The sequence below is a fragment of the Pilimelia columellifera subsp. columellifera genome (assembly GCF_039532605.1).
Classification (GTDB): domain Bacteria; phylum Actinomycetota; class Actinomycetes; order Mycobacteriales; family Micromonosporaceae; genus Pilimelia; species Pilimelia columellifera.
Genome location: NZ_BAAARY010000008.1, coordinates 1 through 57671, shown reverse-complemented (window position 1 = coordinate 57671; position 57671 = coordinate 1). Strand labels below are relative to the sequence as shown.

Genomic DNA, 57671 nt, shown 5'->3' with positions numbered 1-57671 from the left:
GACGGCTGGGAGTACACCGGCACCAGCACGGCGGCGTGGGCATGAACAAGCGCAGGGAGCACTACCGCGCTGATCGAGCGGCCGGGGCGCAGGCGGGGGTCGCGTGGCGGCGGGCCACCCACCGGGCGACTGTGCCCGTGTGGGCCGCCGGTCTGGAATCCGCTGACGGACGGTGGTCCGGGCAGGTCGACGGCTGGCAGGTGACGGTCACCGCCAGCGTTGAGGAGTGCCCGGACGTCTCCTGGCTGGGCGAGTTCACCGACGACCCGCACGGCGCCGTCCCGAATCCCGCCTACCAGTGTGGCCGGTTCCGGTACTTCCGGCCCGAGCGCACGCCGTCGCGTGCCGCGCTGTGGAACGCCGGGGTGCCGCGCCGTGACCTGACACGCGTCTTGCACGAGCAGGCGGCCGATGACGCGCGGTTGGCGTTAGATGACCAGTTCCTGATCCGGGTGCAGGTCTCGCGCGACGGCGGCCCGTCCGGCGACGCTGTTCTCGGCGGTGCGTTTCTGGAGTGGTCCAACGACCCGCTGTGGCTGGTCGACGAGCACAACCTGCTCGCTGAGGCGATGAGGGACGCGCACGGCGCCCAAGCCCGGCTGACCCGCCTGTACGGCTACCCGCCCGCGCGACCGGCGCCGCGTCGGGCAACGAATGATGATGAGGCGCGGCCTTGTCACCGCGACGGCACCCCGGACTCCCGGTACACGGTGACGCCCGAGTGGTGCGGACACCGCGACCGGGTGGACGGGTTGGCGGTAGGTCAGGCATGGGTGGCGCGCTGGTGCGGCACCTGGCTCACCGCCGCCGACACCCCCGCCGCCGGATGGGCGGCGTGCCGGGGACACCAGAACCAGCGGCGTAAGAGCCGCCCGGTCGGGTCGGGCCGGTTCGTTGGCTACTTCGGGTACGCCTACCGAACCGCCGACGGCTGGACTGGCGCCACGCTCGCGAACTGTCCGACGGTCGAGTTCGTCAACGCCTCCAGCCTGACCGCGGCCAGGCAGTTGGCGCGGCGCATGGTCGGCGTGGCCGTCGGCGACGTCATCCACACCGGTAGGCAGGTTCGGACGGTCACCGAGCTGCTGGTGTCGGTGTATGAGGTCCACCCATGAGCCCGACGGACCCGGCCGTGCCGGTGGTGCTGCCGATGCCCGACAGCGCGGTGATGCGGGTGTGGGTAGAGCCGGCCCGCTACGGCTGGACCTGCACCGCCTGCCGCATCGGCACGTTCCCGCAGTGGTCCAGCCATGAGGCGGCGCGGGCGGACGCCGACGCCCACACCTGTACCCCGAAAGTCGTAGCCGAGGAGAAGGGAGCCCTCCGGTGGGCGATTCACTGACGGCGTTGGAACGCGAAGCCGCCACCTACGTGTGGGGCCGCCAGGACGCCGGCGAGGGCGAGCGGGACACGATGCGCACGTTCGCGTTCGCTGAGGCGTACCGCGCCCACGCGCAACGCTTCCAGACCCGCGCGATCTGTGGGCGGTCGCCGTTACAGACCGCATGGGAGCGGTGGGTGTGCCACGGCGACATCGAGACCGTCCACCAGCCCGACTGCGACCACCACGGCAGCCAGGACGACGACGGCGCCGCGGGTGGTCCGGTGGGCGGTAGCCGCAGCAATGCGGCGGGGTTGGGCAGCGGGCCGGGAGCGTAGCGAAACGTCCGGTGACCGTGCGCGTTCGCGCATGGCTCCGCCCGCTGCCGGTTGGCGGTGGGCGGGCTGCGGGGTCTTGCACCGCTGACAGCGGTTCCGAGCCCGGGCGGTGGTTTCGCCAGTTTGCGGCTTGCCGGTGCGGGGGCCGGGGTGTCGTCGCGGTACCGGTGGTGCCGCGCGAGCCGGCTGGACGCTGCTAGGGCCGAGCAGTGCGGCCCGGTGCCGGAACTGGAGGCGCTGCTCCGTAGCGTCGGCCACGCCCTACTGCCAGCCGGACGCCATTGCGGCGCTCGGGTTGGCCGTGTAGCCGGCCCGGCCCTGCTGTCCGAGGACCTCATACGGGCCACGTCCTGCTGGTAGCCGGCGGTTCGGGTTGCCGACTCGCGTCGGCCGACCACGCGGGCGGCGCGGTGGACGGTGTCGGGGCGGCCCGGAGCCCACGGCGCGACGGTCACGATGACGGTCGACCCGTCGGCCGAGGTGGGACAGCGGTTCTTATGGATGCCCCGGTGCCGGACACCGCGCAGGCGATGGCCTGTTGCCAGGGTGACGTCGACGGCCGGGGGCGTTGCGCCTTCGTGACAGCCCCAGCCCCGTCGTCCGAACCGGTGTCCGGCAGCGGGTTGCAGGTGCCAGTGCTGCGAGGTCCAAACCCGGTGCGTGGGCGCGGTGATGCGCGTGCGGCGGCTGCCGCTTCGGGCTCGGCGCCGGCGCGCTGACGGCGGCGGCGTCGACGGCGGTCAGCGCGTCGCTTAGCGACCCGGGCCGTCGTCGCGCAGCCGATCCGAGCCGCGGCCCTCGCGTGTTCTCTTCGCCCGGACGGCGCTGGTCGCCGTGGGGGTTTCCGAGTCTCACCTGTCGCGCATCAAGCCGGCTGCCGGAGTGGCCGTGGCGGGCCTGAGGTGCCGCTCGTTGGCGGTGACTGCTCTGCGGCTCTGCCTGCCGATGCTCTGTGGTGTCCGGGGGTCGGCCGGGTGGGTGTGGTTCCTGCTGGGGTGCGCAGCTCCGCCGCTGACGGACCCGAAGGTCAGCCCACCCCGTTCGGTTTCGGCAAGGGCCGCCAACCATCTTGACGATCGTGCCGCCCTTCGGGCGGCGTCAAGATCGTTGGTTCGGCTGATCCTTGCCGCCCCCGCCCGATGGCGGGCTTGACCGGTCCTATCAGCGCGGCGCTGGCACCGCAGGAACCCAAACTCCTGCCGGCGACCAGCCAACCGCACCACAGGTACCTCTCACGGTAGGAGTCCGGTCATGCAGTTCACGTTCAACTTCGAAGGCAACCTCGGCGCCGACCCCGAGCTGCGCGTCACCCCGTCCGGGGTGATGGTGGCCAAGATGTCGGTTGGCCACTCCACCCGCCGGCGCACCACCGCCGGTGAGTGGGAGAACGGTCCGACGGTGTGGGTCGAGGTCACTTGCTGGCGGGAGCTGGCCGAGCGGGTCTCCCAGCTCAAGCGCGGCGACACGGTGATCGTCGACGCCCGTGACGACCTCGCAGCCTGGGCGTACACGAACCAGGGCAGCGGCAAGGCCGCCGCCAAGCTCCAGGTAACCGCCAACAACGTCGCGGTCAGTATGCGGTTCGCCGAGGCGCAGGCCCTGCGCAAGCAGCGCAACGTGGTCGCCGACAACGATGACCCGTGGGCCGGCGCCGACGCTCAGGTCCCGGACAGCCCGGCCGAGATCAGCGAACTCGCCAACGCCTGACCGCCCCCGCTGGTGGGGCCGACCGAGGTCGGCCCCACCAGGCACCACCTCCGCAAGCTTTCTCACCCTGATCTTGGAGTTGATGATCGTGTCGTTGTTCACCTGCGTTATCGAAGGCAAGCTCACCGCATCCCCGACCCGCGGCCACACCCGATCCGGCGCGGTGTGGGTGCAGTTCCCGATCGTCCACCGCGAGCGCTACCGCGACGCCACCGGACGGTGGGTCGACGGCAAGGCGATGTTCCTGGACGTCGTCTGCTGGGGCGCCCTCACCGACCGTGTGAACGATCTGGTGCGCGGTGACCAGGTGGTCGTGGAGGTCGGGCACTTGATGGCCTACGAGAACGACTGCGACCAGGCCGCGATGAAAGCGGCGGCGCGCAATGTGTCGATGTCGATGCGCTTCCAGCCCGCGCACTCCGGTCCGAAGGTGGCACAGCGCCGCGGGGACGTGGTCGTCACCGCGGACGGGGAGCGGATCGCGTCGGCGGCGTACCCGGAGCGGGTCGCCGATCTCGAACTCGCCCACTGATCCCAACCGCTTCCGCTGGCTCCACCCGTCGGGTGGGGTCAGCGCCGTTTCCAGCCCAAGGAGAGCCGCCATGTTTTCCAGCCCGACCATCGATCCCGATCTGCTGGACTGCGACGACTGCCACGCGCCGGCCGGTGAACCGCACCACTTCGCCTGCGTCTACCTACTCGACATCGACCCCGACCACCCCGACGAGTTGTGCCCGCCGGAGGTCCACTGCCTCATCGCCGCCCCGGCGAACCGGTTCGGTGAGCCCGACAGTCGGGCGGTGGCCAATCTGTTGGCGCCGCTGTTCGACTCCGGCGCGATCACCTGCTGGCGGCTGGCGTTCCCGCCCGAGGACAGTCGCCACGGCCCGGGCCCGACCGTCCCGGACGAACGGCCGGCGCTGCCGGAGGGGATGCGGTGGTTCACCGTCGCCCTGACCTTGGCTGTGGTCGCGCCGGGGGCGCGGGCCGACGACGAGGCCGTGTGGGCGCCGGTAGCGGCGGTGGTCATGGCCGGAGAGCCGGTCGTCGTGCATGGCCGGCAGCAGGCGGCGCCCGGCCGGTACGCCGTCGCTGGTGACTTCCGGTACCGGCCGGCGTCGTGCCGGGACGACTCCGGTCGTGGCCGGTGGCTGGCCGGGGGCCGGCTGCTGATCTGCGCCGGTTGCGGCGCCGACTGCACCTGAACCTGCCAGCTCGCGCTGGTGTTCGCGGGCGTCACCCCGACTCGGGGTGACGCCCGCTTTTCTGTTTCCCGTCTTTCGAAGGAGCGAAGTGATGACCGAATCCACCATCCCCGAGGTGGGCGGCGGGCTCGCCGCCCGACAAGCGCGCATCCGCGAGCTGCAGCTGCTGTTCGCGCTGCACCGCTACGGTCCCGGCTACCAGCAGGTCACCGGTAACGGGCTGCGGTACGTCGGTGAGATCGTCAAGGCCACGCCGCAGGAAGCGGCGTGGCTGGCTGCGCACGTCCAGCAGCATCCCGAGGTGTGGCAGACGCCGTACCGCACTGACGGCCAGTGGGACGCCGAGCGCCGCGACCGCGGCGAGTTGGCGTTCACCGCCTCGGACACCGCGTACCGGGCGGGCCGGCACGCCCGGTCGATGGAGCTGCTCGACGAGGCGTACGCCTACGGAGTCATCGGCGACACGACGTGGCGAGCACTGTCTGACCTGATCACCAAGGCCACCGCGCCGCCGTCCGGCCAGACGCCGGACGGCGACACCGACTCGGGTGCGCAGGTGTCGTCGTGAGGGCGGTAACCAACGCCGAGTTCTACAAGTGGGCGCGCTCTGGGCATGACGCGAAGTCGGCGCGGCTGACCGGCGTAGACGTGCTCGGCCGGTACTCCGGCACGACCGTTGCGGCCGGAGAGCTGGAGCCGGCACCGGCGGCGCAGCTTGATGCGGCGTTACAGCGGTACTACGTGCAGCCGGGCGGGCTGGATCTGCCGGCGTACGTGGTGTCGTGTGACGGCACGCCAGTGGCGTGGCTGACACTTCGCGGCCACCCGGTCGCCCCGGCCGCGCGGTTGAACAAGTTGCAGCTGCGTCACCAGCAGCAGGCACTCACGGCCCTGTCCGAGGTGAGCGACCACGTCCTGGTCGCGTTGGCGGACCGGCGTGACGCCTACGAGCAGCGCACGACCGTCACACCGCCGAGCCCGCTGGGCGGATCGCGGTGGGTACAGGTCGCCGCCGCCGGTGAGCCGACCCGGCACTGGTGGACAACGGTACCGGCCGACTACGGCATCGCGTTCGATCAGGTGCGGTCGTTGGTCGGCGCTGATGAGGTGCGGGTGATCCGCTCGGCCGGTTACGGCGTCGGCGCGAACGTCATCCACCATCCCGGGCTGGAGTTCGTCTGCGCGGTCCAGGCCATCGCGGAGGCGACCGGTTCGCTGCCGGCGGTGGTTGGCCAGTGGGCGATCCTCACCGGATGCGTCGACCCCGCCACGATGCAGCAGCAGTTCGCCGGCGCGTACGTGGGCCGGTTCGACTACGAGCAGGACTTCACCCAACACATTCTGCAGGTCCGCGGCTGGGCCAAGGCGATGGACGAGGTCGGCCTGCCCACCAAGTACCTGGATCTGCGGCAGCTGACCCATGACCTGCTGCGCACCGAGTTCCTCGCCATCGGCATCGACCGCGACAACGACATCACCCATTGCGGTTCCGGCGGCATCGCCGTGGTCGCCCGCTGACCCGTCATCAACGGCGTGGCCGCGCCTAATCCTTCGGGCGCGGCCACCTGCTACTCGCGCGCTCGGGAGGCGCCTTGTGTCTAATCCGCTTCTGACCGCAGCGCTGGCGTATGCCCGCGCTGGCCACCATGTTGTTCCGCTGCACACGCCCACCCCGGGCGGGGGCTGTTCCTGCTGGGACACCGACTGCCCGAGCCCGGGCAAGCACCCGCGAGCGCGGCGCGGTTTGTACGCGGCGAGCGCCGACGTGTCGGTGGTCGCCGCCTGGTGGCAGCGTTGGCCTTCGGCCAACGTCGCCCTGCGCACCGGGCTTTTGATGGATGTCTGTGACATTGATGTCGCAGACGCCCGCCACGACATCACCGCCTTGCTCGATGACGGTTGCGCCGCCGGGCCGCTGGTGGCCACCGCCCGCGGCTGGCACCTGTGGGTTAGTCCGACCGGGCTGGGCAGCACCGTCGGATTCCTGCCCGGCGTGGACTGGCGTGGACGCGACGCCCTTGTCGCGGTGCCGCCGTCGCTGCACGCCGCCGGTGTGCGGTACCGGTGGGTCCGCGATCACCGGCAGCCGATCCCGCCCTGCCCGCCGAGATTGCTGGCCGCGGTACGGCCGCGACCGGTCGGGCTTCGGCTGTCGCCCGCCGTGCCGGCGGGCGACAGCTCCCGATATGCCGCAGCGGCGCTGGCGGCTGAGGCGCAGCGGGTCCGCTGTGCCGTGCCCCCGACGGCCGGTAGGTCGGGGAACCGCAACGACACGCTCAACCGGGCGGCGTTCAACCTCGGCCAGCTCATCGCCGCCGGTTCTCTCGACGAGCAGATAGCGCGCGATCAGCTCACCGAGGCAGCCCTGTCCACGGGCCTCGCCGTCGGTGAGACCCGGCGCACGATCACCTCCGGCCTGACTGCCGGACAGCGCCACCCGCGACGGCGCCGCGCCTGAACGAACGGGGCCGCACACAGCAGCGTGCCCCGGACTCGTTTGAGTCCGGGGCACGCCCGCCTTGCTGTCATCGCCGGCTAGGTCTGCCAGTCACCTCCCTCCTCCCAGTACGGCGCAGGCGCCTCATCGCCGGTGTCGTCCTCCTGCCGCTCCTGCTCCCGCGTGTGCCGGCCCGATCCCGGCCCCGGCTCAACCGGGCTGGCAGGCGCCGGTCCGGTGTCGGCGACCGCATCCCGGATCGCCGCCAGCGACAGGCCCGTCAGTTCGGCAACCGCGGTGCGGGTTTCGCCGAGGTCGAGCATCGCCCGCAACGCCACCGCCGCAAGATGCTCGGCCGCCGCCGCCTTGCGTTCGCCGATCGCGGTGACCTTGGCGACTCTGGCCGCCGTGGCCCCTTCGATCTGCTCAACGGTCGCGGTGTGCTCGAAGAACTCCGCAAGCGCGGCCTCCACCTTCCTCTCCCGAACGAGTCGTTCGGCGTCGCGCTTCTGCTTGGCTTCCTGCGCTTTGCGCATCGCTGCGAAGCGCGCTCCCTTGTTGTTTGTCATGCCGAGAAAAGTACGAGCGGCGCATCAGTTCTCGTGAATAACCAAAACAACCCCCGCCAACCCCGCACAACCCCAATCAACACCCGCCCACAAACCATGCTGAAATCACCCACACCACCCGTCTGACCAGCACAAACGTCCAAGGCCGACAGTCAAAAACAAGCGACGAGACACCTCTTGCACTACCAGTGAAAGTGGGCCATGGTGGTCCTCCACTGGCACCCGAGTGGAGGTGAACAACGCCAATGGGGCCGTCCAATTCGCACCAGATATGCCGCACGGTTTTCAGCGCGTTGTTCGCCGCTTCCGAATTGTGCGTAGGTGTGTTCCCGTGGTGATGACGGTCCACAAACTGTCCGTCGGCGACGGCTACCTGTACTTGACGCGCAACATCGCCGGCGGGGACGTCGACAAGAAACGCACCCAGGACGCGTCCGCCTACTACACCGCCGAAGGCAACCCACCCGGCTCATGGATCGGCCGCGGGGCACCCCTACTCGGCCTCGCCGGCGAGCAGGTGACCGAGGACCAGATGCGGGCGCTGTTCGGGCATGGGCATCACCCGAACGTCGACCAGATCATCGCCGACCACCTGGCCAAGCACGTGAGGCCGGAGATGTCGGAGAAGCAGATCGCTGCCCTCACCGCGCAGGCCCGACGGGAGGCGTCGTTGGGCAGGGCGTTCCCCGAGTACGAAGCCCTCGACCCGTTCAACGACCGGGTCGCGCAGCGCGCGACGAGAGTGGTGACAGAGACCGGCCGCCGCCCGACCGATGCCGAGATGAAGAAGATCAAGCGCGAAGAAGCAGGACGCGGCCGCGGCGGTGTCGCCGGCTACGACGCCGTGTTCGCGCCGGTGAAATCGGCGGCGCTGCTATGGGCGCTGGACCCGCGCGAGGAGGTCCGGCAGGCGATCTTCGAGGCGCACCAGGAGGCAAAGAACAGCGCTTTGGCCATGCTCGAAAAGGAGGCGGCGTTCACCCGGACCGGGGCTGGTGGGATCGCGCAGGTCGACACCAAAGGGCTGGTGGCGGTCGCGTTCGACCACTACGACTCCCGTGACGGGGACCCGAACCTGCACACGCATGTAGCGATCTCCGCGAAGGTTTGCGGTACCGACGGCAAGTGGCGCTCCCTCGACGGCCGCGCCCTGTACCGGATCACCGTCGCGGCGTCGGAGCACTACAACACGCAGTTCCAGGCCGGTGTCACCGCCCGGCTTGGGGTCGAGTGGGTGGCCCGGACACCGCACGGGAAGTCCCAGCTGATCTACGAGATCGCCGGCATCCCCGAGCAAGTGATCGACCACTTTTCCCGGCGCCGCAACAGGTTGTACGCGGGCTATCAGGAGCTGATCGACGCCTACCGGGCGCAGCACGGCAAAGACCCGGACGCGGCGGTGTGCCACAAGCTTGCCCGCCAGGCCACCCTCGACACCCGCGACGGGAAGAAGCCACCGAGGTCGCTGGCGGGGATGCGTGCGGAGTGGACCGCCGACCTCACAGCCAAGTTCGGACCCGACGCGATCCGGGCCGTCATGGACGCCGTCCCCGGCCTCGGACGGCACCGTGCCGAGCCCATTGACGACCTCGATGTGGCGGAGCTCGCCGCCACGGTAGTAGTCAATGTGTCCGAGCAGAAGTCCACCTGGTGCGAGGCAAACCTACGCGCCGAAGCCGAACGCCTCATCCGCGCCCAAGGCCACGCCACCAACCCACAACGGGCCAACGCCCTCGCTGAGCAGGTCCTTACCGTCGCGGTCAAAAAGCTGTCGATCAGCGTCGAGGCACCCGCCATGGTCGCCGAACCCGAGGCGCTGCAGCGCGCGAACGGGGACTCGGTGTTCCGCCAACACGGCGCCGCGCGGTTCACCAGCACCGCCGTCCTGGCGGCCGAAGACCGCCTCCTCAAGGCGGCCCGCACCGCCACCGACGACGCTCTGCCGAAGATCACGGTCGAGGCCGCGCTGGCGGCTTTCGACCGCGACGCCGAGCATCCCTTGGATGCCGGGCAGCGTGAGTTGGTGACCGCGTTCGCGTGCAGCGACGCTCTCATCGCCGTCGGGATCGGCGCCGCTGGCACGGGCAAGACGACCGCGATGCGCGCGTACCTGCACACGGTGAAAGCCCACGGCCGGCGCATCATCCCCCTGGCCACATCGGCGTCATCGGCCGCCGTGTTGGCCTCCGATCTGGGGGTTCCGGCGGAGAACCTGCACAAGCTCCTGCACGAACACCTCGCCGGAAACCACACCGAAGCACTGTGGCAGCTGGCCGAGAATCCGGACACCGAACTACACCGCCACGCCCGTCCGTACGCGATCCGGCCCGGGGACGTGATCCTGGTTGATGAGGCCGGCATGGCCGGCACCGCCAACCTCGACCGACTCCGCACCATCGCCGAACGCCACGGCGCGGTCGTGCGGCTGCTGGGGGACTACCGGCAACTCGGCGCCGTCGAATCCGGCGGCGCACTACGCCTCATCGCCCACGACGTCGGCGCTGTCGAACTTTCGGTGGTCCACCGTTTCCACGACCCCGCCGAGGCCGCCGCCACGTTGAAAATGCGGGTTGGGGACAACAGCGCCCTCGACTTCTACGAGCAGAACCAGCGCATCCAGGGCGGGTCCGCACACGCCATGCTGGATGCCGTCTACACCGGCTGGCAGCACGACATCGCCGCCGGCAAGGTGTCGATCATGTGCGCGGCCACCAACCACGACGTCACCGCCCTCGCCGCACGCGCCCGCCTCGAACTAGTCACCCGAGGAAAAGTCGAACCCGCCGGAGTCGAGCTGCGCGACGGCAACATCGCTGGGCGCGGAGACTGGATCGTCACCCGCCGCAACAAGCGCCGCTTCTCCCTCAACCGCGGCCGGGACTGGGTCCGCAACGGCTCAGCCTGGACCGTTGTCGAGCGCCACAACAACGGATCACTCACCGTCCGCGCGCAGCACGGCAACGGCACCGTCCGGCTCCCGGCCGACTACGTCGCCAACCACGTCGAACTCATGTACGCCACCACGGTTCACCGCGCCCAAGGCGACACCGTCGACACCACCCACGCCCTCATCACCGACGACGTCAGCCGCGAAAACCTGTACGTGGCCGCGACCAGAGGCCGGGCCAGCACCGCCCTCTACACGGTCACCCACCAGTTCCTAGACCTTGATGAGGACCTGCGCATGGACCGGGTTCGGCGTGACCCGGACGCGCGCGCAGCCCGGGAGGTCCTGGAGAACATCATCGCCCTGGACAGGAGCGAGTTGACGGCGACGGAGGCGATCCGCGACAGCCAACACCGCGCCGAATCCCTCGCCACCCTGATGCCGCAGATGATCCACGTCGCTGAACTCGTCGCCGAACCCCGCTACCGGCAACTCGTCAGCGACGCCTTCCCGCAGCACGCCGAGCAGCTCACCGAGGACGGGGCATGGGGCACCATCCGCAGCAAACTCCGGAACGCCGAAACCGCCGGCTGGCCCACCGAACAGCTCCTAGCCGCAGCCGCGCAACGCGGCCCCCTGGACGAGGCGCGGTCGCCCGCGCAGCTGCTCGCCTGGCGGCTGGACCACATCACCGACAGCACTCCGGCGCCGGCGCCGCTGGCCCGACCTGACGACGCTCAGGCAATCCGGTACGCCGACCTGTTGCAGCGCCACATCGGCATCCGCCCTCGAACCGACCTACTGCAAACCAAGCCCGGGGCGCTACGAACCGACACCACCCATCGCAGCGATGACGGGTACATCGGCGTCGACGTCGACCTGCTCGACCAGTACGCCGCCATGGTCGCCGACGCCACCGGAACCGACGCCCGCACGGTCGCCGCGCACCACGCCTGGCCCCACCTCGCTGGAACGATCGCCGCATGGCACCGCGCCGGAAAGCACCCCGACCCAATCCTGGCCATCGCCTCCACCAACCTCGACACCTACGCCGCCAGGGCTACGCAGCACGCCAGCCGGCACGGCATCCCCTCTACGCAGCAGCTCGTGCCCGCGGCGCTCCGCCACCACCAGACCGTCACCGACGTACTCGGAAAAGAGCTCGCCGACCACGTCCGAAGCCAGCCCGGCTGGACCGCCCTGCACGCCGCGATCGGCCGCGCCCACCGGCAAGGCCACGACACCTGGACCCTGCTCACCACCGTGACCGAGGCGCGCTCCCTCGATGACACCGACTCCGCCGCCCAAGTCCTCGCCTGGCGCCTCAACCGGCACCTGCACACCCAGCCCACCCCCGGCAGCAGCGGCGCATGGGCGGCAATCGCCTGGACCCTCGCCGCCCACGAACACACCGGCGGCACCGCCGAAGAACTCCTCACCACGGCACCCGCCTGCGCCAAACTCGACGACCTCGCCACCCACCTACGCGAACAAGCCCAAGCCGCAGCAGCCCACCGCGACGAACGGCAGGCGCCGCCATGGACCCCGACCACCACCACCGACGACGCCGGCCCATACGCGCAGTACCTGCTCGACAGTGAGCAGCAGATCGGCGCTCGTATCCTCCAACTCGCCGAGCAAGCCGCACGCGACCGGCCCGCATGGACCGCCGCGCTCGGCCACGAACCCTCCACCCGGCAAGAGCGCAGGCCGTGGCTGCGGCAACTCGGGATCGTCGCGGCCTACCGCGACCAACAGAACGTCACCGACGACGACCCACGACACCCCCTCGGCCCCTACATCGAGTCCGGCAAGCCCGGACACCGCGCCTACTGGCACGCCGCCCAAGCCATCATCGCCGCCCGACCCAGCCGCACCACCGACACCGAAACCGGCGGTCCAGCAGGGCAGCAAGTCGCCGCCGACACCTACCTCGCGCTGTCCGACAGCCAGCGGCGGATTGTGGCCACCACGGTCATCGGCCGCCTCGGCGCGATCTGGTACGGCGACACCAGCCACCCCGACGAAGCCATCACCCAGCCCGCCTACACCGCCCACCTGCAGCGCGCGCTACGCGACCACCGACACCTCGCCGACCCCGACAACACGACCCAGCCAGCCATCCCTAGCACTGCGTCGGTACCCGGCCGTACCGCCCCGACACCCCGACCAACACCCACACAGGCCCAGCGGCCCAGGCTGCCGTTGCCGCGCCCGCAACCCCGGCCCGGTGGACCCCAGCCGCGCCTGTGACGGCGAGGGTCGGGTCTGGACGGCAGCGGATCTCGTCGGCGACCACGCGTACCCCTGACCACTCCTGCAACCACACCGCCCGCCCCGGCCACGACCAGCACGATGCCGGCGAACTGGCTGGCATGGAACATCAGAGCACCTGGGGCTGGGACCACGGCCTACGCCCAGCTTTGGCGCAGCGACTCCACCAGCGACGCCCCCGACACCTGGCTCTCCGGTGCCACCACCATCTACCCACGGCCCGGCTGCATCGCCCTGGACATCTGCCGCCACACCCGCACCGACCCGTTGACCGCCGTAGGCCCTCTGGGGGCATCGGCAACGACCAAACGCCGCCATTCGCACAGCGCGGACCTGCGTGCGTCGAGTCACGCGGGAAGGGCATCAACCTGAGTGCGCGATGCGCCCATCTGCCTGGCGTGGCCTGAGAAGGTCAAGAGGCGTTGGTGTAGACGGGCGCAGTTCGTTACCGGTCACGAGTTGGGCGGCTAGCTAGGCTGTCCGCTGGTGACGAGGCGAGGAGGACCGATGGCAGCCGGCATACCCCAGGTCAACGATCTGGTGGAGGTCCGTGGGCGCCGCTGGGTGGTCAGCGACCTCGATCCCGCTCCAGGCGGCGGCAGTACGGTGGTCGGCCTCCAGAGCGTGGAGGACGGCCGCTACGGCGACGCCCTTGATGTGGTGTGGGAGATCGAACCGGGCCGGCGGGTGTTGCCGGTCGGGTCGCTACCAGATCTGGCCAGCGGCAGGTTCGACCCGCCGCAGCGGCTGGCCGCGTTCCTCGACGCGATCCGCTGGTCGGCGGTGACCAGCGCGGACACGACCTTGTTGCAGGCGCCGTTCCGTTCCGGGGTGGCGATCGAGGATTACCAGTTGGAGCCGGTTGCCCGGGCGGTGGACGCGCCGACGGTTAATTTGCTGCTCGCCGACGACGTTGGCCTGGGAAAGACGATCGAGGCCGGCTTGGTGGCCCAGGAGCTGCTGCTGCGCCACCGCGCTCGCAGTGTGATGATCATCTGCCCGGCAGGGTTGACGACGAAGTGGCGCGACGAGATGGCCGAGAAGTTCGGCCTGGAATTTGTCGTGGTCGACAGCTCCCAGTGCGCGACGCTGCGGCGTACCCACGGTTCGGCGGCCAATCCATTCCGGGCTTACCCGTTGGTGATCGTGAGTCTGCCGTGGCTGCGGGGGCCGCGGGCACAGCGGCTGCTAGACGAGGTGCTGCCAGCTGACGGCCTATCGGACACCCCCGTGTTCGACCTGCTGATCCTGGATGAGGCGCATCATGTGGCACCGGCGGCGCCGAAGCAGGAGTACGCGGTGGACTCCCACCAGACGAAGCTGCTGCGCCGGCTAGCACCGCACTTCGCGCACCGGCTGTTCCTGTCGGCCACACCCCACAACGGCTATCAGACTTCGTACACCGCGCTGCTGGAGATCATCGACCCGCTGCAGTTCGCGCGGGGTATGCCGCCGGACGATGCGGCCTTGAAGTCCACGGTGGTGCGGCGGTTGAAGCGGGACATTACGCGGGCCGACGGCACGCCGCGGTTCGTGGAACGCACGGCCCGCGCGCTGCCGGTGGAGTATCCAGAAGGTGAGCGGGAGGTACATGCGCTGCTCGGCCAGTTCGCGGCGGCGCGGCGCCGGCGGCTGCGCCAGAGCCGCGGTCGACGCGCCACGGACCTGGTCACGCTGTTGTTGAAGAAGCGGCTGTTCTCGTCACCAGCGGCGTTCGCGCATACGGTGGCGGTGTACGGCGAGACGCTGCGCGCCCGGGCCGAGGGTGCAGCTCCGCCGCCGTCGACGTTCGACGAAGACGCGTGGTTCGACGACTTTGTGGAGACCTCGGCGACCGTCGACGACGACTCGCTGGCCGAGGTTGAGGACGGCGCCCTGGAGGTGTCCGGTCGGCTCACTCCGGAGGCCGACCCCGATGAGCTGGCGCTGCTGCGGCAGTTGGACAACTGGGCCCGGGCACACTCCGGGCGGGCGGACGCGAAGGCTACCGAGCTGCTGACGTTCCTGGAAGCGGTATGCCGCCCCGGCGGGCACTGGACCAACGAGCGGGTGGTGGTGTTCACCGAGTACCGCGACACCCAGTTGTGGCTGGAGCAGCTGCTGCGCGCACACGGGTTGGGAGAGGAGCGACTGGAGCTGCTGTACGGCGGGATGGACCCGAACCGCCGGGAGCTGCTGCGCCTGGCGTTCCAGGCCGACCCGGCGGTGAACCCGGTACGGATCTTGTTGGCCACCGACGCCGCCAGCGAGGGCATCGACCTGCAGCGGCACTGCCACCGGTTGGTCAACTACGACATCCCGTTCAACCCGAACAAGCTGGAGCAACGGATCGGCCGAATCGACCGGTACGGCCAACGTCAACCCCCAGAGATCTTCCACTTCGTTGGGTTGGGTTGGGAGAAGGCCACTGACTCGTATGAGGCGGATCTGGAGTTCCTGTCCCGGGTGGCCCGCAAGGTCGCCCACATGGAGGCCGACCTGGGCAGTGTGAACGCGGTGCTCGCCGAGGCGGTCCAGGACCGGATGCTCGGCCGTCTCGATCCGGGCTTCGACGTGGCCGCCGCGACCCCCCGCACCACGAAGCGGCGCCGGGAGCGCGGCTCGATCGCCGCCGACCGGGACGTCGCCGAGCAGGTCCGCCGGCTGCACGCCGCGATCGACACCACAGTCGACCAACTGGGGGTCACGCCGGGCAACGTCCGCCGGGTGGTCGACACCGCCCTGAATCTGGCCCGGCAGCAGCCGCTGCGCCCGCACCTCGACGAACGAGAACTGGCTCCGGGCCTGGTGGAGGTCCCGCCACTGACCGGCGAGTGGGCGCGCACGACCGCCGGCCTGACCGACAAGCTGACCGGGGTACCGCGCCCGGTGTCCTTCGACGCGCAGACCGCGCAAGGCCGCGACGACGTGGTGCTGGCCCACCTCGGCCACCCGCTGGTGGCGATGTCGACCCGACTGCTGCGGGCGGCGGTGTGGAGCGCGCACAGCGGCCTGCACCGAGCCACGGCGGTGGTCAGCGACGACCCAGACCTGACCGAACCGCTGGTCGCCGCGTACGCGCGCTTCGTGCTGGTGGGCTCCGACGGGGTGAGGCTGCACGAGGAGGTGCTGTACGCCGGGGGCTGGGCACGCCCGGACGGCCGCTTCGCCCGCCTGGACAACCTGGGCACCCTGGACCGACTGCTGCGCGGCGCACTGGCAGACGGCACCGAGGCGGGGGCGCGACTGCGGGACCGGTTCGTCACCGGCTGGCCGAAGCTACGCGAGGGTCTACTGGGCGCGGTGCAGGCCCGGGCCCGTGACCGGCAGGGCAGCCTGCGGCAGAAACTCGACCGGCGCCGCGACACCGAACGCGACCAGGTCAACGCCGCCCTGGACCGCTTCCGCGACGCCCTTCGCGCCGCTCTCAACGAGGAGCCGGAGGAGACCCTGCTGGATCTGCTGAAGGACCCGAAGGAGCTAGCCCAGGCCCGCAAGGACCGGCACTCCTGGGAGGAACGCCTCGCCCACCTGGACACCGACCGGCAGCGCGAGCTGCTGCGCGTTGACGCCCGCTACGCCGACTTGACCCCGCACCTGTTCCCGGTCGCGGTCGTGTGTCTTATCCCCGAACGGGAGGCTGTCCGTTGAGCCCCGCACCCCGCCGCGGCGGTCGCCGCCCCGGCCCGCCGCCGGTGGATCCCCGCCAACAGCACCTGGACTGGCTGTCGCTGATCGAGGTCACCGGCCCGTTCCTCACCGTCCCGGTCCTGCGGGCGGCTTGGCCGACCCTGGACGCCCTGGAGGGCCCAACCCGCAAGGCGCTGCGCACCGCGCACGCGGCCTGGCAACTGGCACCCACCGACCTGCCGGCCCAGCGCACCTGGATCACCTGGGTGCTGGGCGAGCTGCTGCAGTGGGGCGACGCCCTGGAGTCCGACCCTGGAGAGCTGACCCGACTGACCGTCGACGGCAGCACCCCGGACTTCGCCCTCGTCGACCCCGGTGAACTGGTCAAGCCCGACACCACCCGGCTGATCGGTGTCGTTTGCCCGCCCGGCACGGCACCGACCCGGGCCCACCGCAGCGGCGACGAGGAACCTGCCGCCGCCCCGACCGACCAGGTGGCGCGGCTGTGCCGGGCCCACGGCGTCGAGCTGGGCCTGGCCACCGACGGCCGCTGGTGGACCCTGGTCTGGGCGCCGATCGGCGGGGTCACGACCACCGCCACCTTCGACGCCGCCACCTGGCCCGAGCAGGCTGACCAGCCGGTGGTACGGGCGCTGCGCTCGTTGCTGCGCCGCTCCCGGTTCTTCGCCGTCGCTGACGAAGACATGCTGGTCCCGCTGCTGCGCCGCAGCCTGGACAGCCAGGAAGAGGTGACCGAGGCCCTCGGGGTGCAGGTCCGCCAGGCTGTCGAACTGCTGGTGGAGGCGGTGGGCCGCGCCGAGGCGCACGGCGACGACGACATCCTCGACGGCGCCGACGCCCACGACGTCTACCGGGGCGCCGTCGCGGTGATGATGCGGGTGGTGTTCCTGCTCTTCGCCGAGGAGCGCGGCCTGCTGCCCGCCGACAATGACCTGTACGCCCAGGCGTACTCGGCCAGCCGCCTGCACGACGACCTGCGCACCTCCGCCGACCACAGCAGCGAGGAGGAGCTGGAGACCAGCCACGCCGCGTGGCTGCGGCTACTCGGCCTGTTCACCGCCGTCTACGCCGGGGTTGAACACCCGCGGCTGCGCCTGCCCGCCTACGACGGCTCGATCTTCGCCCCGCAGCGCCATCCGTGGCTCGAACGGGCCCGCATCGACGACCGCACCGTGCTGCACATGCTCAAGTCGGTGCAGCGGGTGGTGATCAAAGGCGAGGAACGCAAGCTTTCGTTCCGTGCCCTGGACGTCGAGCAGATCGGCTACGTCTACGAGGGACTGCTGTCGTTCGAGGGCCGCCGCGCCGTGACCACCACCGTCGGCCTGATCGGAAAACCTGGCCTGGAAGAGGAGGTCACCCTCACCGACTTGGAAGCCCACGCCGCAGCCGCACCCGAACCAGCAGCCCTGGCCGCTGGCCTCGCCCAGGCGTACAAGCCGTCCGGTATCGGCACCCCGGCGGCCCTGGCCCGCAAGCTGACCCCACCGGCCAACGGCGCGCGCGCCGAAGTACTGCGCCGGCTGCTGGCCGCCACCGGCAACGACCTCCCGCTGGCCGAGCGGCTCGTGCCATTCGCTGGGATCATCCGCCCCGACCTGCGTGGCCTCCCCATCGTCATCACTACCGGCGGCCTATACGTCACCGAGTCCCGGCTGCGCGGCAACACCGGCACCCATTACACCCCGCGCAAGCTGGCCGAACAGGTCGTCCAAGGTGCGTTGGAGCCGCTGGTCCACTCGCCCGGCCCGCTACAGACCGCTGACACCGCGAAGTGGCGGCCGCGGTCCAGCGCCGAGATCCTGGGGCTGAAGGTCGCCGACATCGCGATGGGCTCCGGCGCGTTCCTCGTCGCCGCCTGCCGGTACCTCGCCGACCACCTCGTCCGAGCTTGGGGCCGCGAAGGCCGCACCGACGGCCGCCTCATCCAGGACGACGGGTACGGCGCCCACGCCATCCACGACACCGAAGCCGACCCGCTCACCATCGAAGCCCGCCGCGCCGTCATCGAACACTGCCTGTACGGGGTGGACATCAACCCGATGGCCGTCGAGATGGCCAAACTGTCCCTGTGGCTGGTGTCGATGGACCCGCACCGGCCGTTCACCTTCCTCGACGACCGCCTCGCCACCGGCGACTCCCTGCTCGGCATCACCGCACTCGACCAGGTCGAGTACATGCACCTTGACCCGAAAGCCGGCCGGACGCTGCACGAGGAGGGCGCCCTGGTCGACTTCACAGCCGGCATCCGTAAACGGGTCGGCGAGGCGGCCCAGACCCGCCGCCAGCTGCGGGAACTCCCCGGTCGGACGCTGGCCGAACTGGCCACCAAACGGCAGATCCTAGGCAATGCAGACCTAGAGGTCGGCCCCGCACGGACTGCGGCGACGTTACTGGTCGCCGCGACCCTGGCCGGCTGCCAGAAAGGCATCGGCTCCCGCGACCCGAAAGCCCGCGACGACGAGGCCGAAGAGCGGGAGTCCAGCCGCACCGGCCTGCTGCTAGAGGCCGCCCGGCTGGCCAGCGACGCCAGCCGAGGCTTCAGCCTCGACGGCGAAGACGTCCGCGCCACCGTGGATCGCAAGTCCGGCCAGTGGCTGCGCACTGATCAGCCCCGCGACGGTCTCGACCGCGAACCTCTGCACTGGCCGCTCGTCTTTCCCGAGGTCTTCGACGGCACGGCCCCGGGCTTCGACGCCATCATCGGCAACCCTCCGTTCCTTGGCGGGCAGAAGATCACGGGCGTTAGCGGTGAGGCCTACCGTGAGTATCTGGTGGAGCAACTGGGGCGGGCGCAGCGCGGCAGCGCCGACCTGGTCGCCTACTTCGTCCTGCGAGCCCATGACCTGCTCGCTCACGCTGGGCAGACCGGGCTACTGGCCACAAATACCCTCGCCCAAGGCGACACCCGCGAGGTAGGCCTGGACCAGCTCACCAGCGCCGGCATGACTATCCGGCAGGCGATCAAGGGCGCGAGGTGGGGGTCACGGTCGGCAGCGGTGGATTACTGTGCTGTCTGGACCAGCCGAGTGCCGCCGTCCGAAGCCGCGCGGCGAATGCTGGACGGCAAGCCCGTCAGCGAAATCAGTCCGTCACTGGATCCTGTGTCGCGCATCACCGGTAAACCCGAACGCCTCCGCGCTAACGGAGGAATTGTGTTCCAGGGCTCGAACATTCTTGGGCTTGGATTCACCATGGAGCCGGCCGAGGCTGCCGCCCTGCGGGAGAAGGATCCGCGCAACGCCGACGTGCTCTTCCCGTACCTCATTGGCAAAGACCTCAACTCCCGCGCGGACAGTTCGGCAAGCCGGTGGGTTATCAACTTCCACGACTGGTCGCCGGAACGTGCAGCGACCTATCGCGACTGCTTCGCCCAGGTCGAACGCCTCGTCAGGGCCGAGCGAGCTGGCAACAAAAGGCCGGCTCGGCGCGACCGATGGTGGTTGTATGCCGAACGCGCACCTGAGCTATACAAGGTGATCGACAAGCTGGAACGGGTCATCGCAATCACGTTGGTGAGCAAGGTTGTCATGCCGGTGATGGTGCCGACCGGGCAGGTGTTCGCGCACAAGCTCGGCATCTTCGCCAGCGACGATCCGGCGATGTTTGGGCTGCTGAGTAGCGCGCCGCACTACTGGTGGGCGATCTCTCGGAGCTCCACGATGAAGGCTGACCTGAACTACTCGCCGTCCGACGTGTTCGAGACGTTCGCCCGGCCCGAGCTGTCGGACGAGTTGCGCGATGCTGGCGAGCGCCTCGATTCCTACCGGCGGGAGCTAATGCTGGCGCGTCAGGCAGGCCTGACCGACACGTACAACCTGGTGCATGACAAGTCGTGTCGAGATGCCGACATTGCCGAGCTACGGCGGCTTCATGCGGCGATCGAAGAGGCTGTGGTGGCCGCGTACGGCTGGGATTTGGAGTTGGATCACGACTTTTACGACACGCGGCAGGGGGTGCGGTACACCGTGGGGCCGGTGGTGCGGCAGGAGATGCTGGATCTTTTGTTGGAGCTCAACCAGGAGCGTCACCGTGCGGAGGTTGCCGCCGGTGCGCATGCGGTGAAGAAGCCGAAGCGTGCGGCCAAGCCGAAGGTCAACCCGGACCAGGACGCGATGTTCTAGCGGCAGGTGACGGGTGCATGGCCGTCACTACCCGGGTGGCGGACATGTTGTACCCGTCGGTGGTGTCGCGCCGGCTACTGTGTGCGGTCGGGCAAGTGCGATCCGGTAGGGAGCCCAACGTGAGTAGTGATTCGCCGGTGCTGGCGGTGCCGCAGGAGTTCGCGGCGGCATCGTCGTTCCAGGTGCGTGACGAGCTGGGCGGCTACCTGTCGCGGGACCTGCTGGGTCCGTGGGAGGGTCCGGAGGAGTGGCTGCCGGTGGGGGTCCGTGGGCCTCGGGACCGGTACCTAGTCGGGGCGTTGGGACCTAAGCATGTCCCGCTGTCGGTGGTGGACGCGGCCAGTGATGTGCCGGACACCGAGGCTGGCGCGGATGCCGATGGTGACGGCGGTGAGCTGCGGGAGCTGTTCACCGTGCAGAACGCTGGCCGGATGTGGGCATCGTCAGCGGGACTGTCATTCGCGGTGGACGCCGATGTCGACGTGCTGTCCGTGACGGTCTCCTGGGGTCATTATGCTCCGGTGCCGCGCGGTGGCGAGGACGGCAAGCGTCGCAACGTGTGGGTGCGGCGACCGGTGACCCACACGGTGGAGGTGCGGCTGGACGGGGCGCTGAACCGGCGGTTCCTGCTGGCCAATCCGGGCCCATCGGCCGACGACGAGGCGGAGCCGGCGTCGCCGGTGTACGCCGTCGAGGAGGTGGCTGCCGACGACGACATTGTGGGTGTCTACCTCAACGCTCAGGTGCGGCACCGCCGCGACGCCGGCGGGCGGCAGCGTCGGGTGGTGGAGTTGGCGTTGGTGAACACCCAGTACGAGGCGCTGGCCAACCCGGACACCGCGTGGCTGTTCCAGCCGTCGCTGGAGGTGACGGCGCTCGACGGCGTCACTGACGTCTTCCTGCCGGCCGATGATCCGTTGGTGGACCCGGCGCCAGCCGGTGATGACCCGGAGGAGCGGCATCTGCGGCTGCTGTATCGGGATCTGCTCAAGTACGCCGACGGCCGTAACGTCGCCGTCCACGCCGATGCCCGGCCGGGGGCGCGGCGGGCGTGGCGGCTGGTGACGAGGTGGATGCCGACGTTCGACGTGCCGGCGACGGTCGCGCCGCCGCCGGATGAGTCCGCGCATCTGGCCGGTGTGGAGCTGTCGATGGACCGGTTGGCGGAGCTGGACCCGACCGGGCTGGCGGCGGCGTTGACGCCCCTGGCGGCCGGGTACACCGCCTGGCTGGATGAGCGGGCCGCGCAGGTCGCCGGCCTGCCCCCAGACCTGCGGGAGGTGGCGCAGGCGGCGATCGGTCGGGCCCGGGTGGTCGCCGAGCGGGTCGCCGCCGGGGTCGCGCTGCTGGTTGATGATCCGCAGGCGTTGGATGCGTTCCGGTTCGCCAATGCGGCGATGGCGTTGCAGCGGCGCCGTACCGCCCTGGCCGCGCTGCGGGAGATCTCGGGACTCGGCTTTGCCGAGGCCGCGCACCAGATCGAGGAGCGGGGGGCGAGTGCGGCGTCGTGGCGGCCGTTCCAGTTGGCGTTCGTGTTGTTGAACCTGCCGGCGTTGACCGACCCGGCGCATCCGCAGCGGCGGGCCGACTCCGGTGGCAGCCTGGTGGACCTGCTGTTCTTCCCCACCGGTGGCGGTAAGACTGAGGCGTACCTGGGGTTGACGGCGTACACGTTCGCGATCCGGCGGCTGCATGGCGTCATCGGAGCCGGGGGTGATGCCCGCGACGGCGGTGACGGGGTGGGCGTGCTGATGCGGTACACGCTGCGGCTGCTCACCGCGCAGCAGTTCCAACGGGCGGCGGCGCTGGTCTGCGCGGCGGAGGTGCTGCGCCAGCGGGCCGTCGACGGCCGGTTCGGTGACAAGCCGTTCCGGATTGGCCTGTGGGTGGGCGCTTCGGTCGCGCCGAACTGGTACCCCGACGCAGCCGAACAGATCGACGAAGCGCGGGTCAGCGGCAGCGGCCGGCGGGTCAACGTCCTCCAAACGCTGGCCTGCCCGTGGTGTGGGGAGAAGCTGCGCGGCGAGCGGGACCTGGACCACTCCAAACAGCAGCGGCGGGTCCGGCTGTACTGCCCGCGTGGGGAAGGGTCGGCGGCGTGCGAGTTCTCCCGGCGGATCAACCCGGACGGGCTGCCGATCTTGACTGTGGACGAGGAGCTGTACCGGTATCCGCCGAGCCTGGTGATTGCCACAGTGGACAAGCTCGCGCAGCTGCCGTGGTTCGGGTTCGCCGGTAACCTGTTTGGCCGGGTGCGGCAGTGGTGCCCGCGGCACGGCTACCGGCACCCCGATCTGGACCGGCGCACCGACTGCCGGGACAAGCACAACGTCAGCAGCGACGGCCGGTTAGCAGCGGTCAGGAGTCAGCCGGTGAACCGGCTGCGCCCACCCGATCTGATCATCCAGGACGAGCTGCACCTAATCTCCGGCGCGCTCGGCACGACGGTGGGCCTGTTCGAGGGGGCCGTGGCGGAGCTGTGTCGCTGGGAGCCGCCGGGTGCGTCGGCTGCCGCCGGGCCGGTCATCGTCGCCTCCACCGCCACCACCAAACGCGCGGACGCGCAGGTCCGGGCGCTGTACGGGCGCCGATTAGCGGTGTTCCCGCCGCCGGTACTCGACGTCGCCGACACGTTCTTCTCCCGGCAGGTGCCACTGTCGACGGAGAACCCGGGCCGCCGCTACCTGGGCCTGTGCGCGCACGGCACCCGGTTGAAGTCGACGGAGATCAGGCTGGCGGAGATCCTGCTCATCGCCGGCCAGACCCTCTTCGACCAGTACGGCGAGAAGGCGGACCCGTACCTGACCCTGGTCGGCTACTTCAACGCCACCCGGGAACTGGCCGGTATGCGCCGCTACCTCGACGACGACGTGGCCAACCGGGTCCGCCGCAACGGGGTCCGGCGCGGTATCGCCAACCGGATCGCCCGCAACCGTGGCCTGCTCAACATTCAGGAGCTGACGTCCCGGATCTCCAGCGGCGACATCGCCGATGTGCTCAAACAGTTGGAGTACGGCTTCGATCCGCGCACCGACACCACTACCCGGTGGGCGGCGGTCGTCGACGAGATGCGCGCCGCCCAGCACGACAAGCGTGAGCCTGTGTTACCCGCCCGCGCCGGTGGTTTCCCGGTCGACGTGGTGCTAGCCACCTCGATGCTGCAGGTCGGGGTGGACGTGTCCAGGTTCGGGCTGATGGTCGTCACCGGCCAGCCGAAGAACACCGCCGAGTACATCCAGGCGTCATCGCGGGTCGGGCGGGACGCCAATCGCCCCGGCCTGGTCGTCACCCTCTACAACTGGTCCCGGCCCCGCGACCTGGCCCACTACGAAGACTTCGCCCATTACCACGCCACCTTCTACCGGCAGGTGGAGGCGCTGTCGGTCACCCCGTATGCCCGCCGCAGCCTCGACCGGGGCACCGCTGCGACGGTGGTGACCGCGCTCCGGCACGCCGCCGACGACCTGACCGCTAACCCCGGCGCCGGTCGGGTCGACCTCGACGGTGAGCTGGCCGCGCAGATCACCGGCCGGCTGCTCGACCGGGCCGAACGCGCCGGCGGGCCACCCGCCCGCGAGTACCTCGCCGAGCGCCTAGGCCGACTCCGCGACGCCTGGACGCAGCGGCAGGGCGGCGAGTACCCGCTTGGTTACGAGCTGCGGCGCGATCCAGAGCAAACCTACGTCGGCTTACTCGACCTGGCCGGGCAGGGTCCGTGGGGTGACCTCACCGTCGCCCGGTCCATGCGCGAGACCGAGACCGAGGTCAACCTGCTCGTCTCCGGCGGGGACCTGGTCGACCGGCCCGTCGGCGCACCGCCCTGGCAGTTCCAGGCCGCAGCGCAGCCCGCCGACACCGACGACGGCAGCGGCGACGAACTCGGCGCCGTCCCGACCGGAAGGGCAGCCCGACCGTGAACAACGCCCCTCAACACCGCCGGCGGGTCGGCACCGTACGCCCCAGCCACCTGATGTTCACCGGCGGTATCGGCGCCCTGGTCGACCTGCCGAACTTCTCCGTCCTCGTCAACGGCATCGACGACTGGCGGTACACCCAGGCGTACACCCCGCTGACCGAGCCGCGGCTGCTCCAAGCCATCCAGACGCTGCTGCGCGACCGGGGCGTCGTCGAGCTGCGGCCGGCGCCGTGGATACCCGGCATCGACGACAACCCCAGCGGGGAAGCTGCCCGCGTCGGCGTGCCCGTCACCCCGTTCCCGCAGTGGCTGCGCTGCACCGCATGCAACGAACTCGGCGCCTACCACCCCAGCGTGTGGACCTTCGTCAACGACAAACCTCGCCGGCCTGACCAGGCGCTCTTCTTCCACAACCGCTGTCCCAGCAAGCGCAGCAAACCACTGGCAGTACCGGCCCGGTTCCTACTGGCCTGCACCAATGGGCACCTCGACGACTTTCCGTATCCCGAGTTCGTCCACCGTGGCGGCGCCTGCACCGCCGCACCGAAACCCCGCCTGATCATGCGTGACTTCGGCGGCAACCTCGGCGCCAACGTGCAGCTGGAGTGCCACAGCTGCGGCACCGCCAAGCGCAATATCAGCGACGCGATGGGCTTACGCGGGCCGGAGAACCTGCCCGCCTGCCGGGGCCGCCACCCACACCTGAAGACATTCGGCCGATGCGACCAGCAGGCCCGCCTCCTGGTCGCCGGAGCCTCCAACCAGTGGTTCCCGCAGACCCTGTCAGCCCTGGCCGTGCCCAAACCCGCCGCCGACCGCCTTGACGAGGAAGTGGAACGCCAGTGGCACAACCTCGTCGACATCCCCAGCGCGGCGATGCTGACGACCATGCGGGCCATGCCGGCAATGAACGGGGTGTTCGCGCCGCTGCGGGACTTCACCGACGCTGACATCTACGCTGCGATCGAGCGCCGCCGGGCCGCCGCCGACACCGACACCGACCAGCCGGTCGGCTACCCGGACCTACTCACCCCCGAATGGCAGATCTTCACCGCGCCTCAGCTGCCCGAGGCGACCCTGGACTTCACCGTACGACGCGACCCAGCCGGCCTGCTCGACCTGCCCAGTCGGCTCTTCTCCGACGTGCTCCAGGTCGAGCGGCTGCGTGAGGTGCGGGCGCTCGCCGGTTTCACCCGCCTCGACGCGCCCGACCCCGACGACCCCGGTCTGGTCACCCGGGTCAGCCTCGGCCGCGGCAACCCGACCTGGGTGCCCGCCAGCGAGGTGCGCGGTGAAGGGATCTTCCTGCGCATCGACGAAGACCTGATCAGCGATTGGGGGAACAGGGTGACCGACAGCGCCGCCCTGCACGCCCACCGCGACGCTTACCAGCGGTTCCGCCACAACCGGTACTCCGACCGGATCACCGCCGACTTCGACCCGCTGTATGCCTGGCCCGGTGCCCGCTATATCGCCCTCCACACCCTGTCCCATCTGCTGATCCGCACCATCGCCCTGGAGTGCGGATACAGCTCCGCCAGCCTGTCCGAACGCATCTACTCCGCTAGCGGTGACGACCCCCGCGCCGGCATCCTCATCTACACCGCCGTCCCCGACGCCGAAGGCACCCTCGGCGGCCTCGTCTCTCTCGCCGAACCGGCCGCACTGCGCCAACTCCTGGATCGCGCCCTCACCGATGCAACCCGCTGCTCATCCGACCCGCTGTGCGGCGAACGCCTACCTCAGGCCCCGGCCGACTTCCTGCACGGTGCGGCCTGCCACGTCTGTCTCTTTGTCTCCGAAACCACCTGCGAACGCGGCAACCGCTACCTCGACCGCCGCTTCGTCGTCGCCATCGACGACCCGAAACTTGCCCTGGCACCCGACCTGTGAATCCAGACCTGACCGCGCAGTTGGCTACGCTGGCGCACTCCCTCGGCCCGGACGCTGTCGCCGACCTCGCCGAGGCCATCCACGCCGCCTCGTCGAGGGTTGGCGCACCGCAGCTCCTGACCGACCCCGCCGGTCGGGCTGCGGCTGCGGCCATCGAGCAGGCCGTCACCGCCGGCGACCTTAATGCCGACACCGCCGCGGCGTACGCCGCCGGATTCGCCGCCGGTTACCGCGAACGCACCAGCCACACCCGCACCGAGGTCGTCTGGACCGGCCCGTCCACCTTCGACGTACCGGTACGGGCCACCGCCCAGGTGCTGGTCGGCGTGGTCAACCAGGCCCGAACCGAGCTGATCGTCACCACCTACTCAGCCCGCCCGTACCCTGCCTTGCGAGACGCGCTCACCGCTGCCGTCGCCCGAGGCGTCGATGTCTGGGTCGTGGTCGAGACGCTCAGCGGCGCCGGTAGCGCTATCCAAGGCGACCAGCCAGCCCAAGCATTCGCCGACCTACCTGGCGTACAGCTGTGGAGCTGGGATGTCGCCCAGCGGCCCGACGGCGCGAAGATGCACGCCAAGACCGTGATCGCAGATGAGCAGACGCTCCTGGTGACGAGCGCCAACCTCACCACCTCCGGCCTCGACCGCAACATCGAAGCCGGAATCCTCATCCACGGCGGACCAACCCCCCGCCGTGCTGCCGAACACCTACGCGCCCTCCGCCGCGACGGCGTCCTGTTGCGTATCTGAGGGTGTCAATGCCCTACCGACCCGGAACGTCCCGTCCGGGCTACCTGCGATTCGTTTCGTGTTCCTGACGGAGGATGGAGAATAGAAGCTGATCGTGCCATCGGCCGTCGCGCCATTGAGCCCGCCTGATCCGGCCTTCGAGGCTCATTCCAGCTTTCTCTAGGCAACGGATCTCAGGCTTGTTGTCTGGGTGAGCAGTTGCCTGGATGCGTTCGGCTCTGGTGTGGGCAAAGATGTAGTCGAGGAGCTGCTGCTGCGCTTGCGCGCCGATCCCTTTGCCTCTGTGCTCTGGCAGGACGCCGACGGCAATTTCCCAGCATTGGGATGTGTCAGCGGGACCCCAGTAGCGTTCCATCCAGTCGACTCGCCCGACCAAGTCACCATCTACTTCGATGGCGAGCATGTTCTCGGGGCCTGCCAGGAGTCCGCGTTTCTGGAGGTTGTCACGGAAGCGGTGGGCCGTCCAGTAGCCGAACCATTGGTGGACTCCGGCCCCGTCAGGACGTTGGAACGCGGTTTCGAACGCTGTCAGATCGCCCTCGGCGATAGGGCGAAGTCGTACCGAATGCACTCCAATTCACACCCTCTCGCGGCTCGTCGAGGCATCTCAGTCTACTGTTGACTGGGAGTTGTTCCGCAACCAGCTTGTAGACGGTACTCGTAGACGGCGCGATGCTTTCCCTTGCCTTTGTAGTTCGATTGAAGTTGGACGCCGCCCTCCGTCATGTCCCCCAGGACGTTCTCGAATCCCCGGGCAAGCCAGGTATTGTGTGCGACGACGTTGCCCGGTTCAGACGTGAGGAAAATGCGTCGGCAGTTCCACTCTTCGGCTTGTTCCGTGATTTCTTTCAAGAGTGCGGTGGCGACGCCTTGGCGCCGGAAGGCGGGGTGGACCATCACGTCCTGGATGTAGATCTCATGTGGGTTGTCCTGGCTTCGGAACGCGATGATTGAGCCGGCGAGCTGGCCGTCTCGGACGTCCAGCGGGCAGGTTGTTGAGAAGAGTTTGGCGTAGAGCCAGTAGTCGGATTCGGTGCGTGGTTTGACGTACGGTTCACCGAGCGCCATCAGGGCGAGGACATCGTTGATGTCATCCTGGGCGATGGGCCGGATGGTCATAGTGATTCCGGTCGGTAGGCGTTGACGTGGGCTGCGAACCGGGACGCCGCGGTTAGGGGGTCGACCGCGTCGGCGATACTTCGTCCGACGATGAGGATGTCCCATTCTGGGCTGCGCAGAATGTTGTGGTCCGTCGGGCTAAACCCGCCGGATACCGACACGGGCAGGCGGGTCCATCGACGCAGTGTCGTCGCTGCTGTCATTGGGTCCCGTCCGGCCACACCGAGGTCGATATTGGTGGTGATCGTGAGGCCATCGACTCCAGCGCGTTCCATGTCGCGTATCCACGGGTGGCGGGCGTGGGACGGCACATCGAGGACAACAGGTAGTCCGAGGCGGTGTCCGGCTGCGACAGCTGCGGAGACGCTGGCGGTGCTGGCGGGTCCGATGAGTAGAACGACGTCAGCGCCGGCTTCGGCTGCGATGACGACTTGGTCGCGCCCCCAGTCGGCGGACATCATCTCGGCGACCACGATCGCGTCGCCACTCGCTTGCTTGATCGCGGCTATCGCTGCGGCTCCTGCGCTCTTGATGAGCGGATCGCCAACCTCTACCAAGTCCAGTCCGGCTTGCGCTGCCGCTCGGGTGAGGGCAACTGCCCGTTCGAGGTCGGGTGTGTCGAGGGCGAGCTGGATTAGGCGCTGTCCTCGGAATCGGCGATATTCCTGACTGCGGGAGCCCAACTCTGCTCCCAGCGGCCCAGCGGCATCGCTGGCGTCGTGGATGGCTGCCGCTTCGCGCCGCAGGATCGGATCGGTGGACTCGGCGACGAGTTGAACGATCCGGTCGCCGGTGGGTCGAGGCAGCTGGACCGCGCCGGTACGCGATTCACGCAGCAGCCGGAACAGGGCCGTGCGTGCCGGCCCATCGGGGAGGACGGTGGTCTGCCATCCGTGCAGCAGGGCGAGCCGGTGCGCTGTAGCGGCGACGTGGCTCGGGGCCTGCGTCCAAGAACTATCGGAGTCGAGGACGTCGGCGACGAGTTCGAGCACATGTCCGGCGGGTAGCGGCGCCGTCGTGTCGAGGATGGCGTGGAGCAGGCAGTTCCTGACGTGCCAGTTCTCGTCACTAAGGAGCTGACGGATCATGGTCACGTCGCCAGTAGTAGGTACGACGGCGGTGACGGCGGCGCGGACCTTGTAGTCCAGGTCGCGGACCAGGCGCTCTGTCAGATCGCGGTGAAGGTCAGTGCGGGGTGCGCGCGGGTCTTGGAGACCGTCGACGAGTGCTGCCCGTACACGCCAGTCTGAATGCTCGGTGATGCTGGTCAGCAGGTCACTGGTCTGCTCGGCCGTGAAGAGGTAGTAGAAGCGGGCGAAGAAGCTGGCTTGGTCGGGGTCGTCGAGGTCCGCGGCGGCGGCGAGCGCGTCGATGTCTGCGGCGTCGAGGTGGTGCTCGACGAGGGTGATGAGGTCGGCCCAGATTCGGGTGTGATGGCTGCGCAGTATGGCCAGCAGCCACCGCTGGAATTCCGCGCCGAGCGCCGGGACGACGCCGTTGTGGGCGATGACCGCTTTGGCGAGGTCAAGTGTCCCCGCCTCTAGGGCGCAGCGCTGGGCAATCCTGCGTAGGACATCTGGGGTTACGAATCCGGTGCTGCGGTCGTCGCTAGCGTCCAGGATCAATGGGAGAGTGGTCGTGGCGGAAATTGTTGCGGCACCAATGGCGTTGGTCAGTAGCCCGCGATCGGTGGCGTCGAGCAGATGCGTCACGAGGGTCAGCACATTGCGGGCGGTCGCTGAGGTCGTGGCTTGTTCGGCGAGGTGGTTCAGGGCCGAGGTGACCGTGGCAGGGCGGTTGTCGGTGGCGAGATGCCGAACAAGACCGAACGCAAGGAAGTACTCGCGCATCACGTCATGGCTGAAGATCAGCTCGCCGTCGTTGTCTTGGCGTGTTAGCGGTGGCCACGCGGCGATTTGCGCGGTCGTGTCCTGACGGCGGTTTTTGCTGCCAGCGCTCGGCTGCAGGTCAGGAAGTTGACGCGCGGCCAGGGCGATCATGTCGTCGATAGCCGCCGGGGGATCCACCCCTTCGTTTCGCAGGACAGCGTCAACGCAGGCGCCTATGAGCGTGGCGGGGTTGACCGGCTGTGCCTGTCCGGTGGCGCCAAGGGTTGTCATCAGTCGTGAATACAGCGGGAGGCGGGCGAGCTGCTGGACGTGGTGAGGAAGTTCCCTGAATGTGGGCATGCCTTCGACGTGGTGGGCTTGCCATGCGGCGGCGGCTTCGGCGACGCTCCATCGGTCCAGGGCTGGTTGCGCTACGGCGCCGTCGGCGGTGGTGTAGCTGGATGCCATGAGCACTGGGTGAGCTGAGAGGTCGACTTCTGGCGGGGTGCGGACCAAGAGCAGGAACCGCAGTTGGTGGGTGAGTACCTGGCGCAGGATGCGGTCGATCTCACCGGCGATGTGGTGCAGTTCGGTGTGGTCGGCAATCGCGTCGATGACGACGAGCAGGGGTCGGTGAAGGTTCCGGCAGCTGGCCTCCAGGGTCAGCAGCGGATCGGGTCCGGCTCCGCATGAGGCGTACCGGAGTATTTCGGCCGCCAATGCCACCTGGCGGGCATACCAGCCATCGGCAGCGTGTAGCTGCACGTCAGCGCCAGTGAGGTATCTGACGGTGTGCCGCGCCAGCGCGCTCTTGCCAACGCCGGCAGGACCTTGTAGCAGCAGGACCCGGGCGCGGGACCGCATGAACTCTTCGAGGTGGGTCTCTGCCAGTTTGGGGGACAGGTAGTGCGCTGCGGGTTCAGCGCTGGTCATGATCTCCAGCAGCTGGTGGGAGCGGCTGCTGGAGCGTTCACCTAGGTCGCCATCCTCGGTTCCGCCGGTGTCCGATGATCCTGCTTTAGCGGCTGGCTGGCTGGCGGCCTCGAGAGCGGCGCCGAAGCGGGCCTGAATCTCCTTGGCTGCCCGGCTGAGGTCGACATCGAGGATCTGCTGGGTCTGGTACCGGAGCCGGGCCTGCACGCCGCGGCGTTCCCAGTTCGACACGGCCGCGTCGTTGACGCCCAGGTGGCTGGCGAACTCGCGGACACTCATCCGCCTGGCCTGGCGAAGTAGCCGCGCCTCCAGCCCCGACCACTTCACCACGGCGGTCACGGGGGCGGCACCTCCAATTCAAGGGTCAGCGGCGACCCCGCGAAGATGGTGGTCGCTTCCGAAACTAGGACAAGAGTAGGACACCGCTCGGTGTCTGCGGCGCCCTGCAGACGGCAGGCTCAACCACATCGCCAGCGGGCACAACCCGCCGGCGCACCCCTGGTTCGTTCCTGACTCGACGGAGGTCTCATGTCCACACTTGCGGCGGTACTCGAGAAGTTCGATGCATCTAAGGCCAAGGTCCGAAAAGAGATCAGGGAAGGCTTCTTCAACACCGACGGGAGCCTGGCAATCACCGAGGACGAGCTGCGGGCGTGGATCGCCGACCGGGCGGTTGACGAGCTGAAGGTCGTCATGCAGCTGTCGGCAGTCCTGACCAAAGCCGCCCACCACCTGCCCGCCCGGATGCTGGTGCAGGTCACCGAGCAGGTGTCCGATGAGGCTCGCCACTTCGACATCCTGCGTGGCCTGGTTCCCGCTCATCTGCAGGCAATGGTCGACGCCAAGGTTGCCGAGCTGCCGGCGAAGCTCGCCCAGGACACGAGCTGGGCGTCGCTGATGGTGTCGGTGGAGGCGGGTAACCCGTTCGCGGCGCTGCTGGACATCAACATCGTGCACGAGGGCTACTCCGCGGCGGCGATCGAGGAGCTGGCCGACATCCCGTTCGACGACATCCGCCAGGCGTACGCCGGTATCGGCGCAGATGAGGAGAAGCACCACGAGTCCGGCCGGGAGCTGCTGGAGTGGCTGGCCCGGGCGTCGACAGCCGACCAGCTCACCCACCAGGTGGTCGCAGGGGCGCACGAGCGGGCCGGCGGCGGGGCGATGAGCTGGTCGTGGCCGGCGGCCGACACTGCCGCGATCGTCGAAGGCGCTCACGAACGGGCGGCCGGCGGTGCGATGAGCTGGTCCTGGCCGGCGGCGAAGTAAGGACCGGACATGTCTGCCGCTGACCGCCCAGCTCCTGGGCCAACTGATCCTGTAGTGCGGTCTTTGAGCCGGGCGCAGCGGCGGGAGTTCGTCGGGCGCGGCTTCCTGCCCGTCGGTCGCGTGGCCGCGCTCGACCACCTCCAAGTCCTCAAAGGCGTCGCCGCCCACCTGGCGGGCCTCGACGGGAACCCGCCGGCGTTGGATGAGGACCACCTCATGCGCGCCGACCGGGGCGACGTTCGGGTGGCGCTGCACCTGTGTCACCGCAGCCCGGTGTTCCGGCTCAACGCCACCGGAGACCATATCGCCGGCATGGTCTCCGACCTGCTCGGAGAGCCCGCGGCCGTGCTCACAAGCCTACTGTTTTGCAAGCCGCCCGCCGTGGGCCTACCACTGCGGCTGCACCAGGACCTGCCGTACTACCCGTACCTCGGCGACCAGCAGCTGATCACCTGCTGGACCGCCCTCGACGACGCCGACAGCGACAACGGAGCGGTGGAGTACATACCCGGATCACACCTGACGCGACTGCCGCACCGGACTACCGGCGAGCAGCAGGCACTCGACATCCCCGACGGCGCCATCGACACCAGCCGGGCAACCACGGTGCCGGTGAAAGCCGGCGAGGCCGTCCTGCACCACGGGCTGACCGCCCACCGCAGCGGCGCCAACCACAGCAACCGCCCCCGCATGGGTCTGGCAACCCTGTACGTGCCAGCCAGCGTGACCATCACCGCCGACCAGTTCCCATACCCGCTGCTCACCCCACGGAGCACATCATGAACACCACCACCACCACCACGGCGGAGAGGCTGGGGCCGCTAGCAGCTACCGCATTGATTCCGCTGGTAGCGCGCGCCTCCGACGCCCGACAGCGGTACCCGATCCTCAGCGACCGAACCTCCGCAGCGGTCGCGAACCGCCTTGACCTCGGGCGAGCCGTGGCTGCGGTCGATGATTCGACCCGGGTTGGCTGCTGCCTACGTGGCCTGGTCATCGACACCTGGCTCGCCCAGCTCGCCGAGAGCGCAGGCGGCCAGTTGGCGGCAGTCGTTGACCTTGGCGTTGGGCTGAACACCCGCAGCCACCGCCTGGCCGGCATCGCCGAACGGTACGTGGAGGTCGACTCGGGCGAGGTCATCGCGCTACGCGACCAACTCCTGCCCGTAACGTCCAGCACCCGGCTCGCGACCGACGCGATGCACGTCCTTGGCTGGGCCTCTCACGTGGCGCCGACCTGCGGACCGGTGGCGGTCGTCTGTGAAGCGCTGCTGGCCTACCAGACACCCGAGCGGGTCCAGTCGTTCCTGGATGACCTGTCCTGTCTGCTACCGCAGGCGCATGTCCTTTTTGACAGCATGTCCCCGGCCGCCGCGTGGTTGGCCAACAGGCCGGCTGTCCGCGCCGGCGGGCGCCCCCGCTACACCTGGGCCACCCGATCAACCGGTCGCCTGCGCTCAGCAGGTAGGCCCCTGCGCATCGTGGCGGAGACGACGCTGCTGCGGCAGCCTCGGCAGTGGACCAGCTTGTTTCCCGCCAAGGAGCGGTTGCTGTTCGCCCTACCGGGCCTGCGCGGGGCGTTCCGTATAACCCACGCCCAGCTCCAGAACCCCGGAGCGGCGAAATGACCAGTCGAACGATCGAAGCGCTCACCGCTGAGGCGATGGGCATGCTGGCCAGCGGGCGCCGCAACGAAGCGCTCATCCGACTCAGGCAGACGGCCGGACAGCCCGGCGATGACCAGGCACGGTACGCGGCAGGGGAGGCGCTGCTGCGCGCCTCCGAATGTCGGGAAGGCTGGGATCTGTACGACCTGCACCCATCCCGCCCAGTCGACACCCTGCCCAGCGTGGCCCGGTGGGACGGTCAGCACTGCCGCCAACTCGTGGTGGTCGCCGAACAGGGCTTCGGTGACGCACTGCAGTTCCTACGCTTCATGCCCGCCGCGACAGCGCACGCCGACAACGTGGTGTTCGCCGTCCACGACGAACTACTAGACGTCCTACGGGATGCACCGGCCCTCGCTGGAGTGACGGTCCTGAGCAAGTCCGCCGCCTCCGTCCTCGAATGGCCGACAGATGCCCGATGGGAGCGGCTGATGTCGCTACCTGCTCGACTACCCGGCCTGGCCGCCGCGCCGGTCGAGGCGTACATAGCAGCGCCGATCCCGCGCCGATGCGGCGACGCCTCGCAGACGGTGGTCGGGGTGGCGTGGCGCAGCACCCCCCGGCGTGGCTTCCCGAACAGGTCATTTCCAGCCCGGCTCTGCCACCGGCTCACCCGCCTGGCCGGCGTACAGGTGGTGGCCATCCAGCGCAGCCGCGACATCCGTTCACTGCCAGCGGGGGTCCACGACCCCGGGATCGTTGACTTCACCGAGACCGCCCAAGTCATCGCCGGCTGCGACGTGATCGTCACCGCCGACACCGTCACCGCCCACCTCGCCCCAGCGCTCGGCGTCCCGACCATGGTCTGCCTGCGACGCGAGCCTGACTGGCGCTGGGGAACGCCCACATATCCAACCAGCTGGTACGCCAGCGCCCGGCTGCTGTTCCAACCCGCGCCCGAGCGTTGGAGTCCCGTCTTGCAGGAGGCCGCCGCATGCATCGCCGATGGCACCCTTCCGACCTCATCGTTCACCCCGCCGCCGGGAGCGCCTCGATGATCTCGACCGCGCCGACCCGTCCGTACGACATCGTCGCCGCGCTGGTCGAGGAATTCATCATCAGCCGCCAACCCGTCAGTGAGCTTCGACGCCTTCATCGCCGACAGTGGGAACTGGAAGACGCCAGCCGAGCCCCCGACGCGAGCGCCGAACGCGTCGGGGTTCTGAAAGGGGAGATCGATGCCAGTAACAGCCGGCGGCATCGGCTTATCACGGCGATCGACGAACAGGTGGCTTACCGGCCTGCTGATGGGGCCAGCCGCTACTACAGCGAGACGATCGGTGAGCTGTGCGACCGGCTGATCATCCTCGACCTCAAACACCAGGCTCTCACCGACGACAGCACTGACAGCGTGGATGGAATCAGTCGCCATTTGGCGGTCACGGCGAATCAGCTCGTTGAGCACACCCGCCGCGGTGTCGCCGTCCTGCCGCCCAGAGTCGGCCTCAAGATCTACCGACGTGACGCTGAGCGCGAAATGCCCAGGCAACGCCGCCGGCTACGTACCCTCATCACCAGCCGTAGGAGCCTGCCGTGACCGCCTCGACTGTGAGAAGCCCGCTTGCCGCGTTCGCGGAGGCGTTCGACACGGACGGGTTCGGCATCATCCGCGGCGTCACTGACACGGCGACCGCAGGCAGGCTCCGGGAGCTGCTGGGCGAGCACCTCCCGGCGCCGGCAGCGCCAGTGCCCACGCAGGTGATGCTCGGCCAGCTGGTGCAGCGCGATCGGCGATTCGCTGAGCTGGCCACGACCGGGTTCCTGCTGGACACCCTGGCGATGATTTTCGGGACCACCCCGCAGCTGATCGGCTCCTACGGGCACGTCAAGCCCGCCCGCACCACCGCCCACACCGGTCCGCACTCTGACGTGGCTCATCTGCCCGGCGTGCCGCACCACCGTTCGACCCTCATGGTCAAGGTCGCCTACGCTCTCACCCCCACCCGGGCAGGCAACGGCGCCACGCGCCTTCACCCCGGTAGCCACCGCGACGCCAACCCAGCCGACCAGGGCCCCAGCGTGGCGGCTGAACTGGACCTTGGCGACATGCTGATCTTCCACGCGAACCTGCGCCATACCGCCACCGCGAACCCGACGGTCCACGCCCGCCTCGGACTGTGGTTCGTGTACGCGCTGCCGTGGATGCGCGTGTTCCCCGGCGAGGAGTACACCCCCGCGTTTCTCCAGCACGTCCAGGAGCAAACCGCCGACCGGCCCGAACTGGCGGCGGTCTACGGCCTGGTGAACCCCTACGCCACCGCCTGATCACCCACCAGGTAATAGGCAGGGCGGCCGGCAGCGGCTGGACTACCATGACGGACCGGGCAACCCGTCCCCGAGATGCGGATGTGACAAGGCGATGACCAGCACCGACAGTGACCTCCCCACCCAGATCGACCAGGTGCGCCAGAGCGCTCTGGCCGCAGTCGCGGCAGCGGACACCACCGCCGCGGTGGATGAGGTTCGTCGGGAGTTTCTGGGCCGCACCGGCACCCTGCTGCAATTTCGGCGCCTCGTCGGCACCCTGCCGCCGGCGGACCGCAAGACTGTCGGCGCGGCCGTGGGCGCCGCCCAGGGCGAGGTCGAGCAGGCACTCGCGGCACGCTCGCAGGAGCTGCTGGACGCCGAGCCGGCGTTGGCCGAACCGTTCGATGTCACACTCCCGGGCCTGCCACCGGCGGGCGGGCCGGGTGGTCTGCATCCGACGGTGCAGATGATGTACGACCTCAACGACGCTTTCACCGCGCTGAACTTTGAGGTGTACTCCGGGCCGGAGATCTCCTCGGAGCTGTTCGAGTTCGATCACATGAACTTCCCGGCCGACCACCCGGCCCGCGAGTCCATGGACACCTACTGGTTGACCGGCACCGCCGACAAGCACGGTGAGCAGCGGCTGTGTCTGCGTCCGCACCTGACCGGGGCGAGTATCCGGTACATGCGTGAGCATGAGCCGCCGTTCCGGTTCGTGTACCCAGGGCGGGTGTACCGCAACGAGTCCACCGACGCCCGACACGAGCGGGCGTTCTTCCAGTATGAAGTGCTGATCGTCGACCGAGACGTGCCGCTGACCGCAGGCAAGATGCTGGTCGACACGATCCTAGACACCGTCTTTGGTAAGCCGGTCGAGACGCGGATGCGGACAGGGTTCTTCCCGTTCGTCGAACCCGGCTTCGAGATCGACATGCGCTGCCAGGTCTGCGACGGACAGGGATGCCGAACCTGCCGGCAGGTCGGGTGGCTGGAGGTCATGCCTGGTGGCGCACCGCACCCCAACGTCCTATGTGCCGGTGGTCTGGACCCGGCCGAGTGGACCGGCTTCTACGTCAACGTCGGCCTCGACCGGCTGGTGATGATGCGCTACGGCATCGACGACGTGCGCCTGTTTCACTCCGCCGACCTGCGCTTCCTCACCCAGTTCGCCTAACACCGCAAGGGACACCGACCGTGAAGCTATCCCTGGACTGGGTACGCGACTACATCGACCTGCCCACCGACCTCGACATCACCACCATCGCCCACGACATCACCCTCAAAACGGTCGAGGTCGAAGGCTGGACCAACCCCGCCCACCAGCTGACCAACATCGTCGTCGCCCACATCGCCGACGTCACCCAACTAGGCGACAACGGCGTACGCCTGACCTGCGACATCGGACAGCCGCAGCCGATCACCGTGGCTAGCCGGGTCACCGACCTCACCCCCGGACGGATCCTCGGGCTCGCGCTGCCTGGTGCACGGCTCACCCCTCGCGGAGGCGACGCTGTGCGGGAGGTGGCGGTGGCGCAGGTGATGGGCATCGACAGCTACGGCGTGCTCATCTCACCCGCCGACGTCGGCCTGGCCGGTCTGTTCCCCGGTGGCGATACCGCCCTGCTCGACGCCGTCGACCTCAACGTGCCCGCCGGTACGCCGCTGGCTTCGGCGGTCGGCTACGACGACTGGGTGTTGGAAATCGACAACAAGTCGCTGACCAACCGTCCCGACCTGTGGGGCCACTACGGCATGGCCCGCGAACTCGCCGCCATCTACCACCTGCCACTCAAACCTCTCCCAGCCGCTGCCCTACCTGCGCCGGTCGAGGGGCTCATCGGACAGCTCGATGCGCAGCTGTGCCGCCGGTTCGTCGCGGTCTCCTTCGACCTGCCCGAGCACGGGCCGGCGCCACTGTGGGTGCGCTCCCGCCTGGCCCGCATCGGCGAGAACCCGCGCAGCCTGTGCGTAGACCTCACCAACTACGTCATGCACACGGTCGGGCAGCCGGCCCACGTCTACGACCGCGACCAGATCACCGTCCCCCTTTCGGCATCAGTGACCAACACCGCGACCAAGGTGGATCTTCTCGCAGGTCACAGCCGAGAGCTGGAAGCCGGAACACCGGTCATCACCGACACCGCAGGCCCGGTGGGGGTAGCCGGGATTATCGGCGGCGCCGACAGCTCCGTCACCGACAGCACCCGCCACTTCGTGCTGGAGACCGCTAGCTTCCACCCCCAGCCGATCCGCCGTGCCTCCCAACACCTGGGCATCCGCACTGAAGCGTCCGCCCGGTTCGAGAAGAACCTTGACACCCAGCGCGTCGACGCCGCCGTCGGCCTCTTCCTGCACCTGCTCGGCGACCTCGCACCCAACACACAGCTACTCGGCTCCCAAGACAGCGCGAACACGGCCACCCAGCCGGCGGTCGTCGACACCGACCTGGGCTTCCTGACTACCCGCATCGGCGAGACCCTCACCGGCTCCGACGTCACAGCCACTCTCACCACCCTCGGCTTCGATGTCACCAGTACTAACGGCGGGCGGTTGCAGATCACGGCACCGACGTGGCGGTCCACCGGCGACATCAGCGGACCACACGACATCATCGAAGAAGTCGCCCGCATCCGCGGCTACGACACCATCCCCACCGCCGGCCTCACCGTGCCCCTGCGGCCCGCTCGGCAGTTGAACGCCCGCCCGCTGGAGCGCGTCCTACGCGAACAACTCGCCGCCGCCGGCCTGCACGAGGTCGTCACGTACCCGTGGACCATCGACGCATTCCTGGCCGCCACCGGCCACACCAAGGACACCACCGTCCGAATCGACGGAGCGCCCGCCCCGGACCGCGACAGCCTCCGCCCCGCCCTCATACCCAACCTGCTCGAAGCGGCGGCGGCGAACTTGCGCTACACCGACACCATCGCCATCTACGAAGCGGGCACGGTATTCCACGCCGGCGCTGATGCCCCCTACCGCGACCGCTTCGAAATCCTCCCGGCACACCGGCTGTCGCTGGCCGCCGTGCTGGTCGGAGGCGACGGGCCTACGCTATTCCGCCGTGCAAAAGGCGTCCTAGAACACCTCCGTGGCCACGCCCACCTCACCGACCTGACCTTCACCACCGACGGTGAACCCGCCAGCTGGGCTGACGCCAGCGCCCGACTCACCATCACCAGCAGCGGCCAACACATCGGCACACTCGGACTACTCACCAGCAAAGCCCGCCGGGCCGCAGGAATCGCCGTATCGGCCGCCGCGTTCGAGATCGACGCGGCCGCGCTACGCGCACATAGCTCCCGTACCAACACTTTCACCCCACTACCGGAGTTCCCCGACGCAGAGTTCGACCTGTCCGTCGTCGTCGCCGACACCGTCACCTGGGCGGACATTGCCGGCACCACAACCGCCGTTGGCGCGCCCGTGAACACGGTCGCGTACATCGGGGAGTTCCGCGGTTCCTGGGTGCCCGACGCACACCGATCCCTGAGCCTGCGCATCACCGCCCGCGCCGACCACACTCTCGCCGCCGACGAGATTAGCGCTACACGACAGCAGGTACTCGACGCACTGGCCGCAGATCACGGCGCGCGCCTACGCGAAGTCTGAGTTGGATTGAACGCTCACGGCGAGCGCTGGGGCATCCGAGGACGATGACCACTTCGCGCCTAGAGAGGACTGCGTGACTATGGCAAACCTGGAAGACCTGCTCAAGCAGCGTATGGCGGCGGCGTTCGCGATGGTGGCCGGCGAGCCGGTCGAACCTGCCGTTCGACGATCGCAGCACGCGGACTTCCAGTCAGACGCTGCCTTGGGATTGGCCCGTCGCCTCGGCTCCAACCCCAGGGCCATCGCCGAGCAGGTCGTGGCCGCCGCCGACCTGGGCGACCTGTGCACGCAGGTGGAGATCTCCGGCCCCGGTTTCATCAACCTCACCGTCACCAACAGTCTGCTCGGTGAGCTGGTCGCCGACGTCTTGGCCGACGACCGGCTGGGCGTCCCACGCACGCAGACGCCCGAGACGATCACTATCGACTACTCAGCGCCGAATGCGGCGAAGGAGATGCACGTCGGGCACCTGCGCTCGACCATCATCGGGGATGCGGCCGTCCGGCTTCTGGAATGGCTCGGGCACACCGTCATCCGGCAGAACCACATCGGTGAGTGGGGCACACCCTTCGGCATGCTCATCGAGCACCTTCTAGCCATCGGCGAGACCGAAGCCGCCGCGGAACTCTCCGTTGGCGACCTGAACGGCTTCTACCAGGCCGCTCGCCGCAAGTTTGACACCGACGAGGTGTTCGCCGCCCGCGCCCGCCAGCGGGTCGTTGCGCTGCAGTCCGGTGACCCAACAACCCGTCGGTTGTGGGAGACGCTGGTCGCCGACTCGAAGAAGTACTTCGCCACCGTCTACGCCCTGCTCGACGTCCGGCTGACCGACGACGACTACTACGGCGAATCCTTCTACAACGACCAACTCCAGTCGGTAGTCGACGAACTCGACGCCCGCGGCATCCTGACGCTGTCCGAGGGCGCCAAGTGCGTCTTCCCGACCGGGTTCACCGGCCGAGACGACAAGCCCCTGCCGCTGATCGTTCAAAAGTCCGACGGCGGCTTCGGCTACGCGGCCACCGACCTGGCCACCATCCGCCGCCGCATCAACGTCCTGTACGCCACCCGGCTGCTGTACGTGGTCGGGCTGCCGCAGCGGCAGCACTTCGAGATGGTCTACCAGACCGCCCGGGAAGTCGGCTGGCTCACCGATAGCGTCAGCGCCGAACACATCGGGTTCGGATCGATCCTCGGCACGGACGGCAAGATGCTGCGCACCCGCGCCGGCGTCTCCGTCAAACTCGTCGACCTACTCGACGAAGCCGTCACCCGTGCCGCAGAGGCGATTGCAGTGAAGGACCCGAACCTGGACCCGCAGGAACGCGCTGCCGTCGCCAAGGCTGTCGGGATTGGAGCGGTAAAGTACGCCGACCTGTCGACCGACCGGAACAAGGATTACATCTTCGACCTGGACCGGATGCTGGCCTTCGAAGGCAACACCGCCCCCTACCTGCAGTACGCCCGCGCCCGGATCTGCTCCATCTTCCGTCGCGCCGGCATCGCCCCTGACCGCCAGCCCAAGCAGCTTGTAATCAACGATCCAGCCGAGCGTGCCCTGGCGATCGAACTCTTGGGATTCGCAGGCGTCCTGCGCGAGGTGGAAGCCGGCCTGGAGTTCCACCGGCTCGCCCAATACCTGCACACGCTGGCCGCCGCTTTCACTGCCTTCTATGAGAAGTGCACGGTCTTGAAAGCCGAAGACGAAGTCCGCGACAGTCGCCTCGTGCTTTGCGACGCGACCGCCCGAACACTTGCCCTCGGACTTGGCCTGCTTGGTATCCAGGCACCCGATCAGATGTGATGATCCGTCCCAGGGATGAACGATCGCGATGATGTCTCAGACACCTGCGGTCGGCAGCGAACGTCGGGTTTTTCTTGACACCGAGTTCACCGACTTGCCCTGGACCGGCCGGTCACGACTGCTGTGGGTGGGGATGGTTGACGATGGCGGTCAGCAGTTCACTGCGGTAGCGGCCGATGCGTTAGCGGTGCCATGTAGCCCGTTCGTCCAGGCGCAGGTGCTACCGCTGATTGACCCCGCTGTACCCGTCCTGGACGGTTCCGAGATGGCGACGGCCCTGGCAGAGTTCCTACACGGCGCTACGGAGGTGTGGGCGTGGTTCCCGACGATCGCGGACGTCGGGACGTTCGGCTTTGACGCGACGGAGGCCGCTGAAATATGGAGCGCATACGCCGACTGGGACTACCAACTGGTGTCCTCGGCTGCCGGGCCGCAGGCATCGGGGTGGCCAACCCGATGTGATGATCTCCACGCCCTCGCTATCGAGACAGAGGTCGAGCTGCCGCACAATCCGCGCCCTCACCATCCGGTCCACGACGCGCGGTGGGGTCATCAGGTGTATATGGCCGCACGCTACCGTGGCTCCTAAAAGGGCCGCCAGGCCCTCGCCGCGGCCCGGCTTTCTTGGATGGCGGTGGGGGTGGCGGGCGACTGGCTGTTGCCGTGCCCGTTCGTCCAGGTGCAGGCCCGTCAGTGTCCGGGAGGCGTCGACCATGACTTGGACGAGGCCGGCCGGCTGCGGGCTTGCCCGGTCAGGGCGGGCGACGGCGTTGTGGTCTGACGGCCTGACGTGGCCCACACGGACGCCCCAAGTGGCCCCGCCAGTGGGTCGAACCACTCGATGCCTCGGCGACACATAGTTGTGGTCGTCACGCCAGAGCACCATCCAACGACGCGCGCTCATGCCGAGTTGAGTACCCAATAGCTAGGCGCCCTTCTCTTGCCCGCCATTGACACGACTTGCCGGCAATTTCGGACTACCGTTTCAAAGTCCACGAGTTCTACGAACCCAGCCGCACCGGTCTGCTTTGCCTGGCACTATAGGTGGCACTTGCCATGTCGATACGGGGGTAGAGTCGTGCTAATAGGCATTCCGACCCGCTTTGAGCACTTGAGGGGTGCCGTTGACCCCACGCCTCTTATTGTTCCGGTAGAGGCAGATCTACAGCGATTCGAAGCTCTACGCCGAGCAGCAGAAGTTCAGCTCGGAGGCGTCATGGGCTTTATTACAGCACCTTCCGGTACGGGAAAAACAACCGCAGTCTTCGCTCTTTCTTCACTTCTTCCGGAAAAATACGAGCCAGTCTTCGCCGTGCCTTCGACGGTATCATTAAGGGATTTACCTAGGTGGCTCAATGAAAAATTGCCAACTCAAACCAGTCGCAATATCCCCGTACTGATCGATAATCGCGAACAGACTGACGACGACATTGGACTCGGGCAACTGATGTCTTCGCTGAACGGAATAGCGCGAACCAGGCCAGATTTGGTTATCCTTTGGCCTACAACGGATGACGACTGGCGAGACAGCCTCCTTAATGCCGCGCGCAAGGTTGGTGGTAAAACCCTCGCACCCGCTGCCGGGGAATTATCTATCGGAGGGCCAAGCTCGACCGAATGGCCCACCATCCTGGAACGCCTATTAATTCAGTTGGATCAAACCTTAGAGGAACTCGCCATTGACGTAACTGCTATTGAAGTTGCGACCCAAGGGCAAGACTCCGTCGGCGCCTTCCTCGAAACCATCCGTGACATGGTTACAACCAGCGTTGAGGAGGTGCGCTTGGCGCGTTCACTTCCACGCCTACTCTTTGTAGTGTCGTCTGATAGCGCAGTTGTGGGTGAGGCGAATCGGCTACGACGGGCCGGGCAGTTGAACATCAAGGCCGAAGAGTTAGTGTCCTATTCTTCAAGGTCCATTTCTGGCAAGTATTGGAAAGCACGCCTTAAAAATCCAAGCCACCATCTCGCATATGTCATTTCCCTATTTCAAGCCCGACTCGTAACGATGACCCCGAGTTCTGTCAGCTATGCCGCCCTGCATCACGGTGACCATGACTTGCAGCAATTAACGTCCAAAGCTGGACTCAGTCGAAACGCCACTAACGCAGCTACGACTTTCCGGAATACGGATTTCTATCGATTCCTCACTGCAACTACCTCGGCAGAACTGACGTCTACAAGCAAGGGGCGAACGGCTGACGCGACCTTAGCGGCCTACGAAGCGATCCAGGCAGTTTCGGCACGGCGACACAAAGCAGTTAATCAGGCAATTTGCGGTCTAGTGGAGCAAGTTGTGCCAGAGTTTTCGGCCGCAAAAGGTGCTTTTGAGGTGGACCTCGGCGATTCTGGGGCATTTGCTGACGCCGTAATTTTGATGCGGGATGAGGAATTGCATCTAGAGTTCCATCACCTTAGTCCAGCGCACTGTAAAGCATCCTCGATGGCTGCATATATCATGGAAAAACTAAAGACCTACGCGCTACATTACAATTTGATTCCTCGTTGACTCGGGTCGGCACTACACCAAGCTACGCCTAACAGCCTTCAGAGGCGCCATTTTCGCGCGCCGCACTCCATTGCCGCCGACCGCTCGCTGCACAGCGTCACTCCTAGTCGGTCACCGGGACCGGCCGGTCGTGCTGAGGAACCCTCGCGACCACTTGGGTTCGGACGCCTAGCCTGGGGTCGTGGATGAGTCTGACGTCGGCGTCACCCTGCAGCAGCGAGGATGGCGAGCCGCCTTCACAGTCGAGGAGAGAGCCGAGGCATGGAGTTGGTTAGTAACTGAGGTAGAGAAGGGTTACCACGATGAGGTCGACGAGTACACCAGTGACCTATACTGCCGCAACTGGCTGCACGAGGCATGGCTACTCCTCGATGATCAGGTCGTCTTACGGTGGACCGATAGAATCAGGAATCTCGACAACCGGTTCCGAGCGGCAACGATCAATGATGATGGCTATGTTCTCTCGCAGTTCCACTACTTCGATGATCCCGACCTCTGGTGGTGGCGACGTTACCCGCGCATTCTTGTCGGGGAACTCGGGCGGCAGTTGCGGTCCGCCGGTGCCACCGAGTGAACTGTACAGTGGCATCGACATTTCCAATCGCGAGGTTAGCCCCGCCCCGCCCTGACCAGACTTCGAACCAGGGCGCACTCACATGCCGCGAATAACGCGCGCTGTAGCCTGGACTCTCGTTACGAAGCGTTGCCGTCGCGGGACCCGGGTCCCTCACCATGGTGTGCCCCACTTGAGGCGGTCCGTGTGGGCCACGTCAGACCGTCAGAATCAGTGTTGGGTTGTTCGGCCTGGTTGGTGAGGTCGCGTTTCCCAGCCGCCGATTAGCTGATCAGCGAGGTCGGGATCGAAGCCGAGCATCGTGTCCTCCCAAGGCCACCGCAGCGATGCCCGCCGCCTGTGGCGGCGTGACAGGGTGTCTGTACGCGACCTGCCGTCTCTACTGTGCCCAGTTGGGGTTTGCCCAGCGTGCGTGCCGTTCCAGCCGTGCGACAGTGAGGTGGTCGGTGATGCGTAGCCAGCCGGTGAGGTCAGCGATCCACCACGCCTGGCGGTAGTAGACGAAGTCGGTGCTGCGGTCCGACAAGGTGGTGGCGGCGCCGTTGTCGTAGGCATCGCTCATCTCACGGTGGCTGACCTCCAACGGCAGCTCACGGCCATCGTTAGTGGTGGGGACGGTCGGTTGTGGCGTGTCGTGGCTCATGCGGGCCTTCCTTCTACTGGTCGCGGCGAGGTTGAAAGTGATGGCCGTCCGTAGGTCGCGGGGGCCGCAGATGCGGGTCCAGCCCGTTGCCGGGGCGCGGCGGCGGCTGGGTTATGGGTGCCAGGGTGGCGAGTCGGCCGGCGAGCCGCTGCCGCACGTCCTCGGTGAGGAGATCCCGTCCCAGCTCTACGGCTGTGCGCGCGGGCCGGGTACGGACCAGGCGGGCGAGTAGGGCCTGGTCGGTTTCGGGTGCTACGCCCATCGACCAGAGTGCGGTAGGCAGGTCGGTGAACGCCCGGTCGGCGGCGCGGGTCTGCTCGACCTGCCAGCCGATGATCAGTTCGTCGACGGGCCCGCCGTCGAAGGCGACGGAGACGACGGCCTCGTAGATCTCGCGCCGTTGGGGGCTGGTGAAAGTGTCGGAGTGCAGGAACCGGCCGAGCTGTCGGGCCTGGTCGGGGTTGTGGATGAGGTCGGCGATCAGCTCCTCTTCCACCATCACCCTTGCCGGATCGACCTGGGCGGCGGGCTGCGGCTCGGGCAGAGCCGCATGACGTGGCGCGGCATCGTCGTCGAGCTCGGCTTCGATGAGGGCGGCGTTGATTTGTGCCTGCCTCGCGAGTGCGGCGGCGAGCCGGTTGAGGTGCGCGGCGCCGTCGACGTCGCGGCTGGCTGCGGCGTTGGTGGTGATGCGGGCGGCGTGTTGGTTGATGTCGCGGCGCAGGCTGGCGTCGATGACCATCCGCGCGTATGCGGCAGCGTGCCGCGGTTCAGGACACGCGTCACGAAGCCCGCCGAGCCAGCCGGCGTCGATGCCTTCGGTGTTGACCCGTTCGGCGACCTGCTCAGCCAGCGGGTGGCTGGCGAGGTGGGGGTAGGCGGTGCGGGTCTCAGTGATGGCGGTGTAGACGGCGGTGTGGAGGCTGTTGCCGAAGTCGTCGGGCCGCAGGTGGGCGAACTCCGCGGTGGCGGGTACGGGTTCGGCCAGCAGCGCCCCGAGTAGTGCCTGTTCGGCTCGGGTGTTGAGTGTGGTCATCTGCTGCTACCTCCAATCCTGGCGGCGCTGGGTTTGGGCTTGAGCGACGGCCTGGTCGGCTTCGGCGAGCCGGTCGGCAGATCGGTCGAGGTCGGCGGCGAACACCGGGTCGCTGATCTGCAGCCACATCCCGGTGCTGTCTTCAGGGGTCCACCAGAAGCCGTCGTAGTGGACGAAGTCGGCGACCTGCTGCCCGAGTGGCCGGGCGTCGCCGCGGTGCAGGGCGTCGTGGATGACCGCGTCCGGGATGCGGTCGCCGCCGCGGGTCTGTTCAATACCGGCGGTCATGAGACTGGCCGGCACCGCAGCGAGGGGGTCGGCGGACAGCCAGCGGCTGCGCAGGTCTGTGTTCGGGTCGGCGAGCGCATCGTGGCGGGGTGTCTTGTGTCCGGCCCTGCAGGGTTGGGCGTACGCGGTGGTGGCGTTGGCGATGACGAGGCGTAGTTCGGCGTGCCAGTAGCGGGCGGCTTGTCCGGACGGGGCGATGCTGTTGTAGATCTCGTGCCGCCACGCTTTGAGTGCGGAGAGTTCTTCGATGAGGCCGGGGTGCTGTGGCCAGCATTCGGGTAGCCGGTGTTCGGTGGCGAGTTCGTAGCGGTCGTGTAGCCAGGTGACCCAGTCGACCAGTTCCACCCATGCCGTGCGCCGTTCGGTGGGGGTCATGGCGTGCCACTCCCGCACGAGCGTGCGCGGGTCGGCCTCTGGGGCGTCCCCGTCGCGTCGCCGCCCGCCGGCACCCATCCGCCGGGTGGTGGGTGCCGGGTTGACGCGGCCGCCGGGCCGGAGCCGGGCGATGGGGTTGTCGGGGTCAGCCACGGTGTTCCTCCAGTTCGGCCAGCTGCTTGCGTATGGCGGTGACGGACGCGGCGTAGGCGTCGGCTTGCTCGGATTCGTAGTGCCGCACCATCTGAGTGATCACCGCCGGTGTCGTGCCGGCGATGACCAGCGCCTGGCGGCGTTCCTGGTCGAGGGTGCGTACCCGGTCCGGGCTCAACGTCTTGCGGTCTCCGAGCTGGGTTTGCATGGTGGTGCCGTGCTGCAGGCTGCGGCTGGTGCTGGTGACCGTCTCGCGGTACTCGCCGGCGAGTTTGGAGAATTCGGCGAGTTCGTCGCCGGTCAGGCCGCCGAGGGCGATCTTGGCTGTGGCGGCGCCCCAGATCATGTCCGCTCCGTCGCGGCCCCAGCGGGCTCTTGCTTGGGCCATGTCCTGCAGGACGGCGACGACGAAGATCCCCGACCCGCCCGCGTAGGACATGAGGGCCGGCAGGTGGGGGAGTGGTACGACGTTGGCGACCTCATCCAGGATCAGCGCCAGGGGTGGGCTCAGGCGGCCCGAGTCATTGCGCTTGGCCAGCCGCTGTGCGGTGGCGGTGAGTTCGTCAACGAAGGCCGAGATTAAGGGCGCCAACGCCCCGGCCTGCTTCTCCGAGACGCGAAGGTAGATAGTTCCGCCGTCCTGCAGGAAATTGGCCACGTTTAGGCCGTCACCCGGCGGCGGGCAGAACACGTCCCGCGCCGCGGTCGAGAGCAGGGGCGCGACGGCGGTTTGGACGGTGGTCCACATGTTCGAGCGAGTTTCGGCCGGCGACTGATAGATCCCGTTGATCAGTTCGGCCACGCCGGGGGCGGCGTCGGGGTGGCTGGCGAGTAGGCGGATGGGTTCGTCGTCGGTGGCGTCCAGGGACCAGCGAAGTACGTCGGCCATGCTGCGGCCGGTCAGCGCGGCGGCGTGCAGCCACGCGGCGAGCAGGTTGGTGGCGGTCAGGCCGAAGAACCCGGCGTTGGTGGAGTCCGATCCGGTTTCGGGTCTGCCGACGGCGACCATGATGTCGGCGCGTTCGCGGGCCTTGTCGAAGCGTTCGCAGTCGCTGGTGGGTGACCAGCGCAGCATCCAGGGCCAGCGGGTCCCGGACAGGTCCATCACCAGCACTGGCCCCCGCTGCTGCCGCAGGGTGATGGTGTTGAGGGCGACATCGTCGCGGACCGAGGTCACCAGGGCCGGGCCGTCCCAGTTCGCCAACCACGGAATGATCACCTGGCTGGTCTTGCCTTGGCGGGGTGCGGCGAGCAGGAGAACGGAGTGCTCGATACCCAGCCACAACGGGATACGCGTACGCCCCAGCGGCACGGCAACCTGTCCGGCGGTCGGTGCGTCGAGGTCCGGGCGTAGGCGTGCGCCGCGGGCCAGGACCTGCTTCTCAGTGAACGCCTGCCGTACCTCGGCGGGTGAGGCGAAGCCGCGGTTGCGGCGTCGGTCCCCGACCTTGCGCAGCCCGAACATGGCGCAGGCAGTGGCGCAGGCCAGCACAATCAGCGCCGCCGCGTACATGCCCACCGGCCCCGGCAGTTGGCCGTGGACTGCGGCGGGCCATGCCTGGCGGGGGTCGGCCCAGTTCCCGCCGAGGTGGGTGAGGATGTGCAGGCTGTCGCCCACCGAAGCGTCGGGCCAGGAGAACGTGAACAGCAGGCCGGCGATCTGCCCGACCGCCCAGACTCCGACCAGGACGGCGGCGACGAGGGCGAGGGCGGCGGCGAGTAGGTAGTCCGATACGGAGTCGAACAGGGGCCGGCGGGCGTTGGTGTGGTCAGCCACGGGCCACCTGCATCCGCTCGTTCGTCTCGAACAACGCACGCTCGGCAGGGTGCATGCGCACGGAGACGGAGTAGGAGTTGTTTCGGCCGATTTTCCAGATTCCGTAGCCGATGTTCTCGCTGCCGGACCAGGAGGCGATGTGCGCGCACTCGGTGTCGGTCAGCCCGACGGCTTCGCGGGTGGCTTCAAGGGGGGTGATGTCCTGCATCATGCAGATCCGCACATCACAGGAGGCCAGTAGGTTCCGGGCGATGGCGACCTCGGCGGAGCCTTCCGGGCCGACGGAGTCGAAGTCGGCGAGCCGGTGGGTGGCCAGCATCTGGATGGTGCCCTGCGCCCGCGACAGCCGCAGATCGGAGTCGACCTTGCGCAGCATGGCGGGGATGCGTAGCGCCCGCCATAGCTCGTCGCGTACGACCATGCGTACCGGCCCGTCGGCCTGATCGATCGCGGCTTGGCTCCAGCTACTGACGCAGGCCAGAGTCATGGAGATCGTGTCGTCATTGCGGCCGTCCAGGCGGGACAGGTCCACGGTCTGGATCGGGGCGTCGAAGTCCAGACCGACCGTGGAGGGACCGTCGAACAATCCGGACAGGGAGCCTTGGACCATGTTGCCCAGGGCGTCGGCGGTCGGGCGGATCATCTCCCGCAGCTCGCGGGGGTCGTCGTCGCGGATGCGCAGCTCGTAGGCCATCTCCGGGGTGGGGTCGCGCAGCAGCGCCCACACCTCGGGGATGGTTGGGTCGAAGACGCGGCGATCGCGGTCGGAGTGTCCGGCGGCGAAGTGGATCGCCAGCGACAGCGCCGCCTCCTCGGTTGGGGTCAACTCCCGGTGCAGGCGTACCGACAGCAGCGATGACAGCAGGGTGATGCGGCGGCGGTGGACCTCGTCCAGGCGCTCGCGGAGGGCGTGTTCCTCGTGGGGCAGGTTGCGGCCCAGCGGCCCGGCGTCGAGGGGGTTGAGGCGGGCGGGCAGGCCGGGGCCGATCTTGACGGGGGCGACGCCGAGGGCTTCGGCGAACTTGTTGTACTCGCCCTTGATGTCACCGGAGACCAGCATCTTCACGCCGTAGGCCATCAGCCGTAGGCCCATCGCCTTGATGGTCCCGGACTTGCCGGCGCCGGGTGTGCCGGTGATCAACATGTTCGGGTTGGTGATCAGGCCGCGGCGAAGCCACTCGATCGGATGGCAGGGAAAAGCGGCGCCGGTGATGGTGTCCACCCCGATGTAGGCGCCGTACGGGGGTAGGGAGGCGCCGTTGAGCCACGGGTAGATGCCCTGCACCTGCCCGGTCGACCCCCGATGCACTGGCACGTTCGGCACCAGCGGCGCCCGCCCGTGGAACGGGCGCGGATGCCCACGGCGGGGCGGTATCCGGTGGGCCTGCCTACGCGGGGGCTTTGGTTCCTTTGCTGGTTTGTCGAGCTTCGGGGCGTGGGAGGGTGGGGTGATGATGTCGGCGACGTCGGCCACCGGCAGCGCGTTGTCCTTACGCCTGAACATGGACCGGTCACCACCGCTTCTTCGGTAGCCCGAAACCCAGCGGCAGCGCCGACATGGCGAAACCGACGTCCTGGGCGAACCACATCCGGCGGATCACCAGGCCGGCGCCAGCGGCGTCCTGCTCCAACACCGCGCAGGCGTCTTCCAGCTCCTCGGGGTGGGTGACGGTGACGGTGACGTAGCCGACGAACCGCACGAGGCCGTGCCCGTTGGCGCGTTCGGCGTCCTGGTCCTGGGCGCGCTGGTCTTCCAGGCGCTCGTGTTCGGGGATGACTTGGCCGAGTTTCTGCCTGGCGATGATCTGGGTTCGCCGCTTGGTGCGTTCCCGCATCACCTGGCGGCTGGACTCCACCGGCCCTAGCGGTTCGAAATGCAGGGACAGGCTGCGCCGGTGCTTACCGACGCGCAGCAGCGGCTCCAGGACGGTGGAGTGGACCTGGTGGCGCGGCCACTCATGCACCCAGTAGGTCACCGACTTGCCGCCGTCGTGCCGGTACGAGCCGGCCGACGATTCGGCCGCCGCCGGCCCAGCAACGCCCGGGTCCAGGCCCGGCAGCGGACCACCGTTTCCGGTGCGGACCCGCTGTTCGGAGAGCACATTGCCGGAGTCTGGGTCGAACGCCGCCCGCAGCGCCTCGGCCAGATCACGCGGGCTCAGCCACGCTTCGATGCCCAGCTCCGCCCCAGCGACACCAGACGACAGGGCACGCAGTTGGCGGGTGAGGACGGCAGCGGCGCCGACAGTTCCGCCGCCGGCGTGCTTGATCTGCCTACCGACTCGGCGGGCGTCCATGGTGAACGCCAGGTACGCCTCCCGCTGCGAGGTCGCCAGCGCCGAGTTGGCCAGCAGCCCGGAGGTCACCTCCGCGGCCAGCGCCGGGGCATCGGGGTGCAGGTGATCGGCGTGCCACCGCCGCAGCGCCGCCGCAGACTCCGGCACCAGCCGCTGCAGGGCTTGGACGCGGGTGATCGGGTTGCCCTCGGTGCACAGGGTGTCCATCAGGGCGCCCCACCCGCCTACGCGGCGGTCGCGCAACGCGGAGTCGATCAGCCCGATGCCGGGGACGCGTAGGCGGGCGACGGCGGTGTAGGTGTTGTCGATCTGGTGATGCACGATGGCGAGGGGTTGGCCGTCGGCCATTTGGGCGGTGAGGATCTGCACCGGCGCCAAGATCCCGGGCAGGTCCATCGGCTTGGGCTTACCCGGACGGCCTTGGCGGGGGTTGAAGGGTCCGCTGATGAATTTGTTCTGCTGCCGCATAGTTGTGCCGGTGTAGGAGGCGGCGGCGGTGGCCCACTCGTCGACGGTACGGCCGCCGGGGCGGATGAACACCAGCACCGCCATCACCACCGCCACCGGCCAGGCCACGAACCCGAGCCGTAGGTGCGAGCCCACCAACGGGGTCAGGGCGACCAGGACAGCGCCGGCGGCCAGGGCGAAGCGGGCGCCGGACATGCCGAGCATGAACGCCACCCGCTCGCGCTGCCACCCCATGTAGGTGCGGGCCGGACGCATCTGCTCACGGCTGCTGCTCTTACTCATTGCTGATCACCGAAGTCCCGCTCGTACTCCACCGGCCCCACCTGACGACGCGGCGCCGGCGGCGACTCGGGGTCGATGTACTGGCGTGGCGGCGGCTCCACCACACCGTCGGAGTCCTGCGGCTGATAGCCCGGCTCGTAGTCGTCCCGGGACCTGTCCGCCCAGCGGGGCTGGGCATGCCGCGGGTAGCCGGCCGGGTTCGCGTGCGGGTTCGCCCCGTCCATGCCCGCGTGACCGGCCATCTGCTCCGACTTGCCGACCAACGCGTTCGTGCCCCGCTGCGCAGCATCCAGGCCAGCCTTGGCCGCGAATACCGCCGCTGCCGCACCCCCGGTCGCCGCCGTCGCACCAGCACCAGCGGCGCCAGCCTTCGCGCCCCCACCGGCAGCGGACTCGGCGGCGGTGTGTGCAGCCATCGTCCGCTTCTCCGCCGCCTGGGAGAACTGATTCGGGTCCACACCAGCCGGAGCCCCACCTCGGCCACCGCCGTTGAGCAGGTTCGACCCGGCGCCGATCAACCCGGCGAGCCCACTGCCGCCGCCGACGCGGGCTTCGGCGAACGTCATGAATCTGGCGATCGCCGGCCACGCCAACGCCGCCAGCAAAAGCACCATCATCCCGGTCAGCAGGGTGCCGACGTCCTTGGACTTCGTGTCGCCGCTCATGCTGAACCCGATACAGAACACCAACGCGATCACCGGCTTCAGGACGATCAACTGCAGCGTGGCTTGGGCGGTCTTGGCAAACCACGCCTTCGTAGACTCCCCGACCATCCCGGCCGCCGCGATCGGCGACGTAGCGATCAGCACCGCGACTGCGGCGTTACGCAGCAGCAGCTCAAACCACAACACCAACGTCAACAACATGGCGATGAGGGCGAGCATCAGCAGCAGCGACGGGGCGTTCGTCAAGTTCGCCTGAAACATCGTCGTCAGCTTCGTACGCAGCCCTTCGGCGTTGCCGAAGGTGTAGTTCACGATGAACAAGGTGATCCCGTCTGCGGCCACCAACGCCGTTCCGGCGATGACCAGCGTCACCATGAACGCGATCACCGCCTTACCCAAGCCGACCACCGCGTGCGCCAGCGGGGCGCCATTATGGGTCAGGACGGTCCGGATGGTCTGCCACAACAGCAGCAGCACGGCCACCAGCCCTGCTAAGCCCAGGCTTAGCCCGTAGACCTTCTGCACCCCCGTCGACTGCAGGTCGACGTTCGGGAAGCCCACGAACGCCTTCGCGAACGTGTCCAGCAAACTCACCGCCGCGTCCGCGAACGACTTACACACGCCCTCCCAGCCGGAGACCAACGCGCTTCCGGCGGCGTTCGAGGCTGCCTCGCCGACACAGCCGACCGGGTCCAATGCACAGCCGACGGGGTCAGTAGGCGCCAGCAACGCGCTCACTGTGTGAAGTCCTGCCACCCGGCTGCGGTTGCCTCCGCACTACCCGGAGTACGCGACAGGCTCAGGTAATCGCCGTCATTACCGCTTGGGCGCCGCATCCGCCAATCGCCCTGCCACGCCAACTCGATCGGAAACACTCCGACGCGGTTGAGCACACCTGACGACGGGGTCGTCGTCGTGAGGTAGGACAGCAGCAGCACCGTCATGTGATCATCGGACTGGTCGCGAAGTTGATACGCGGCTGGGCTCAGCGTCATCGTCGATCCCTCCGGCAAGGGCCCGGATGTCGGCAGGCCCAGCTTGCGGCGCGAGTTGCTCGGCCCTCGGGCGAGGTAGTCACCGGCGTCCTCGAAGTCATCGGCGGCGATCGTGTCGCCGATCTTGCGTGCGCGGTCGGGGTCCAGTGTCGAGCCGAGCTGCGCCCAATACTCGATCGCCGCTGATACCGCGCCGGCTGCGGAGTGCGGGTATCCGACAGCGATTCCGTTGCGGGTGCGCTTGCCGTGGACCAGGCGCAGCGGTGTTTTCGACCCGCCCGTAGGCGACGCCTCGGGCGCCGGTGATGCCGATGGGTTCGCCTGCGGCGAAGGCTCCTGTGGCGCCGTGTCCTTGGCGCGTACGACCAGCAGCACGCCGACCGCCAGAACCACCAACAGTCCAGCTGCGATCGTGATGATGCGGCGGGAGTGCCGAGGGCCAGCCAGGAAAGTGTTGTCCTCCCCGTTCACGGCGCAATCAGCCCGCGGCGCCGAACACGGTGTTGACCATCGGAATGGCCACGGACACCACGATCACGCCGCCCAGCGACCACAGCAGCGCCCGTTTGCCCTTGTCGACCGCGTCGGGACGGTTGGACAGCGAGCCGACGGCCATCATCCCGCCGGAAGCCAGCGCGGACAGGCCGCAGGCGATCAGCACACCCCACTTCACGTAGGACACCAGCAGGCCAACGCCCTTTGCGCCCTGAGTCGGGTCGACCGGCCCTGGGTTGGGCACGTCGGCCAGGACTTGGGCCAATGCATGAACGATGACCATCTACGCCTCCGTGGACATGGCGCCGCAGCACCCGTAGGGAGAGGTTGCGGCGTGAGTACAGGCGCACTGACCAGCAGAAACTACGTTCCGTCAGCGGCCGAGGTGATCACCGTAAGGAGCAGAGATAGGTGAGCGTCAACCGAATACCAGCCAGTAACGTCGATGAACCAGACAGTCGGCACCCACGGCCCATGCCGGTCTGCCGTTTCGGTGACGTGGTGTTGCCTGATCGATGGTGATGTCAATCGTCGTCGGGTCGATTCTTCTATGACGATCTATGGGTTGATCGAGTTTCAGCAGCTCACTAGGTTGATGCTATTGATCAACGTCACGTTCGCCGATCCGTGCTGCCATGTGGAGGCGCGGCGGTTTTGGCTACTGAACGTGAGTTCGCTGCGGTTGTTCGGGGATGTGTCTGGAGGGTGCTGTGAACGCTCGCGCCATCCTCGCGGTCGGCGCTGCCGTTCCCGTGGTGTTGGTCCTCGGAGTGACCTTGACGGCCGCCGCTGCCGGCACGATCGACCAGCTGCCCGGCGACTGCCTGCCCACCAACGCCAGTGGTACTCCGCAGCCCGGCGCTGGCGAGGGCGCGCATCTGGAGCTGAACGCCGCGCAGCGCGCCAACGCGGTCATCATCTACACCGTCGGCGCGAAGATGAGGCTGCCGCACCGGGCCGGGATCGTGGCCATCGCGACCGCGTTGCAGGAGTCGCACCTGGTCAACCTGGGCAACCTCGGCGCCAACAACGACCACGACAGTCTCGGCCTGTTCCAGCAGCGGCCTTCACAAGGCTGGGGCACGCCGGAGCAGATCATGGACCCGGTCTACGCCTCGACGAAGTTCTACCAGCGCCTCGTACGGGTCAAGGGCTGGGAGCAGATGTCGGTCACCGAAGCAGCGCAAGCCGTTCAACGCTCAGCGTTCCCTGACGCCTACGCCAAATGGGAACCCGTGGCCACCAAACTCGCGGGGGACGCCGCCAAGGGCCTCGGCCGTGACCCTTCCGCCGGCTGCGGGATTGTGGGCGGGTGGACCGCCCCGGTGGTCGCGCCGATCGTCAGCGCCTTCCGCGGCCCGGGGCGACCCGACCACCACGGCGTCGATTTCGGAGCATCTCGGGGAACACCCATTCGTGCCGCCTCCGCTGGTGTAGTTATCGTCGCGCAATGCCAAACCACGCCGGCGGATTGGGGGTGCAACCGGGACGGTGGAATTTCTATCGGCGGGTGTGGCTGGTACGTGGAGATCAAACACGCCGGGAATGTGATGACCCGCTACTGCCACATGCTCGCCCGCCCTGCCGTCACCGTCGGCCAGCGCGTCGGCGCCGGGCAGATCCTCGGGGTGGTCGGGACCAGCGGAAACTCCTCCGGCCCACACCTACACTTTGAGGTACACCTGGGCGGCGACAGCAACGGAACCGGGGCGGTAGACCCAGTCCCATTCATGCATCAACACGGCATTGAGCTCGGCAAGAAATAGCGACGAACAAAGCCGGAAACCGCAGAATCAAACCGCGGTCAGACGGTCCGAAACTGTTGGCGCATTAGACTAGGAGGCGCAGTGCCAGAATCCTCACTGGTGATGAGAGCCGAACAAGCGCTGCTGGCCAGCCTCCTGATCGACGTCTCCGCCATCGTCGTGATCGAACTGCTGGACGCCGCCGACTTCGGGCACGCGCTCAACCGGCAACTGTTCACCGCAATCACCGCCGCCCGAACCTCCGACCCGGTTCTGATCGGAGCGGCGCTCGCAGCGCAGCTCGCCGCGAGCGCCGGCATCCCCGGCGTCGACGAACAGTGGCTGACCCAACTGCAGGACGCAGCACCCGACACGGGCCACGCGCTCGCGTACGCACGGATCATCGGCGAGGCAGCATTCCGACGAGAGCTGGCCTCCGACGCCGAACGCCTCGCCGGTGCGCCGAAAGGAGCGGGAGGACGGCTGCTGGCGGACGCCCTCGGACGGGTCACGACCGTCCACGCCCCGTACGTGGCTAGCGAGTACGGCGACCCTGCCACATCAGCCGCACCCGAGGCGCCAGCACAGGCAACATCGACGCCAGACAGCCGCCATGACCTGGAGGCCGAGCTTCTTGCCGATCTCGTCGCTCACCCGGAACAGGCCGACGCGCTCGTACGGTTCCTGCACGCCGACACCTTCACTTCACCAGCCTCCCGGCAGGTGTGGACAGCCGTGGAGGCGCTCGCTGGGCGGGGTGAGCCGATCGACACGATCACGATCGAATGGGAAGCTACCAACCAACTCGCCGACCGGACCGCTAGCAGCGACACGCCGAACCCCGAGCCGCCTGCGCCAACCGCAGTGGCGAGTTACCTAATCCGACTCGGGCGGACCCAGCCACACCGTCCTGCGGTCGCCATCGGCCGCGACCTGCTCGCCAACGATGTTCGCGCCGATCTTGCCGGCCGCAAGACCACCAGCCGCCAAGCCAGCACCCGGGCTGCCGCGCCGCGTAAGGCGGGCATCGACCCGACCTTACGGCCCCCGGCGCCGCCGCAACCGCCGCACGGACCACGGCCCACCCCATGACCACCACTGCCAACAGCGCCGACGAGCTGCCACCGGTGCTCAGCCACCCACAGATGCGCGACGCCATCCAAGGCGGCGATGCTCGCACCCTGTCGAAAATCGTCACCGACTTTGTCCGCTACCGCGACAAGTGGTGGATCACCCACCCCGACGGCTGGATACGCATCGACGACCAGCAACTTATCGCCCGACTCGACCGCCACACCCTCTGGACCAACGCACACATCCTGGTCGCTCCCACATCACCAGCATCTTGAGCGTTGCGTGGCGCCCCCATCGGGTCCCTGCCCGGCCGGCCGGCGTTAAGCCACTACCCGCCGTTACGCGGGGGTCTGGAGAAGACGGCTCTGGCACACCTTCAGTAGAAACCGTACGTGACCAGGACTAGAGTCGTTCGGATACCGCCGGTCTAGTTTGGGCGATCCTGCCGCAATTGGCGGGGTTAGACATCGATGGGTGGTCGATGACGGCGATCGGCTTGTAGTAGAGGCCCCGGCCGCCGTTGGCGCCTGCACCGTGCCCTGGCTGCGGTCAGCCGACGGGGCGGGTGTACGGCCTTTTCCTGCGCCGGGTCGCGGAGGTGCGCAGCATGTGACGGCATAGACCTCCCTGATCCGAGTCACCAAATCGCCTGTCGGCAGCAGCCTTAGACCGTGTGTCATTTGGGGTTGTTGCAGCGCCTGGTCGTTCGTTGAGCTGGTGTGGATGATGTTCAGAAGTACTGCCCCGAACCGTTGTGGCAGA

Annotated in this window: 44 protein-coding genes (1 of these 44 running past the window's edge); 31 read left to right on the top strand and 13 right to left on the bottom strand. The window is 68.3% G+C overall.

Translation table 11 applies throughout. From position 1 onward, the window contains the following. From ABD287_RS10575 to ABD287_RS10530, 10 genes are all read left to right on the top strand, one after another. Positions 1-45 carry the final stretch of a hypothetical protein gene (locus ABD287_RS10575; protein ID WP_344171753.1) on the top strand. The gene continues 414 nt to the left of window position 1, outside the view, so only the last 45 of its 459 coding nucleotides appear in the window; its start codon lies beyond the left edge, outside the window; it ends in the stop codon at positions 43-45. Then, on the top strand, positions 42-1115 hold the full coding sequence (locus tag ABD287_RS10570) for a hypothetical protein (RefSeq protein WP_344171751.1): 1074 nt from the start codon (positions 42-44) through the stop codon (positions 1113-1115). Before ABD287_RS10575 ends, ABD287_RS10570 begins: the two co-directional genes overlap by 4 nt. Further along, complete coding sequence (locus ABD287_RS10565) at positions 1112-1342, top strand: hypothetical protein (protein ID WP_344171749.1); 231 nt, start codon at positions 1112-1114, stop codon at positions 1340-1342. Before ABD287_RS10570 ends, ABD287_RS10565 begins: the two co-directional genes overlap by 4 nt. Next, the gene (locus tag ABD287_RS10560; RefSeq protein WP_344171747.1) at positions 1327-1659 is read left to right on the top strand and encodes a hypothetical protein; all 333 of its coding nucleotides are present in this window, start codon (positions 1327-1329) and stop codon (positions 1657-1659) included. The genes ABD287_RS10565 and ABD287_RS10560 overlap by 16 nt, the downstream gene beginning before the upstream one ends. Before the next feature lie 1251 nt (positions 1660-2910). Beyond that, positions 2911-3366 carry a single-stranded DNA-binding protein gene (locus ABD287_RS10555; protein ID WP_344171745.1) on the top strand — a complete coding sequence of 152 codons (456 nt, stop codon included), beginning with the start codon at positions 2911-2913 and terminating at the stop codon, positions 3364-3366. An 82-nt stretch (positions 3367-3448) separates the two neighbouring features. Continuing rightward, positions 3449-3898 carry a single-stranded DNA-binding protein gene (locus ABD287_RS10550; RefSeq protein ID WP_344171743.1) on the top strand — a complete coding sequence of 150 codons (450 nt, stop codon included), beginning with the start codon at positions 3449-3451 and terminating at the stop codon, positions 3896-3898. Positions 3899-3968: 70 nt separating this feature from the next. Continuing rightward, positions 3969-4571, top strand: coding sequence for a hypothetical protein (locus ABD287_RS10545; protein WP_344171741.1), 603 nt, complete (start codon positions 3969-3971; stop codon positions 4569-4571). Between the two features lie 91 nt (positions 4572-4662). Further along, a complete protein-coding gene (locus ABD287_RS10540) occupies positions 4663-5139 on the top strand; it encodes a hypothetical protein (RefSeq protein WP_344171739.1) in 477 nt (158 codons plus the stop codon). Beyond that, positions 5136-6089: a hypothetical protein gene (locus tag ABD287_RS10535; RefSeq protein ID WP_344171737.1), complete on the top strand. Its 954-nt coding sequence runs from the start codon at positions 5136-5138 to the stop codon at positions 6087-6089. Before ABD287_RS10540 ends, ABD287_RS10535 begins: the two co-directional genes overlap by 4 nt. 76 nt (positions 6090-6165) lie before the next feature. Further along, on the top strand, positions 6166-7029 hold the full coding sequence (locus ABD287_RS10530; RefSeq protein ID WP_344171735.1) for a bifunctional DNA primase/polymerase: 864 nt from the start codon (positions 6166-6168) through the stop codon (positions 7027-7029). Between the two features lie 77 nt (positions 7030-7106). Here the strand turns inward: ABD287_RS10530 and ABD287_RS10525 are convergent, their stop codons facing one another. Further along, positions 7107-7577: a hypothetical protein gene (locus ABD287_RS10525; protein ID WP_344171733.1), complete on the bottom strand. Its 471-nt coding sequence runs from the start codon at positions 7575-7577 to the stop codon at positions 7107-7109. Positions 7578-7914: 337 nt separating this feature from the next. Between ABD287_RS10525 and mobF the strand changes: the two genes are divergently transcribed. The 6 genes from mobF (at position 7915) to drmC (ending at position 27050) form a co-directional block, all read left to right on the top strand. Next, positions 7915-12717 (top strand): MobF family relaxase, encoded by a 4803-nt coding sequence (mobF, locus tag ABD287_RS10520; protein ID WP_344171921.1) that lies wholly within the window; start codon positions 7915-7917, stop codon positions 12715-12717. A 528-nt stretch (positions 12718-13245) separates the two neighbouring features. Beyond that, positions 13246-16368, top strand: a complete 3123-nt coding sequence (gene drmD, locus ABD287_RS10515; RefSeq protein WP_344171731.1) for a DISARM system SNF2-like helicase DrmD — start codon at positions 13246-13248, stop codon at positions 16366-16368. Beyond that, positions 16365-20492 (top strand): Eco57I restriction-modification methylase domain-containing protein, encoded by a 4128-nt coding sequence (locus ABD287_RS10510; RefSeq protein ID WP_344171729.1) that lies wholly within the window; start codon positions 16365-16367, stop codon positions 20490-20492. The genes drmD and ABD287_RS10510 overlap by 4 nt, the downstream gene beginning before the upstream one ends. Positions 20493-20611: 119 nt before the next feature. Further along, positions 20612-24409: a DISARM system helicase DrmA gene (drmA, locus tag ABD287_RS10505; protein ID WP_344171727.1), complete on the top strand. Its 3798-nt coding sequence runs from the start codon at positions 20612-20614 to the stop codon at positions 24407-24409. Next, positions 24406-26301 (top strand): DrmB family protein, encoded by a 1896-nt coding sequence (gene drmB, locus ABD287_RS10500; protein ID WP_344171725.1) that lies wholly within the window; start codon positions 24406-24408, stop codon positions 26299-26301. Before drmA ends, drmB begins: the two co-directional genes overlap by 4 nt. Continuing rightward, positions 26298-27050: a DISARM system phospholipase D-like protein DrmC gene (gene drmC, locus ABD287_RS10495; protein WP_344171723.1), complete on the top strand. Its 753-nt coding sequence runs from the start codon at positions 26298-26300 to the stop codon at positions 27048-27050. Before drmB ends, drmC begins: the two co-directional genes overlap by 4 nt. 40 nt (positions 27051-27090) lie before the next feature. Here the strand turns inward: drmC and ABD287_RS10490 are convergent, their stop codons facing one another. Genes ABD287_RS10490 through ABD287_RS10480 form a run of 3 tightly spaced genes read right to left on the bottom strand, consistent with a single transcriptional unit; the run spans position 27091 to position 31270 of the window. Next, entirely contained in the window at positions 27091-27621 is a 531-nt protein-coding gene (locus ABD287_RS10490; RefSeq protein WP_344171722.1) for a GNAT family N-acetyltransferase, read from the bottom strand. A gap of 41 nt (positions 27622-27662) precedes the next feature. Further along, on the bottom strand, positions 27663-28169 hold the full coding sequence (locus tag ABD287_RS10485) for a GNAT family N-acetyltransferase (RefSeq protein ID WP_344171720.1): 507 nt from the start codon (positions 28167-28169) through the stop codon (positions 27663-27665). After that, the gene (locus tag ABD287_RS10480) at positions 28166-31270 is read right to left on the bottom strand and encodes an orotidine 5'-phosphate decarboxylase / HUMPS family protein (protein ID WP_344171718.1); all 3105 of its coding nucleotides are present in this window, start codon (positions 31268-31270) and stop codon (positions 28166-28168) included. Before ABD287_RS10480 ends, ABD287_RS10485 begins: the two co-directional genes overlap by 4 nt. A 189-nt stretch (positions 31271-31459) precedes the next feature. Here ABD287_RS10480 and ABD287_RS10475 point away from each other — a divergent pair, with 189 nt between their 5' ends. The 12 genes from ABD287_RS10475 (at position 31460) to ABD287_RS10420 (ending at position 44616) form a co-directional block, all read left to right on the top strand. After that, the gene (locus tag ABD287_RS10475) at positions 31460-32200 is read left to right on the top strand and encodes a hypothetical protein (protein ID WP_344171716.1); all 741 of its coding nucleotides are present in this window, start codon (positions 31460-31462) and stop codon (positions 32198-32200) included. A 63-nt stretch (positions 32201-32263) separates the two neighbouring features. Continuing rightward, positions 32264-32983 carry a phytanoyl-CoA dioxygenase family protein gene (locus ABD287_RS10470; protein ID WP_344171714.1) on the top strand — a complete coding sequence of 240 codons (720 nt, stop codon included), beginning with the start codon at positions 32264-32266 and terminating at the stop codon, positions 32981-32983. Further along, positions 32980-33828 (top strand): class I SAM-dependent methyltransferase, encoded by an 849-nt coding sequence (locus ABD287_RS10465; RefSeq protein WP_344171712.1) that lies wholly within the window; start codon positions 32980-32982, stop codon positions 33826-33828. The genes ABD287_RS10470 and ABD287_RS10465 overlap by 4 nt, the downstream gene beginning before the upstream one ends. Further along, positions 33825-34865: a glycosyltransferase family 9 protein gene (locus ABD287_RS10460; RefSeq protein WP_344171711.1), complete on the top strand. Its 1041-nt coding sequence runs from the start codon at positions 33825-33827 to the stop codon at positions 34863-34865. Before ABD287_RS10465 ends, ABD287_RS10460 begins: the two co-directional genes overlap by 4 nt. Further along, a complete protein-coding gene (locus ABD287_RS10455; protein WP_344171709.1) occupies positions 34862-35404 on the top strand; it encodes a DUF4254 domain-containing protein in 543 nt (180 codons plus the stop codon). Before ABD287_RS10460 ends, ABD287_RS10455 begins: the two co-directional genes overlap by 4 nt. Positions 35405-35415: 11 nt before the next feature. After that, entirely contained in the window at positions 35416-36132 is a 717-nt protein-coding gene (locus ABD287_RS10450) for a phytanoyl-CoA dioxygenase family protein (protein ID WP_344171707.1), read from the top strand. A 94-nt stretch (positions 36133-36226) separates the two neighbouring features. Beyond that, positions 36227-37291: a tRNA ligase subunit PheS family protein gene (locus tag ABD287_RS10445; RefSeq protein ID WP_344171705.1), complete on the top strand. Its 1065-nt coding sequence runs from the start codon at positions 36227-36229 to the stop codon at positions 37289-37291. A gap of 20 nt (positions 37292-37311) precedes the next feature. Then, positions 37312-39729 carry a phenylalanine--tRNA ligase subunit beta gene (gene pheT, locus ABD287_RS10440; protein ID WP_344171703.1) on the top strand — a complete coding sequence of 806 codons (2418 nt, stop codon included), beginning with the start codon at positions 37312-37314 and terminating at the stop codon, positions 39727-39729. 79 nt (positions 39730-39808) lie between these two features. Continuing rightward, entirely contained in the window at positions 39809-41533 is a 1725-nt protein-coding gene (gene argS, locus ABD287_RS10435; RefSeq protein ID WP_344171919.1) for an arginine--tRNA ligase, read from the top strand. A 28-nt stretch (positions 41534-41561) separates the two neighbouring features. Beyond that, positions 41562-42122, top strand: a complete 561-nt coding sequence (locus ABD287_RS10430) for a hypothetical protein (RefSeq protein WP_344171701.1) — start codon at positions 41562-41564, stop codon at positions 42120-42122. A gap of 489 nt (positions 42123-42611) precedes the next feature. Next, positions 42612-44042, top strand: a complete 1431-nt coding sequence (locus ABD287_RS10425; RefSeq protein WP_344171699.1) for a P-loop NTPase family protein — start codon at positions 42612-42614, stop codon at positions 44040-44042. Positions 44043-44223: 181 nt separating this feature from the next. Continuing rightward, positions 44224-44616, top strand: a complete 393-nt coding sequence (locus ABD287_RS10420) for a hypothetical protein (RefSeq protein ID WP_344171697.1) — start codon at positions 44224-44226, stop codon at positions 44614-44616. A 379-nt stretch (positions 44617-44995) separates the two neighbouring features. Here ABD287_RS10420 and ABD287_RS10415 read toward each other — a convergent pair whose 3' ends face one another. From ABD287_RS10415 to ABD287_RS10375, 9 genes are read right to left on the bottom strand one after another with little or no spacing between them, the layout of a single operon-like run. Continuing rightward, positions 44996-45259, bottom strand: a complete 264-nt coding sequence (locus tag ABD287_RS10415; RefSeq protein ID WP_344171695.1) for a hypothetical protein — start codon at positions 45257-45259, stop codon at positions 44996-44998. A gap of 13 nt (positions 45260-45272) precedes the next feature. Next, positions 45273-46295 (bottom strand): DnaB-like helicase N-terminal domain-containing protein, encoded by a 1023-nt coding sequence (locus ABD287_RS10410; RefSeq protein ID WP_344171693.1) that lies wholly within the window; start codon positions 46293-46295, stop codon positions 45273-45275. A 6-nt stretch (positions 46296-46301) separates the two neighbouring features. Continuing rightward, positions 46302-47111, bottom strand: coding sequence for a hypothetical protein (locus ABD287_RS10405; protein WP_344171691.1), 810 nt, complete (start codon positions 47109-47111; stop codon positions 46302-46304). Next, positions 47104-48888 (bottom strand): type IV secretory system conjugative DNA transfer family protein, encoded by a 1785-nt coding sequence (locus tag ABD287_RS10400; RefSeq protein WP_344171689.1) that lies wholly within the window; start codon positions 48886-48888, stop codon positions 47104-47106. Before ABD287_RS10400 ends, ABD287_RS10405 begins: the two co-directional genes overlap by 8 nt. Continuing rightward, positions 48881-50392: a type VI secretion protein gene (locus ABD287_RS10395; RefSeq protein WP_344171687.1), complete on the bottom strand. Its 1512-nt coding sequence runs from the start codon at positions 50390-50392 to the stop codon at positions 48881-48883. Before ABD287_RS10395 ends, ABD287_RS10400 begins: the two co-directional genes overlap by 8 nt. A gap of 7 nt (positions 50393-50399) precedes the next feature. Next, positions 50400-51935, bottom strand: coding sequence for an SCO6880 family protein (locus ABD287_RS10390; protein WP_344171685.1), 1536 nt, complete (start codon positions 51933-51935; stop codon positions 50400-50402). Beyond that, a complete protein-coding gene (locus tag ABD287_RS10385) occupies positions 51932-53338 on the bottom strand; it encodes a hypothetical protein (protein WP_344171683.1) in 1407 nt (468 codons plus the stop codon). Before ABD287_RS10385 ends, ABD287_RS10390 begins: the two co-directional genes overlap by 4 nt. Then, positions 53335-54066, bottom strand: coding sequence for a DUF8175 domain-containg protein (locus tag ABD287_RS10380; protein WP_344171681.1), 732 nt, complete (start codon positions 54064-54066; stop codon positions 53335-53337). Before ABD287_RS10380 ends, ABD287_RS10385 begins: the two co-directional genes overlap by 4 nt. A 7-nt stretch (positions 54067-54073) precedes the next feature. Next, positions 54074-54373, bottom strand: a complete 300-nt coding sequence (locus ABD287_RS10375) for a hypothetical protein (RefSeq protein ID WP_344171679.1) — start codon at positions 54371-54373, stop codon at positions 54074-54076. A gap of 409 nt (positions 54374-54782) precedes the next feature. Here ABD287_RS10375 and ABD287_RS10370 point away from each other — a divergent pair, with 409 nt between their 5' ends. From ABD287_RS10370 to ABD287_RS10360, 3 genes are all read left to right on the top strand, one after another. Then, complete coding sequence (locus ABD287_RS10370) at positions 54783-55856, top strand: M23 family metallopeptidase (protein ID WP_425565584.1); 1074 nt, start codon at positions 54783-54785, stop codon at positions 55854-55856. An 81-nt stretch (positions 55857-55937) separates the two neighbouring features. After that, entirely contained in the window at positions 55938-56927 is a 990-nt protein-coding gene (locus tag ABD287_RS10365) for a DnaB-like helicase N-terminal domain-containing protein (protein ID WP_344171675.1), read from the top strand. Then, on the top strand, positions 56924-57184 hold the full coding sequence (locus tag ABD287_RS10360; RefSeq protein WP_344171673.1) for a hypothetical protein: 261 nt from the start codon (positions 56924-56926) through the stop codon (positions 57182-57184). Before ABD287_RS10365 ends, ABD287_RS10360 begins: the two co-directional genes overlap by 4 nt. The last annotated feature ends 487 nt before the right edge of the window (positions 57185-57671 follow it).

Bases quoted from the DNA above. Each gene is read 5' to 3' on its own strand.
- ABD287_RS10545 (WP_344171741.1), top strand. From the start codon at position 3,969: ATGTTTTCCAGCCCGACCATCGATCCCGATCTGCTGGACTGCGACGAC.
- ABD287_RS10370 (WP_425565584.1), top strand. From the start codon at position 54,783: ATGTGTCTGGAGGGTGCTGTGAACGCTCGCGCCATCCTCGCGGTCGGC.
- ABD287_RS10475 (WP_344171716.1), top strand. From the start codon at position 31,460: ATGTCCACACTTGCGGCGGTACTCGAGAAGTTCGATGCATCTAAGGCC.
- ABD287_RS10570 (WP_344171751.1), top strand. From the start codon at position 42: ATGAACAAGCGCAGGGAGCACTACCGCGCTGATCGAGCGGCCGGGGCG.
- ABD287_RS10455 (WP_344171709.1), top strand. From the start codon at position 34,862: ATGATCTCGACCGCGCCGACCCGTCCGTACGACATCGTCGCCGCGCTG.
- ABD287_RS10395 (WP_344171687.1), bottom strand. From the start codon at position 50,392: ATGTTCAGGCGTAAGGACAACGCGCTGCCGGTGGCCGACGTCGCCGAC.
- ABD287_RS10360 (WP_344171673.1), top strand. From the start codon at position 56,924: ATGACCACCACTGCCAACAGCGCCGACGAGCTGCCACCGGTGCTCAGC.
- ABD287_RS10465 (WP_344171712.1), top strand. From the start codon at position 32,980: ATGAACACCACCACCACCACCACGGCGGAGAGGCTGGGGCCGCTAGCA.
- ABD287_RS10525 (WP_344171733.1), bottom strand. From the start codon at position 7,577: ATGACAAACAACAAGGGAGCGCGCTTCGCAGCGATGCGCAAAGCGCAG.
- ABD287_RS10415 (WP_344171695.1), bottom strand. From the start codon at position 45,259: ATGAGCCACGACACGCCACAACCGACCGTCCCCACCACTAACGATGGC.
- ABD287_RS10550 (WP_344171743.1), top strand. From the start codon at position 3,449: ATGATCGTGTCGTTGTTCACCTGCGTTATCGAAGGCAAGCTCACCGCA.
- ABD287_RS10460 (WP_344171711.1), top strand. From the start codon at position 33,825: ATGACCAGTCGAACGATCGAAGCGCTCACCGCTGAGGCGATGGGCATG.
- drmD (WP_344171731.1), top strand. From the start codon at position 13,246: ATGGCAGCCGGCATACCCCAGGTCAACGATCTGGTGGAGGTCCGTGGG.
- ABD287_RS10445 (WP_344171705.1), top strand. From the start codon at position 36,227: ATGACCAGCACCGACAGTGACCTCCCCACCCAGATCGACCAGGTGCGC.
- argS (WP_344171919.1), top strand. From the start codon at position 39,809: ATGGCAAACCTGGAAGACCTGCTCAAGCAGCGTATGGCGGCGGCGTTC.
- mobF (WP_344171921.1), top strand. From the start codon at position 7,915: ATGACGGTCCACAAACTGTCCGTCGGCGACGGCTACCTGTACTTGACG.
- ABD287_RS10375 (WP_344171679.1), bottom strand. From the start codon at position 54,373: ATGGTCATCGTTCATGCATTGGCCCAAGTCCTGGCCGACGTGCCCAAC.
- ABD287_RS10485 (WP_344171720.1), bottom strand. From the start codon at position 28,169: ATGACCATCCGGCCCATCGCCCAGGATGACATCAACGATGTCCTCGCC.
- ABD287_RS10410 (WP_344171693.1), bottom strand. From the start codon at position 46,295: ATGACCACACTCAACACCCGAGCCGAACAGGCACTACTCGGGGCGCTG.
- ABD287_RS10540 (WP_344171739.1), top strand. From the start codon at position 4,663: ATGACCGAATCCACCATCCCCGAGGTGGGCGGCGGGCTCGCCGCCCGA.
- ABD287_RS10390 (WP_344171685.1), bottom strand. From the start codon at position 51,935: ATGAGTAAGAGCAGCAGCCGTGAGCAGATGCGTCCGGCCCGCACCTAC.
- ABD287_RS10430 (WP_344171701.1), top strand. From the start codon at position 41,562: ATGATGTCTCAGACACCTGCGGTCGGCAGCGAACGTCGGGTTTTTCTT.
- ABD287_RS10565 (WP_344171749.1), top strand. From the start codon at position 1,112: ATGAGCCCGACGGACCCGGCCGTGCCGGTGGTGCTGCCGATGCCCGAC.
- ABD287_RS10555 (WP_344171745.1), top strand. From the start codon at position 2,911: ATGCAGTTCACGTTCAACTTCGAAGGCAACCTCGGCGCCGACCCCGAG.